At 35.7% G+C, this 57,671-nt stretch carries 46 protein-coding genes, 36 tRNA genes, 2 rRNA genes, 1 pseudogene and 3 other annotated features (2 of these 88 only partly in view); of the genes and pseudogenes, 67 read left to right on the top strand and 18 right to left on the bottom strand.

All coding sequences use genetic code 11. The features are described 5' to 3' along the window. The 5 genes from BKP37_RS04040 to BKP37_RS04020 all read left to right on the top strand — a co-directional run. Positions 1 to 1,079, top strand: partial view of a response regulator gene (locus BKP37_RS04040; protein WP_071308358.1) — the final stretch only. The gene continues 1,711 nt to the left of window position 1, outside the view; only the last 1,079 of its 2,790 coding nucleotides appear in the window; the start codon falls outside the window, past its left edge; the stop codon is at positions 1,077 to 1,079. A 10-nt stretch (positions 1,080 to 1,089) separates the two neighbouring features. After that, a complete protein-coding gene (locus tag BKP37_RS04035) occupies positions 1,090 to 1,944 on the top strand; it encodes a CheR family methyltransferase (RefSeq protein ID WP_071308357.1) in 855 nt (284 codons plus the stop codon). Then, positions 1,886 to 3,943, top strand: coding sequence for a PAS domain S-box protein (locus tag BKP37_RS04030; RefSeq protein ID WP_084034535.1), 2,058 nt, complete (start codon positions 1,886 to 1,888; stop codon positions 3,941 to 3,943). The genes BKP37_RS04035 and BKP37_RS04030 overlap by 59 nt, the downstream gene beginning before the upstream one ends. Before the next feature lie 53 nt (positions 3,944 to 3,996). Then, on the top strand, positions 3,997 to 4,938 hold the full coding sequence (locus tag BKP37_RS04025) for a sugar ABC transporter substrate-binding protein (RefSeq protein WP_071308356.1): 942 nt from the start codon (positions 3,997 to 3,999) through the stop codon (positions 4,936 to 4,938). 446 nt (positions 4,939 to 5,384) lie between these two features. After that, positions 5,385 to 5,765, top strand: a complete 381-nt coding sequence (locus BKP37_RS04020) for a hypothetical protein (protein WP_071308355.1) — start codon at positions 5,385 to 5,387, stop codon at positions 5,763 to 5,765. A gap of 198 nt (positions 5,766 to 5,963) precedes the next feature. Here BKP37_RS04020 and ade read toward each other — a convergent pair whose 3' ends face one another. Together ade and BKP37_RS04010 are read right to left on the bottom strand one after the other, a co-directional pair. Beyond that, positions 5,964 to 7,700, bottom strand: coding sequence for an adenine deaminase (gene ade, locus BKP37_RS04015; protein ID WP_071308354.1), 1,737 nt, complete (start codon positions 7,698 to 7,700; stop codon positions 5,964 to 5,966). Positions 7,701 to 8,118: 418 nt separating this feature from the next. Next, complete coding sequence (locus BKP37_RS04010; RefSeq protein ID WP_071308353.1) at positions 8,119 to 8,634, bottom strand: LURP-one-related family protein; 516 nt, start codon at positions 8,632 to 8,634, stop codon at positions 8,119 to 8,121. Between the two features lie 278 nt (positions 8,635 to 8,912). On the opposite strand from BKP37_RS04010, the gene BKP37_RS04005 reads away from it, so the two are divergent. Then, a complete protein-coding gene (locus BKP37_RS04005) occupies positions 8,913 to 10,379 on the top strand; it encodes a methyl-accepting chemotaxis protein (RefSeq protein ID WP_071308352.1) in 1,467 nt (488 codons plus the stop codon). A 122-nt stretch (positions 10,380 to 10,501) separates the two neighbouring features. Here the strand turns inward: BKP37_RS04005 and BKP37_RS04000 are convergent, their stop codons facing one another. The 3 genes and pseudogenes from BKP37_RS04000 to BKP37_RS03990 form a co-directional block, all read right to left on the bottom strand. Next, positions 10,502 to 10,957, bottom strand: a complete 456-nt coding sequence (locus tag BKP37_RS04000) for a DinB family protein (RefSeq protein ID WP_071308351.1) — start codon at positions 10,955 to 10,957, stop codon at positions 10,502 to 10,504. A 286-nt stretch (positions 10,958 to 11,243) separates the two neighbouring features. After that, a pseudogene (locus BKP37_RS03995) lies at positions 11,244 to 11,444 on the bottom strand (VOC family protein); the annotation flags it as partial. A gap of 132 nt (positions 11,445 to 11,576) precedes the next feature. Then, a complete protein-coding gene (locus BKP37_RS03990) occupies positions 11,577 to 12,809 on the bottom strand; it encodes a dicarboxylate/amino acid:cation symporter (protein WP_071308350.1) in 1,233 nt (410 codons plus the stop codon). A gap of 353 nt (positions 12,810 to 13,162) precedes the next feature. Here BKP37_RS03990 and BKP37_RS03985 point away from each other — a divergent pair, with 353 nt between their 5' ends. The 6 genes from BKP37_RS03985 (at position 13,163) to BKP37_RS03960 (ending at position 19,703) form a co-directional block, all read left to right on the top strand. Beyond that, positions 13,163 to 13,564 carry an alpha/beta hydrolase gene (locus BKP37_RS03985; RefSeq protein WP_139193047.1) on the top strand — a complete coding sequence of 134 codons (402 nt, stop codon included), beginning with the start codon at positions 13,163 to 13,165 and terminating at the stop codon, positions 13,562 to 13,564. A gap of 110 nt (positions 13,565 to 13,674) precedes the next feature. Continuing rightward, a complete protein-coding gene (locus tag BKP37_RS03980; protein WP_071308348.1) occupies positions 13,675 to 13,986 on the top strand; it encodes an alpha/beta hydrolase family protein in 312 nt (103 codons plus the stop codon). Positions 13,987 to 14,133: 147 nt separating this feature from the next. Continuing rightward, a complete protein-coding gene (locus tag BKP37_RS03975) occupies positions 14,134 to 15,060 on the top strand; it encodes a TRM11 family SAM-dependent methyltransferase (protein ID WP_071308411.1) in 927 nt (308 codons plus the stop codon). 748 nt (positions 15,061 to 15,808) lie between these two features. Next, positions 15,809 to 17,353, top strand: coding sequence for a spore germination protein (locus BKP37_RS03970; RefSeq protein WP_084034534.1), 1,545 nt, complete (start codon positions 15,809 to 15,811; stop codon positions 17,351 to 17,353). Continuing rightward, the gene (locus BKP37_RS03965) at positions 17,316 to 18,557 is read left to right on the top strand and encodes a Ger(x)C family spore germination protein (protein ID WP_071308347.1); all 1,242 of its coding nucleotides are present in this window, start codon (positions 17,316 to 17,318) and stop codon (positions 18,555 to 18,557) included. Before BKP37_RS03970 ends, BKP37_RS03965 begins: the two co-directional genes overlap by 38 nt. A 33-nt stretch (positions 18,558 to 18,590) precedes the next feature. After that, a complete protein-coding gene (locus tag BKP37_RS03960) occupies positions 18,591 to 19,703 on the top strand; it encodes a GerAB/ArcD/ProY family transporter (RefSeq protein ID WP_071308346.1) in 1,113 nt (370 codons plus the stop codon). 3 nt (positions 19,704 to 19,706) lie between these two features. Here BKP37_RS03960 and BKP37_RS21105 read toward each other — a convergent pair whose 3' ends face one another. After that, positions 19,707 to 19,916 (bottom strand): YczF family membrane protein, encoded by a 210-nt coding sequence (locus BKP37_RS21105; protein WP_483860429.1) that lies wholly within the window; start codon positions 19,914 to 19,916, stop codon positions 19,707 to 19,709. A gap of 400 nt (positions 19,917 to 20,316) precedes the next feature. Between BKP37_RS21105 and rrf (BKP37_RS03950) the strand changes: the two genes are divergently transcribed. The 42 genes from rrf (BKP37_RS03950) (at position 20,317) to BKP37_RS19885 (ending at position 28,757) form a co-directional block, all read left to right on the top strand. Further along, a 5S ribosomal RNA gene (rrf, locus tag BKP37_RS03950) occupies positions 20,317 to 20,432 on the top strand. Between the two features lie 39 nt (positions 20,433 to 20,471). After that, positions 20,472 to 20,548 (top strand) — tRNA-Ile (locus BKP37_RS03945). 188 nt (positions 20,549 to 20,736) lie between these two features. Continuing rightward, positions 20,737 to 20,813, top strand: a tRNA-Met gene (locus tag BKP37_RS03940). A gap of 20 nt (positions 20,814 to 20,833) precedes the next feature. Continuing rightward, positions 20,834 to 20,909, top strand: a tRNA-Asp gene (locus BKP37_RS03935). 19 nt (positions 20,910 to 20,928) lie between these two features. Continuing rightward, positions 20,929 to 21,003 (top strand) — tRNA-Gln (locus BKP37_RS03930). A 28-nt stretch (positions 21,004 to 21,031) separates the two neighbouring features. Next, positions 21,032 to 21,120 (top strand) — tRNA-Leu (locus BKP37_RS03925). A gap of 184 nt (positions 21,121 to 21,304) precedes the next feature. Beyond that, positions 21,305 to 21,381, top strand: a tRNA-Arg gene (locus BKP37_RS03920). Positions 21,382 to 21,389: 8 nt separating this feature from the next. After that, positions 21,390 to 21,466: transfer RNA gene (locus BKP37_RS03915), tRNA-Pro, on the top strand. 17 nt (positions 21,467 to 21,483) lie between these two features. Continuing rightward, positions 21,484 to 21,557, top strand: a tRNA-Gly gene (locus BKP37_RS03910). An 87-nt stretch (positions 21,558 to 21,644) separates the two neighbouring features. Continuing rightward, a tRNA-Arg gene (locus BKP37_RS03905) sits at positions 21,645 to 21,721 on the top strand. A gap of 8 nt (positions 21,722 to 21,729) precedes the next feature. After that, a tRNA-Pro gene (locus BKP37_RS03900) sits at positions 21,730 to 21,806 on the top strand. 17 nt (positions 21,807 to 21,823) lie between these two features. Beyond that, positions 21,824 to 21,897: transfer RNA gene (locus BKP37_RS03895), tRNA-Gly, on the top strand. A gap of 7 nt (positions 21,898 to 21,904) precedes the next feature. After that, a tRNA-Ile gene (locus tag BKP37_RS03890) sits at positions 21,905 to 21,981 on the top strand. 12 nt (positions 21,982 to 21,993) lie between these two features. Beyond that, positions 21,994 to 22,068, top strand: a tRNA-Asn gene (locus BKP37_RS03885). Between the two features lie 6 nt (positions 22,069 to 22,074). Continuing rightward, a tRNA-Ser gene (locus tag BKP37_RS03880) sits at positions 22,075 to 22,165 on the top strand. Between the two features lie 17 nt (positions 22,166 to 22,182). Then, positions 22,183 to 22,257 (top strand) — tRNA-Glu (locus BKP37_RS03875). Positions 22,258 to 22,297: 40 nt separating this feature from the next. Beyond that, positions 22,298 to 22,373, top strand: a tRNA-Val gene (locus BKP37_RS03870). Positions 22,374 to 22,419: 46 nt separating this feature from the next. After that, a tRNA-Thr gene (locus BKP37_RS03865) sits at positions 22,420 to 22,492 on the top strand. Between the two features lie 435 nt (positions 22,493 to 22,927). Continuing rightward, complete coding sequence (locus BKP37_RS03855; protein ID WP_071308343.1) at positions 22,928 to 23,176, top strand: hypothetical protein; 249 nt, start codon at positions 22,928 to 22,930, stop codon at positions 23,174 to 23,176. Between the two features lie 636 nt (positions 23,177 to 23,812). Continuing rightward, a tRNA-Ala gene (locus BKP37_RS03850) sits at positions 23,813 to 23,888 on the top strand. 49 nt (positions 23,889 to 23,937) lie between these two features. After that, a tRNA-Met gene (locus BKP37_RS03845) sits at positions 23,938 to 24,014 on the top strand. A gap of 23 nt (positions 24,015 to 24,037) precedes the next feature. Then, positions 24,038 to 24,130, top strand: a tRNA-Ser gene (locus BKP37_RS03840). 26 nt (positions 24,131 to 24,156) lie between these two features. Beyond that, positions 24,157 to 24,240 (top strand) — tRNA-Tyr (locus tag BKP37_RS03835). A gap of 12 nt (positions 24,241 to 24,252) precedes the next feature. Further along, a tRNA-Trp gene (locus tag BKP37_RS03830) sits at positions 24,253 to 24,326 on the top strand. 18 nt (positions 24,327 to 24,344) lie between these two features. Then, positions 24,345 to 24,420, top strand: a tRNA-His gene (locus BKP37_RS03825). 14 nt (positions 24,421 to 24,434) lie between these two features. Continuing rightward, positions 24,435 to 24,509: transfer RNA gene (locus tag BKP37_RS03820), tRNA-Gln, on the top strand. A gap of 179 nt (positions 24,510 to 24,688) precedes the next feature. After that, positions 24,689 to 24,762 (top strand) — tRNA-Gly (locus tag BKP37_RS03815). Positions 24,763 to 24,769: 7 nt separating this feature from the next. Continuing rightward, positions 24,770 to 24,846, top strand: a tRNA-Ile gene (locus BKP37_RS03810). A 78-nt stretch (positions 24,847 to 24,924) separates the two neighbouring features. Next, a tRNA-Glu gene (locus BKP37_RS03805) sits at positions 24,925 to 24,999 on the top strand. Between the two features lie 72 nt (positions 25,000 to 25,071). Beyond that, positions 25,072 to 25,147 (top strand) — tRNA-Val (locus BKP37_RS03800). A 144-nt stretch (positions 25,148 to 25,291) separates the two neighbouring features. After that, positions 25,292 to 25,368, top strand: a tRNA-Met gene (locus BKP37_RS03795). A 21-nt stretch (positions 25,369 to 25,389) separates the two neighbouring features. Then, a tRNA-Asp gene (locus BKP37_RS03790) sits at positions 25,390 to 25,465 on the top strand. Positions 25,466 to 25,483: 18 nt separating this feature from the next. Further along, positions 25,484 to 25,559, top strand: a tRNA-Phe gene (locus tag BKP37_RS03785). Positions 25,560 to 25,608: 49 nt separating this feature from the next. Continuing rightward, positions 25,609 to 25,681, top strand: a tRNA-Thr gene (locus BKP37_RS03780). 14 nt (positions 25,682 to 25,695) lie between these two features. After that, positions 25,696 to 25,771, top strand: a tRNA-Lys gene (locus BKP37_RS03775). Between the two features lie 28 nt (positions 25,772 to 25,799). Next, positions 25,800 to 25,883, top strand: a tRNA-Leu gene (locus tag BKP37_RS03770). Positions 25,884 to 25,894: 11 nt separating this feature from the next. Further along, a tRNA-Gly gene (locus tag BKP37_RS03765) sits at positions 25,895 to 25,969 on the top strand. A gap of 17 nt (positions 25,970 to 25,986) precedes the next feature. Then, positions 25,987 to 26,075 (top strand) — tRNA-Leu (locus BKP37_RS03760). 552 nt (positions 26,076 to 26,627) lie between these two features. Further along, positions 26,628 to 26,733, top strand: a sequence feature (16S ribosomal RNA rRNA prediction is too short). After that, on the top strand, positions 26,732 to 27,277 hold the full coding sequence (locus BKP37_RS19065; protein WP_084034533.1) for a transposase: 546 nt from the start codon (positions 26,732 to 26,734) through the stop codon (positions 27,275 to 27,277). Its footprint overlaps the feature before it by 2 nt. Beyond that, the gene (locus tag BKP37_RS03755; RefSeq protein WP_071308342.1) at positions 27,271 to 27,783 is read left to right on the top strand and encodes an ECF transporter S component; all 513 of its coding nucleotides are present in this window, start codon (positions 27,271 to 27,273) and stop codon (positions 27,781 to 27,783) included. Before BKP37_RS19065 ends, BKP37_RS03755 begins: the two co-directional genes overlap by 7 nt. Next, positions 27,780 to 28,517 (top strand): hypothetical protein, encoded by a 738-nt coding sequence (locus BKP37_RS03750; RefSeq protein WP_071308341.1) that lies wholly within the window; start codon positions 27,780 to 27,782, stop codon positions 28,515 to 28,517. The genes BKP37_RS03755 and BKP37_RS03750 overlap by 4 nt, the downstream gene beginning before the upstream one ends. 63 nt (positions 28,518 to 28,580) lie before the next feature. Then, positions 28,581 to 28,757 carry a hypothetical protein gene (locus tag BKP37_RS19885; RefSeq protein ID WP_169823073.1) on the top strand — a complete coding sequence of 59 codons (177 nt, stop codon included), beginning with the start codon at positions 28,581 to 28,583 and terminating at the stop codon, positions 28,755 to 28,757. A 36-nt stretch (positions 28,758 to 28,793) separates the two neighbouring features. On the opposite strand, the gene BKP37_RS03740 is transcribed toward BKP37_RS19885, so the two are convergent. From BKP37_RS03740 to BKP37_RS03715, 6 genes are all read right to left on the bottom strand, one after another. Continuing rightward, a complete protein-coding gene (locus tag BKP37_RS03740) occupies positions 28,794 to 29,561 on the bottom strand; it encodes an ABC transporter permease (protein WP_071308339.1) in 768 nt (255 codons plus the stop codon). Further along, positions 29,561 to 30,493 (bottom strand): ABC transporter ATP-binding protein, encoded by a 933-nt coding sequence (locus tag BKP37_RS03735; protein WP_084034531.1) that lies wholly within the window; start codon positions 30,491 to 30,493, stop codon positions 29,561 to 29,563. The genes BKP37_RS03740 and BKP37_RS03735 overlap by 1 nt, the downstream gene beginning before the upstream one ends. 33 nt (positions 30,494 to 30,526) lie before the next feature. Further along, positions 30,527 to 32,512, bottom strand: coding sequence for an FtsX-like permease family protein (locus BKP37_RS03730; RefSeq protein ID WP_071308337.1), 1,986 nt, complete (start codon positions 32,510 to 32,512; stop codon positions 30,527 to 30,529). Beyond that, positions 32,502 to 33,266, bottom strand: coding sequence for an ABC transporter ATP-binding protein (locus BKP37_RS03725; protein WP_071308336.1), 765 nt, complete (start codon positions 33,264 to 33,266; stop codon positions 32,502 to 32,504). The genes BKP37_RS03730 and BKP37_RS03725 overlap by 11 nt, the downstream gene beginning before the upstream one ends. A gap of 84 nt (positions 33,267 to 33,350) precedes the next feature. Further along, positions 33,351 to 34,376 (bottom strand): sensor histidine kinase, encoded by a 1,026-nt coding sequence (locus BKP37_RS03720; protein ID WP_071308335.1) that lies wholly within the window; start codon positions 34,374 to 34,376, stop codon positions 33,351 to 33,353. Beyond that, positions 34,369 to 35,070 carry a response regulator transcription factor gene (locus tag BKP37_RS03715; RefSeq protein ID WP_071308334.1) on the bottom strand — a complete coding sequence of 234 codons (702 nt, stop codon included), beginning with the start codon at positions 35,068 to 35,070 and terminating at the stop codon, positions 34,369 to 34,371. Before BKP37_RS03715 ends, BKP37_RS03720 begins: the two co-directional genes overlap by 8 nt. A gap of 516 nt (positions 35,071 to 35,586) precedes the next feature. Here BKP37_RS03715 and BKP37_RS03705 point away from each other — a divergent pair. Further along, positions 35,587 to 35,997, top strand: coding sequence for an HI0074 family nucleotidyltransferase substrate-binding subunit (locus BKP37_RS03705; protein WP_071308332.1), 411 nt, complete (start codon positions 35,587 to 35,589; stop codon positions 35,995 to 35,997). Further along, the gene (locus BKP37_RS03700; protein WP_071308331.1) at positions 35,994 to 36,290 is read left to right on the top strand and encodes a nucleotidyltransferase family protein; all 297 of its coding nucleotides are present in this window, start codon (positions 35,994 to 35,996) and stop codon (positions 36,288 to 36,290) included. Before BKP37_RS03705 ends, BKP37_RS03700 begins: the two co-directional genes overlap by 4 nt. Before the next feature lie 363 nt (positions 36,291 to 36,653). Here BKP37_RS03700 and BKP37_RS19060 read toward each other — a convergent pair whose 3' ends face one another. Further along, positions 36,654 to 37,478: an HNH endonuclease gene (locus BKP37_RS19060; protein ID WP_084034529.1), complete on the bottom strand. Its 825-nt coding sequence runs from the start codon at positions 37,476 to 37,478 to the stop codon at positions 36,654 to 36,656. Between the two features lie 227 nt (positions 37,479 to 37,705). Here BKP37_RS19060 and BKP37_RS03690 point away from each other — a divergent pair, with 227 nt between their 5' ends. From BKP37_RS03690 to rrf (BKP37_RS03670), 5 genes are all read left to right on the top strand, one after another. After that, positions 37,706 to 37,996, top strand: coding sequence for an HIT family protein (locus tag BKP37_RS03690; protein WP_245712434.1), 291 nt, complete (start codon positions 37,706 to 37,708; stop codon positions 37,994 to 37,996). A gap of 92 nt (positions 37,997 to 38,088) precedes the next feature. Beyond that, positions 38,089 to 38,415, top strand: coding sequence for a nucleoside triphosphate pyrophosphohydrolase (locus BKP37_RS03685; RefSeq protein ID WP_071308330.1), 327 nt, complete (start codon positions 38,089 to 38,091; stop codon positions 38,413 to 38,415). Further along, positions 38,408 to 40,825 (top strand): DEAD/DEAH box helicase family protein, encoded by a 2,418-nt coding sequence (locus BKP37_RS03680; RefSeq protein ID WP_071308329.1) that lies wholly within the window; start codon positions 38,408 to 38,410, stop codon positions 40,823 to 40,825. Before BKP37_RS03685 ends, BKP37_RS03680 begins: the two co-directional genes overlap by 8 nt. Before the next feature lie 20 nt (positions 40,826 to 40,845). After that, the gene (locus BKP37_RS03675) at positions 40,846 to 41,247 is read left to right on the top strand and encodes a DUF2726 domain-containing protein (protein WP_071308328.1); all 402 of its coding nucleotides are present in this window, start codon (positions 40,846 to 40,848) and stop codon (positions 41,245 to 41,247) included. A 2,230-nt stretch (positions 41,248 to 43,477) separates the two neighbouring features. After that, positions 43,478 to 43,773 (top strand) — a sequence feature (16S ribosomal RNA rRNA prediction is too short). Between the two features lie 65 nt (positions 43,774 to 43,838). Then, positions 43,839 to 43,954 (top strand): 5S ribosomal RNA (rrf, locus tag BKP37_RS03670). Between the two features lie 468 nt (positions 43,955 to 44,422). Here the strand turns inward: rrf (BKP37_RS03670) and BKP37_RS03665 are convergent. Further along, entirely contained in the window at positions 44,423 to 45,382 is a 960-nt protein-coding gene (locus BKP37_RS03665; RefSeq protein WP_071308327.1) for a YaaC family protein, read from the bottom strand. A gap of 122 nt (positions 45,383 to 45,504) precedes the next feature. Between BKP37_RS03665 and guaB the strand changes: the two genes are divergently transcribed. The 5 genes from guaB to serS all read left to right on the top strand — a co-directional run bounded on the left by guaB (position 45,505) and on the right by serS (position 51,898). After that, positions 45,505 to 46,962: an IMP dehydrogenase gene (gene guaB / locus BKP37_RS03660; RefSeq protein WP_071308326.1), complete on the top strand. Its 1,458-nt coding sequence runs from the start codon at positions 45,505 to 45,507 to the stop codon at positions 46,960 to 46,962. Positions 46,963 to 47,065: 103 nt separating this feature from the next. Then, the gene (locus BKP37_RS03655; RefSeq protein WP_071308325.1) at positions 47,066 to 48,415 is read left to right on the top strand and encodes a D-alanyl-D-alanine carboxypeptidase family protein; all 1,350 of its coding nucleotides are present in this window, start codon (positions 47,066 to 47,068) and stop codon (positions 48,413 to 48,415) included. A 237-nt stretch (positions 48,416 to 48,652) separates the two neighbouring features. Then, positions 48,653 to 49,537, top strand: coding sequence for a pyridoxal 5'-phosphate synthase lyase subunit PdxS (gene pdxS / locus BKP37_RS03650; protein ID WP_071308324.1), 885 nt, complete (start codon positions 48,653 to 48,655; stop codon positions 49,535 to 49,537). Between the two features lie 154 nt (positions 49,538 to 49,691). Beyond that, positions 49,692 to 50,285, top strand: coding sequence for a pyridoxal 5'-phosphate synthase glutaminase subunit PdxT (gene pdxT, locus BKP37_RS03645; protein ID WP_071308323.1), 594 nt, complete (start codon positions 49,692 to 49,694; stop codon positions 50,283 to 50,285). 25 nt (positions 50,286 to 50,310) lie between these two features. Continuing rightward, positions 50,311 to 50,541: a binding site (T-box leader), on the top strand. A gap of 82 nt (positions 50,542 to 50,623) precedes the next feature. After that, positions 50,624 to 51,898, top strand: a complete 1,275-nt coding sequence (gene serS / locus BKP37_RS03640) for a serine--tRNA ligase (RefSeq protein ID WP_071308322.1) — start codon at positions 50,624 to 50,626, stop codon at positions 51,896 to 51,898. A gap of 492 nt (positions 51,899 to 52,390) precedes the next feature. Here serS and BKP37_RS03635 read toward each other — a convergent pair whose 3' ends face one another. From BKP37_RS03635 to BKP37_RS03620, 4 genes are read right to left on the bottom strand one after another with little or no spacing between them, the layout of a single operon-like run. Next, positions 52,391 to 53,380 (bottom strand): ABC transporter ATP-binding protein, encoded by a 990-nt coding sequence (locus tag BKP37_RS03635; protein ID WP_071308321.1) that lies wholly within the window; start codon positions 53,378 to 53,380, stop codon positions 52,391 to 52,393. Beyond that, positions 53,352 to 54,389: an ABC transporter ATP-binding protein gene (locus tag BKP37_RS03630; RefSeq protein WP_071308320.1), complete on the bottom strand. Its 1,038-nt coding sequence runs from the start codon at positions 54,387 to 54,389 to the stop codon at positions 53,352 to 53,354. Before BKP37_RS03630 ends, BKP37_RS03635 begins: the two co-directional genes overlap by 29 nt. A gap of 30 nt (positions 54,390 to 54,419) precedes the next feature. Beyond that, positions 54,420 to 55,364, bottom strand: a complete 945-nt coding sequence (locus tag BKP37_RS03625; RefSeq protein ID WP_071308319.1) for an ABC transporter permease — start codon at positions 55,362 to 55,364, stop codon at positions 54,420 to 54,422. An 18-nt stretch (positions 55,365 to 55,382) separates the two neighbouring features. After that, on the bottom strand, positions 55,383 to 56,249 hold the full coding sequence (locus BKP37_RS03620; protein WP_245712441.1) for an ABC transporter permease: 867 nt from the start codon (positions 56,247 to 56,249) through the stop codon (positions 55,383 to 55,385). A 392-nt stretch (positions 56,250 to 56,641) separates the two neighbouring features. Between BKP37_RS03620 and BKP37_RS03615 the strand changes: the two genes are divergently transcribed. Further along, positions 56,642 to 57,671: the 5' portion of a glutathione ABC transporter substrate-binding protein gene (locus BKP37_RS03615; RefSeq protein ID WP_071308317.1), read on the top strand. 563 nt of this gene lie beyond the right edge of the window; only the first 1,030 of its 1,593 coding nucleotides appear in the window; its start codon is at positions 56,642 to 56,644; its stop codon lies off the right edge, out of view.

Below are 57,671 nucleotides of genomic sequence, written 5' to 3'. Positions count from 1 at the left end.
ATGATATTTTAGATTTATCAAAAGTTGAAGCAGGGAAAATAGAGCTTATTTATAGTAAAATAGAGTTTGAAGAGCTACAAGAATTTGTTAAAAAGCAATTTTCTCCTATTGCTATTCAGAAAAAAGTTGCTTTTAATATTGAACTCGCACCCAATTTACCTAATGTATTATTTAGCGATGAGCAACGGTTGCATCAAGTCTTAAAAAATATGCTTTCTAATGCGTTTAAATTTACAGAGACCGGAAGTGTGTCTTTAGTTATTCGTAAAACAACAAAAAAAGAGTTGGGAGAGCATAGGTTTAACAATACCACTGCCCAATCCATGCTTGTTTTCTCGGTCATCGATACTGGTATAGGAATAGCGAGAGAAAAGCAAAATATCATTTTTGAGGCGTTTCAACAAGCAGATGGTACGACAAGTCGTCAATTTGGTGGAACTGGGCTAGGGCTATCTATTAGTAAGAATATTGCATTTTTGTTAGATGGGTTTATTGAAGTAGATAGTGAGGAAGGTAAAGGGAGTACTTTTACATTTTATTTACCGCTATATGAGTCAATGGATGAAGTAGCTCATGAAATTCCTAATGAGGAAGTAGCTGCATCTGTAGATCAACCCGTCCCTTCAGTAATGCTACTTGAAAATCAGGAAAAAGCACCAAGTAGAAGTAAATCAAATGATAACGGTCAATCCTTGCTGAGAGGGAAAAAGGTTCTTATTGTTGATGATGATATCCGTAATGTTTACGCACTAACAACAGCACTAGAAAAATATCAAATGGATATTATTTACGCCGAAAATGGTCGCGAGGGTATCGAGACTTTACATGAAAATCCAGATGTTGATTTAATTTTGATGGATATTATGATGCCCGAGATTGATGGATTTGAGGCCATGAGAAGAATTCGAAGTATACCAAAATTTAAAACACTTCCTATTATAGCGCTGACGGCTAAAGCTATGAAACATAGTAGACAAGAATGTTTAGATGCTGGTGCGTCTGATTACATTAGTAAGCCGATTATTTTAGATCAACTGTTTTCTCTAATGCAAGTATGGTTGTATAGTAAGGTCGAATAGGAGTTATAGCATGTTAAGTGACAACAAAAAACAAGATCAAGCACACGGTAAAGACATTGAAGAAATTGAGATTGACCTGCTGCTAGAAGCAATTTACCGTTATTATGGATACGATTTTCGAAATTATGCTTTTCCTTTTATTCAAAGAAGAATTTACTACCGTGTACGTAAGGAAAAGCTTTCAAGTATCTCTGCTTTACAGGAAAAAGTTCTTCGGGAACCTAACTTATTGGAAAAGTTATTTTCTGACCTTTCAATAAATGTTACAGAAATGTTTCGTGATCCCGAATTTTTTAAGGTTTTTCGAAAGAAACTTATTCCAATTATTAGAGACTATCCGAAAATTCATATTTGGCATGCAGGCTGCTCAACTGGAGAAGAAGTATATTCAATGGCTATACTTTTACATGAAGAAGGGATTTACGATAAAACTAGAATTTACGCAACTGATATAAATGAGAATTCTTTAGAAAAAGCGAAGAAAGGAACGTTTTCCTTAGATGGGATGCAGCTTTATACTCACAACTATTTTGAGTCTGGAGGAAAGAGAGCTTTTTCAGAATACTATAAAGCAGTTGGTGAACAAGTTGTCTTTCATCCCTTTCTTCAAAAAAATATTGTATTTGCACAACACAATTTAGCTACTGATCATTCTTTTAATGAATTCGACATAATCTTATGTCGAAATGTATTAATATATTTTAATAAATCTTTACAAAATGATGTCCACCGACTGTTTTATGAAAGCTTAAGTGTATCAGGATTTCTTGGTCTGGGCAAAAGAGAGGGGACGAGATTTACGAGCTATGGAAATTACTACGAAGACTTTGATCCAACAGAAAAACTCTATCGAAAAATTAAATAGTGGAGCTACTCAAAAAGTAAATATATTAATGGTCGATGATCATCCTGAGAATTTATTGGCGTTGAGAGCTGTACTTACCTCTCCCAACTACCATTTGGTTAGTGCAAGCTCGGGGAAAGAAGCACTTAAATGCATGCTAAAGGAAGATTTTGCAGTAATATTATTAGACGTACAGATGCCTGGACTTAACGGGTTTGAAACAGCGGAACTTATAAAGGAAAGAGAAAAAACAAGATATATACCGATTATCTTTATTACTGCAATAAGTCAAGACATTGAACATGTTAATCGAGGTTATTCGGTAGGAGCAATAGATTATATTTTTAAACCGTTTAATCCTGAAACGTTGAGGCAAAAAATAGAACAATTTGTAAAGATTCATCAAAAGCATGAGGAAAGTAAGTTATTAGGAGAATGGGAGCATTCGATAGAAATTAAAGAAATTAACCAAGAACTGGATAGAACCACTTTGAACCTTCGTCGTTCTGAAGCATTGTCCAAAGTAATTGGTGAAACGTTGATGGATACTATTGTAACCTTTGATGAAAATGGACATATACTCTCGGTAAACCCTTCAATACAAAGGATGTTTGGATTTAACGAGGTCGAGTTACTTGGAAAGCACGTAGGTGAACTATTTAAGGTTAATACCGAAGAAAAAGTAGAGAACTCACAGTCCTTCATATTATTCTCAATGAAAGCTTCTATTGGGAAAGTAATTGAAGCTGTTGCTTTACGAAAAAATGGTAGTGAATTTCCCGTTGATGTTCAAATAGGAGAAACAATAATTGAGGGACAACAAATCTTTGTTTGTACCATTCGTAATGTGACAGAAAGAAAACAGATCGAGGAAGTTAAGAAACAACAGTTTGAAAACCTAGAAAAAATTGTTGCTGAACGAACAGTAGAGTTAAGAATGGCTAATGAGAATTTACAAAAAGAAATAGAGCAACGAAAAAAAATAGCTGATAATTTATATGTTTCCGAAGAACGGTTTAGGAAAATCTTTGAATCTAGTCCTTGCTTAAAGGCTATAATATCGATAAAAGAAGGTACATATATTGATGCAAACCCTAGTTGGATAAATATAACGGGTTATAATTATGATGAAATAAGAAATCAAAACATTAATATATTAAACATTGTTGAAGAATTTAATGGCGATTTAATAGATATCGAACAGCCGAATCGAAACATAAGGATTAATTATAAGACAAAGAGTAATGAAATTCGAGCGGGGCTACTCTCATCAGAATTAATCGAAATACATAAAGAAATATGTGTTCTAATTGTTATAACTGATGTTACTGATAGGGTTCTTTTGGAGAAAGAAATGTCACGATTAGATAGATTAAACCTTATCGGTGAAATGGCTGCAGGTATCGCACATGAAATTAGAAACCCGATGACGACAGTGCATGGTTTTTTACAAGTAGCAAGAAGCAATCGTGATCAATTACCAGTAGAAATTGTTGATTTAATGATGGATGAACTTACAAGAGCTAACAGTATTATTACTGAATTTCTAAACTTGGCAAAAAATAAAGTGAGCGATAGGAAAAATCAAAACTTGAATTCGATCATTAAAGCATTATTTCCACTTATACAAGCAGAAGCATTACGATCTAGTAAACATATAACTATTAACTTAGCTGATTGTCCTAGTATATTTATAGATCAAAAAGAAATTCGGCAATTAATATTAAATATCGCTTTAAATGGACTTGATGCGATGTCCCCTGGTGGAAAATTAACAATAAAAACTTATTTAGAGGAACATGCTGTTGTTCTGAAAATCAAAGATCAAGGATCTGGAATGAAACCCGAAGTCTTGGATAAAATTGGTACGCCGTTTTATACGACAAAGGAGAATGGCACTGGTTTAGGTTTAGCAATTTGTTATAGTATAGCAGAACGTCATCATGCGGATATTCAAATAGCAACAGGAGATAATGGTACAACATTTTACATTCGTTTTAATATTGAAACTAACATTTAATTACACAGATAGAATGTTCTAATTGTAATCCTGGAAGATAGGGTGAGCTCTATATGAAAAAAAGTTCGATAATTTTCCTTGTTTTTTTGATTTTTGCAATCTTTATAACTTTTATGTCGAAGCCATTTGCAGAGCACAAGCCTACTGTAGCTGTTGTTCTAAAGAACATAGACTCCCAATATTGGCAAATTGTTAAAAAAGGATTAGAAAAGGGCTTTCGAGATTTTAATCTCGTTGGAGAAGTACATGCTCCCCTTAATGAAACGATTGAAGAACAATCTGCACTGCTTATGGACATTCTAAATCAAGAACCAGATTTGTTAATCGTTTCTTCGGTTTCTTCGGATATTATTCCTATATTAATGAAGTTTCACGAGATTAATATTCCTGTACTACTGTTAGATACGGATGATCCTTGGAAACATAAAACGGCTTATATTGGTACAAATAACGTTGAGATAGGAAAAATGGCAGGAGCTTTTTTAGCCACGCAACTTCAACCTGGAGATGAAGTTGCTCTTATCTCTGGTAATATTAATCAAGCTGTTTCTGCTAGTCGGATCGAAGGAGCTACAATTAATTTGGAAAGAGCAGCTATCAAGGTAGCTACGTTGAAAGCGGATGTCAAAAATGAGAAAATACTTGCAAAAAGAGCAATGGAAGAGATACTGATAGAATATCCACATATTAAAGGTGTATATGCAGTAAATGACATCAGGGCTTTAGGCGCTATGGAAGCAATAATGGAGCAGGGATTAGAAATTCCTGTAATTGGGGCAGATGGCCTTATAGAGATGATTGAGTTGATAGATGAAGGTGAAATTCGTGGAACTGTTGCACAAAATCCTTATGATATGGGATATTTAAGTGTTGAAACAGCAAGGAAAGTACTAGTGGGAGAAACAATTGAAAGAACCATTAACAGTGGTGTCGATTTCATAATTAAAGAGAATGCAAAGCAAAAAATTAATTTTTTAGAAAACTTGTTAAGGTAGTCGAACCGTAGCATGGAAACTACATTTAGTAATAAAACAGTTCATCGAAGCTTTTAAGCTAGAAGGACTGTTTTTTTGTAATATTAAAAAATATAAATATTTTTAATGAATAATAAATTGAGCGATCAACTTTGAACTTTTGTCATTTGGATAATACAACAACAACTTCTTTTATCCCACTCTTAAGGGGAAGTAAGCCTTAAGAAAATCGAGAAGTTTTGGGGATAAACTGCTGCTCAAGGTCCAATATAGAATAACTTTCAGCAGTGTAATCTGATGATTAGTTATTCTTATGCCTGTGGTATAAGTTGTACTAACAAAGTGGAGGATGAAGGCCCCCCACTGATTGAAGTTCAGCTTTATAAAGTTTTTTTGTTATTTATAAAAAAAATGTACCGTTTTGCCTATAGTTGAATATCATGTATTTCGAAAGGAGATGGTATTAAATGACATTAGAAAGACAGGATTATTACAGCCACTTACAGTCATTACAAGATAATTGTAAAAAGCATATGTACTATCATGTGACATTGACAATGACCGATGGAAGTACATTTGATGGCATTATTGAAAATGTAGGTGCAGATCGTTTTTCTGTTTTAGTTGGTGAGGATGTAATGGATCGGGAGGATGAAAATCAATCTGATGAGCGACAATATTACCCTTATGGCCCATCGCCAAGAAGAAGATTTAGAAGATTTAGACGTCGTGAATTTCCGTTTGCTAGCTTGGCTGCATTAGCATTATTACCTTATGTTTTACCACCGGTATATCCACCGTACCCGTATCCGTATCCATATCCATATCCAGTCTATCCATACTACTAAGATAGTTAATTAATTTCATTGATTAATTAATTTGCTGCTTTGCTTGTATATTTGATTTTTGTAATTCGAGTAATAGAATAGTGTTCCTAAAACACTTGACACTAAGCGGACCTATATTTGGTAAGCATTAGCGATATTTCTAATAAAGATAAAATGATCCCCCTATATGGTTAAGGGGGATCGTAAAAACCGTTCGATTTATGATACATCAATATGTTCAAAGGTATTTACATCGAACAAGCCTAAGTCTGTCAACTTTAATTCAGGAATAACGGGTAAGCAAAGGAAAGAAAGGGTTAAGAATAAATTAAATTCATCGGATGACCGTACCTTATTTAAGGCGTCGTGCAATTCATGTAACTCTTGATTAACTGTTATATAATCTTTTGTAGAGATGAGTCCCGCTATTGGTAATGATATAGAGCTAACTACTTTTTCGTTTTCTACAATGACCAAACCACCATTCATCTTTTGAATAGCATTGATAGCAACTAAAATATCACGATCATTCGTACCAGTGGCAACAAGGTTGTGGGAATCATGGGCAACAGTTGAGGCGATGGCCCCTTTTATTAATTTTAATCCTTTGACTATTCCTAATCCGATATTTCCAGTTTTCTTATGACGTTCGATAACTACTAGTTTTAGTAGATCTTTTTCAATGGAAGGAACAAAATTTCCATCCATTGTATCTACCTCTTCAATGAGCTTCTTTGTTATAATTTGATTAGGGATAATACCTATGACGTTTGCTTTTTGATTATTTTTAATAGGGATTTGCAAATCTTGTATTGTCATATCAGGGAGGTTAACTGAATTAGTTAGTGTTTTGCTAGGACCTTGCGCGTTAGTTGTGTCGTGTACGACCTGACCATTTTCAGCTACTAACTGCCCCGATTTATATACTTTTTCAATTTTTAGCGCTTCTAAATCCTCGAGTATTATCAAATCAGCGTCAAATCCTGGTGCAATCGCACCTTTTGTTGTTAATCCAAAACATTCAGCAACGTTTAATGATCCCATTTGGATGGCGATTAAAGGATCTAAACCAAGATTTATTGCTAAACGAATATTATGATCAATACTTCCTTCAGAAATTAACTCATCTAAATGCTTATCATCAGTACAGAATAAACAACGCCTAGAATTACGTTCGTTAACGACTTTTATTAATTCCGGTAGATTTTTTGCTGCAGATCCTTGTCGAATTAATACATACATTCCTCGTCTTAGGCGTTCTTTAGCTTCTTCTTTAGTAACGCACTCATGATCAGTTCGAATTCCCGCAGCGCAATAGACATTTATTCCATCTGTATTTAGTCCAGCGGCATGACCATCAATTTTATCAGTATATTGAGAGGTTGTAATTAATTTATCGAGCATATGATCATCGTTGTTCATAACAGCTGGATAATCCATAACTTCAGCAAGCCCTAACACTCTTTGATGAGAAAAAAATGGTTCTAAGTCTTTAGCCATTAACTTAGCTCCAGCATTTTCAAATGGTGTTGCTGGTACACAAGAAGGTAACATTACATTAACATCTAGCTTTAGGTCTTCTGAATTGTCAAGCATAAATGAGATCCCATCTGAACCTAGTACGTTCGCAATTTCATGCGGATCAGTAATAACGGATGTAATCCCATGTGGTAGTACAACCTTTGAAAACTCCGATGGCGTCACCATTGAAGATTCAATATGAACATGCCCATCTATAAAACCTGGTGCTATATAACGGCCTTTTGCATCGATTTCTTTATGTCCGTTATATTTTCCGATACCGGCGATTACCCCATCGACAATTGCTATATCACTAATAAATGCATCTAAATTAAAAACATCAATTATCTTTCCGTTTTTAATAACAAGATCAGCTAGTTCCTTATGGCTAGCAACAGCAATCCGCTTTTTTAATTGTTCTTTTGTTGGTTTCACGAAAAATTCCTCCTTTTAATGAATTTCATTCATTAGTCTAGCCACTATGGTACTATAGCTATTTGCGTTGAATCGTTCGTAGTAACTAGATATAGATTTATGCAGCTAGGTTTTGGTAATAATGAAATTCACTCACTAATATAAGATATGAAAAAAAACTCCAGACATAAGCTAGAGTTTGGCTGAGAGGAATATACATTGAGCTTAATCGCAATGAATCCCTTAGTCAAACTATTTCGTTTGTTTAGAGAATTTTAGACTAGAGTCGAAAAATAAAATATGATATACATTTTGTTTTTTAATTGTATTGCAATCATCGGACCTAGTCAATTCAAACGGACTAAACTGGTAGATTATTATAAAAAATTTATCTCCAGAGTTTATGAGAAGGCAACATTAACTATAGTATGACCTATAGTTAATGACTATTTGCAGAATTAGATGATGCATTGTTACGTTTCGTAATCATACTAACGCCCATAACAACCGCAATTAACTCTTCATTTTTTAATTTATCGGATTGGTTGGTGAGCCTAAAAGCAGGAGAAGCAAAAAAACCACTAATTCTTTTGAAGTCAGCAACAAGGGTTCCGTGTTCGTTTATAATTTTATATTCTTTTGAAAATATTTCTGATTCAACTTGATAAACCGCTCGGCCTTGAGTTTCATATTCATATTTCTTTGAAAGGAAAGAAAAACGTTGTTTTAGAGTACCGATTTCTTTATCATTTGCATCCGTTATTCTCCAGCGTCGTGAGAAGAAAGGGAAATATCCTTTTATTACGAGCTTTCCTCCTTTATCTAGGATATCAACACTTGAAGTTAAAATACTCTTCAAATCTAGGGAGCCTATTTGTTCCTCGTTTTCATTATAAATAGTTGTTAAACCTACAGAAAAAAAGTTATCAGTAAAGTAAATGGGTGAGTTAGACATATCATTCTCCTTTGAGTAAATGTACTATACTTTAAATACGTGTTTATGGGAGGGTTAGTTTCAAAATCGGAAAGAATGACTATGTTGTGAATAATTATAAACCATGACACTTGTGAGTGTTCGGTATTTTGTAAGAAAATTCAAACCTTTCAATTCGTTTGGAAAATAATCTATCACAGTGTTTGATATAAAGTAGCGTATTATGTAAAGTTAATAGTTGAAAAAGTATAAAAATGTAAAAACTATAAGACTATTTCTATATATAAGGACGTGGAGTAATGGTAAAAGTGTTATTCTCAAGAGAAAAAAAAGATAAAATAAATCAGATATTAAGAGATGTTTCAGAAGGAGACTTAAGTGTTGAATTGTCCCTTCTTGCTCCTGCAAGTGATACAAGTTCGACTCGAGGTATTTTAAGAAAAACTATTGCTAGTATTAAAAATATTATCCACTTTGTAAATAAATCAACGGTTCAAGTACATAAAAATGTAAATCAACTCTCGGAATCAGCTGAAATGATCGCACAAGATGTAAAAATAATTACAAAGACAATTCATGAGCTATCAGAGGGTATTCAACAATCTGCTGGTGAAACAGTAAAAATAGCAGAAGAAATGTACAATATTAACCATATTGCAAAAATCTTAGTGGAAAAAAATAATCATATTGTAAAATCGAGCGAAAATGTAGAAAAAAGTGTTCGAGTAGGACTAGAAAATGTCGGTCATTCTGTTGAAATTATGAATAATCTAAACGAGGAGAGTAAAAAAAATGAAGAAACGACTTATCAGTTACTTCAGGCATCGAAAGAGATATCTAAAATCATTCACATAATTCGTGATATAGCTGATCGAACTCGTTTACTTGCACTGAATGCCAACATTGAAGCGGCTAGGGCAGGAACACACGGTAAAGGGTTTGCGATAGTAGCTGAAGAAATAGGTAAGTTGGCATCACAATCAAAAGAATCGACTGAGCATATTGAGGTACTTGTGTCAAAAGTTGTAGATAAAATTACAAATTCATCAGAAAGAACGATTCTTGTACAAAGTTTGGTAAATCAAGCTGTTGAGAGTATAGGGACATCTAGCTTATCTTTAAATCAAATTCAATTTGAAATTAAGTCTATAAAAAATGAGATTGATAATATTGATCAAGAAGGTAAGTATATGCTAAATAGTACAAAAGTAATTTCTAATTCTCTGGATCAATCGTCATCCATCATAGAAGAACTTTCAGCAGGTAGCCAAGAAGTTTTGGCTTCATCTACAGATCAGCAAGTGAACATCGAAAGGACGAATGAAACGATACAAGAAACAGCTCAACATATGAATACTTTGGCCGCCGTAGTATCTCAGTTTAAACTACCAAAAACTTCACACACATTAATAAATGAAATTGAGTATCTTTATGAACTAACACTTAAGGTTCGAGGAATTATGGTTAAAATGGTGAGTTCAACAGATCAAGGTGCCATCACTTCTTTGTGTAAAAAAAAGGAAACAGAAGAGAAGAAAATAGTTGATACTTTAAACAATATTAATGGTATGAAAATGACTCAATCGGATAAGGAATTTTTAGAACAATTTAAGTATGCATGGAATGAATTTTGTGAAATTACTAAAATAAACACTAAACTAATGATTGATGGGAGATTTAACGAAGCGAAATCAAATTTAATTAACAAAGGCAGGCAACGCTTTAGAAAGGTCAACAATGTTTTTACAAATTGGTTAGATGTATAAAGTAACAAAGTACGTATTATTTACGGTATCAGGAGTTGATAACAACTAAAACCTTAAAATTAAATATTTATTAATTTTAAGGCGCTTCCTGGAATTCAGTAAGCGCCTTTGTGGATCAGTCTTTAGCGAATAACAAAAAAGGGGAGAGAATTTATTCCCATTAAACGAGCGTATGTTAATAATTGACCTTTATGATGAATTTCATGGTCTTTGGCAGTAGTAAGTAACGCTGTCCCAGTCATTTTCGTTCCATAAAAATCAATGATTTTATTTAATTGTTTATCTGTTAGTAATTCTAGTTCAATTCTTGTTTGCTTTGTTTCTTCTATCACGATAGCTTTTAAATCACCGACAGTTTTAAACGATTTCTTTTCTGTTTGTTGTACCAATTCACCATTCTTTACAGTTTCGACAAACATATTCATTGAACCAGTAATATGTAAGACTAGTTCAGCAAAGCTCATGGCACCTTTCCATGGTTTGTAATGAAGTTGTTCATCTTGAACTGTATTTAGTAATTCGATTACTGCCTTACGATGACTTACCCAACCTGGGATAAATTCATAAATTCTTGCCATAATTTTTTCCTCTCGATCTTAATGTATTTATTCAGTCTTATAACTGTATCTGTATTATACTATAAAAATATTAGTTTCACAAAATTTGGTAATAAGGAGAAGTGGGTGTCAGGGAAAGGGCTTTGTCTATTTTATAGTATCAGAATTTATAAATTTCTAACTTGGAAACTGTCTAGCGCTTTTCTTGTAAATCCCCTGATGTCGGATTTTGGATGATGTATTTCTGTGAAAAGTAGTTAAAGACTTTCAACAAAACAGGGATTGGAAATCTCAGGTGAAACATCTGAAACCTTACATTACTTCCACTGATATTTAGGCGAGTATGCATAACTAATTCCTTTGCTTCCTCTGATTGAGGAAGCAAAGGGTTTGGAGGAGCTTCTCCAAAAGTCATTATTTGTGGTTGTTCAGTTTGAAATACCTCTGCATAAAATTGTGCTGCTTCAAGGCAATTTCCATCACAATTAATATAAACATCAACAGACATGTACTTAACTCCAAATTATTTGTTTTGTTAAATGAAATTATTTTTTCAAATTGACCAATGATAAACAAACTATTAACATAAAGCATACAAAAAATGCTAGGAGTTAGTATCCTAGCATTCTTAAGTAATAATTTAAGCAGTCTTTTGTTGTTTTAAATTATTTTGATCTTCACCACTTGAAACAACTACTGCACAAGCAGCATCTCCAGTAATGTTGACAGCTGTACGTGTCATATCTAAAATACGATCAACAGCTAGAACTAACGCAACTCCCTCTACAGGTAATCCTACAGAAGTTAGTACCATTGTAAGCATAATTAATCCAACACCAGGAACTCCAGCAGTACCGATACTAGCTAAAGTTGCCGTTAAAATTACTGTTAATAAATCACCAAAAGTTAGGTCGATTAAATAAACCTGAGCGATAAACACCGTAGCAACTGCTTGCATAATAGCTGTACCATCCATATTAATAGTAGCGCCTAAAGGCTGTACAAAACTACTTACTGATTTAGAAACGTTTAAATTTTCTTGAGCAGTACGCATGGAAACAGGTAGGGTAGCACTACTACTAGATGTACTAAATGCAACGATCATTGCCGGTGAAAACTTTTTGAAAAACTCGATTGGATTACGCTTTGCTAAAAATGCAACCGCTGAACCGTACGTAACCAATGCATGAATAATCAGTGCTCCGAGAACAGCAATCATATATAAAATCATAGCTTGTAATGCGTTTAAACCCAACTTGCCAATTGCAGAAGCAATTAGAGCAAAAGCGCCATATGGAGCTAATAACATAACTAGATTGACAAGGTACATCATCACTTCATTACCTTGTGCTACTAAATTTAATAAACCTTTTGTTTTTTCACCTAGCCTTGCTAGAGCAAATCCTATTAATACAGCAAAAGCAATAATTTGAAGCATTGTACCTTTAGCCATTGCATCAATTGGGTTTGTAGGAATAATATTAAGTAACGTTTCAACCACTGGTGGAGCCTGTCTAGCTTCGAAATCTGCCGTAGTTGTCTCGAAAACGCCACCAGCACCTGGTTGAATAATGTAAGCCATAGAAAGGCCAATTATTAGAGCGATAGCTGTAGTAATTAAATAGAAGGCAATTGTTTTTCCGCCAATTCTACCTAATTTTTTAGGATCACTAATTCCGGCTGTTCCTAAAATAATTGAAAATAAGACAAGTGGAACTACTAACATCATAATAGACTTTAAGAATATAGTTCCTAGTGGGGTGAGTAAATATGCATCAACCACCTCAAACGAATTAGGTGCAAATAAATTAAAACCTAACCCAACAATAAGACCTAAAATAAGAGAAATGATAATCTTTTTTGTTAAATTCATAGGTGCCTCCTAACTATCCGAAAATATTATAAATAATAATTTACTAGTATAAATATAAACTGTCAACAAGTAATTCTTAACAGGATAGGACCGTTTTGTTTTTAGCATTTGAAAATTACCTAAATTTTGTGATGATGATAAAGTAAATCCTTCAACAAACGTTATTAAAATCTATGAAATTAATAGTATAAAAGTATTGTGTAATTTTAACAACAATTATAATTTTTTTTGCTTTTGAGGGAAGAGGGGAGTAATTTGAAAAAAATAGTAGGATTACACTAATCGTTGCTGTTGCTATTTTTTTAGTTTCGATTGTAGGAATTTTCGTTCATAGTTTGTCGATTATTAATTCAATGACGAAGCTACGGGTTGAAATTAATGATCCGATAATTGATAAATATATTGATGGAATAGAAAGAGTTGAAACGATTTATAGTGATGGATTAACAATTAGTTCTTGGCAGTTTAAAGTAGATAATCCAAAAGGAATTGTTATTGTTACTCACGGCATGCATGGAATGGACGCATCCTCAATGCTAGATTATGGGATGTTTTTTAAGAAAGAAGGTTATGAAACATTTGTTTTAGATATGAGAGCTCATGGTTTTAGTGATGGTGATACGATTGGATTAGGGTATACAGAGGTGAAAGATTTTAGTGTGCTTCTAGATTGGATCAATAGTCAAGAAGAATACGAAAATAAGCCAATTATTTTATATGGATTTTCGATGGGAGGGACTACAGCAATAAAATAAACACTGCGGCAATACGTGATGATGTTAGTGCAGTCATTTCAGCTAGTGCCTATGAGGCATTTGAGAGTCAAATTGTTGATTACATGAAAGCAGGAGGAGTACCTAGCCTCGTGATAAGTATGTATAAGCCAGCTTTTAAGATCTTATTGTACGTAAAGTATAACGTTGATCCATTAAAAAATTCACCACTGAATGTAATAAGCGAAATAGATCCGCGTCCAATTTTACTCATTCACGGTGATAACGATCAGCAAACCTCGGTACAGCATGCTTTTAATTTAAAAGAAAAGGCGGGGGCACATACAGAATTATGGATAATTGAAGGAAAGGGACATTTTCTAGTTGGCGATATTTTAGAACCTGAAAGTAGATGGTATAGGGAGAAAATCAAAAAATTCCTAGAGGAAAATGTGGGTAATTAGCTTTCCTATTTACCTAATGAAGTGTTAATGCTCTGAAACAATAGCTATGAAAAACTAAGGTATTTGAGTCGCTTTTTAGCTATAATTAAGTAGAGAAAGTAAATAGAGGATGAGAATAATTTGGCTAATAATAAACAAAAGACGTCAATGTGTATTTATACTTATTCGCGTCATGAAGATGAAATAGATTTGTGTCGCTTGGAAATGCGCTCCTTTTTTGGTTGTGATACTGAAACAACAATTTTAGAAAGTCCGTTAAAGTTAGACCCAAATAGAAGCCCATTTATTAAAGAGAGAATTGATGTTATTTATGAAGGGGAAAGCTTAAAGGAAATTGTTACCCAAGTAGAGGGTTTAAAATTAAGTAAAACGTTTAAAGTTCTTTTTATAAAACATAGCGATGGATACACATCTCAAAAAGTAGGGTTTGAAGAGAGACGGAATATTGAACGTAAAGTAGGACTACGAATTCAAGGGAAAGCTGATCTTCAAAACCCAGACGTATTGTTTGGGATTATAAAAGTGAATGAACGATGGATATTTGGCGAGTACTTTGAAGGTGAAGCGGTATGGTTTAAGCACCAACAGAAACCTCAAAATTACTCAACAGCCTTAAGTACACGTGTAGCAAGGGCAGTTGTGAATATTGCTGCACCTAACCCAGTTGGGGTTAAAGTGATTGACCCTTGTTGTGGGATTGGAACGGTTTTAATTGAAGCATTATCAATGGGAATTGATATAGTTGGAAGTGATTTAAATCCACTCGTTTTACCTGGTGCACGTAAAAATATCGCATTTTTTGGTTATGATACAGAAGTAACATTACGAGATATTCGTTTTGTTGAAGGAAAGTATGATGTAGCTATCATTGATATGCCATACAATTTATGTTCAGTACTTGACGAGAAAGAGCAATTAGAGATGCTTCAAAGCGCTCGAAATTTCGCTAGGAAAGTAGTGGTGCTCACGATTGAGGAGATCGATTCACTGATTACTAAAGCTCGATTTGATATTGTTGACCGTTGTGTTGCTAAAAAAGGGACTTTTATGCGGCAAGTTATCGTTTGCCAATAAAATTTGTTATTTAATAGAAAAAGGTGATGAATCTAATAGATTCCATCACCTTTTTTATATAATCAGAATTTATAAATTTCTAACTTGAAAACTGTCTAGCGCAAGCAGCCTACGAGTTCGATCATTTCAGTCAAGCAACGGACTTCAATTACTGCTTGAGATCCTTCGTCGATTAGCTTCATGCAGCTTTGCTCCTGCGGTTACTCGTCGCACGAAAAACAATTGCTCCTGCGGTTACTCGTCGCACGGAAAACAATTGCTCTTGAGCAAACGGAGTGGCACAAAAGCAGCTGCTCGTGACCAAGGTGCTTGCGCTTTTCTAATTATATTTATATCGGACAAGAGAGCCGTTATTTGTGAACAAACCAGTGTTTTATCAAAGTAAGAGGACACCAGGTTCGCTAATTATTGAGTTGTTCTTATTTGCGATCGATTTCATTCATGTTGATTGTTGTGTAGAAAGGTTGCAATAATATTATTTTGCCCTGTGTATGGATAGGTTTTCTTCCCCGTACGAGGGCTTTTTATATTTGATTAAAGTTGTCTTCTAAAAGATTAGATTAATGAAAAAAATTTACTAAACGTTAATATGAATAGAATAATAAACTGAAAGCTGGAATACAAACGTCTTTTAGAGTAAACAATAAAACCACTCTGTAATTAATTAACACGTATTGATTTTGTTGAGGAAAAATGTAATTTAAACCAAAATAACACACTAGAAATTTATTTGTTATGAGGGATTTTTATGAAATGGAATTGCGAAGATAACCAATTAATAAATGATAAAAAATCTTTGGTCTTAGATGATGAGCTAAACTTAAATATAAAGAAAATAATAAATGACCTTGGTAATAGTTCAGATTTAGTTGTGAAACAATTACAATTAAAAGAAAATTTAAATGAGCAGATTGCAGTAATTTACTTAGAAGGATTAGTCTCTAAAAATATTGTTAGCGATTTTATAGCTAATCTTTTTATTTTAGAGTCATTTAAAAATTACACAAATACATTTGATTTCATGATTAAGAAGGCTTCATCTCTCGGTGATATAAAAGTAATTGAAGACTACAATGAAATATTGCTTTCAATTTTATCAGGAGCCACAGTTATTCTTATCGATGGCTGCTTGAAAGGTATTAGTGGTTCATCACAGGGAGGGGAGTCTCGAGGGGTAGAAGAACCATCCTCGCAAATTGTCATTCGTGGACCGAAAGATGGATTTACTGAATCGTTAAGTGTAAATATTGCTCTAATTAGAAAGAGAATTAAGAGCCCTAATGTTTGGGTAGAGGGCTTTGATATTGGTAGAGTTACTCATACAAAAGTAGCAGTCATGTATATGAAAGGAATAGTTAATGAAGAGATTTTACAGGAAGTAAAAAATCGTTTAAATCAAATTGACATTGATGGAATCCTTGAATCAGGCAATATTGAAGAATTTATTGAAGATCGTTCCTTTTCCCCCTTTCCAACAGTGTTTAATACGGAAAGACCCGATAGTGTCGCTGGGAATTTATTAGAAGGCAGAATTAGTATTCTGGTTAATGGAACTCCATTTGCCCTAATAGTACCGTATACATTTTTTCAATCTTTTCAAGCTACTGAAGATTATTATCAACGATATGATATTGCTAGTTTAATCCGTTGTCTACGTTTTATTTGTTTTTTAATTGCGTTATTAGGTCCATCTGTTTATATAGCAGCAATTTCATTTCATCCCGAAATGATTCCAACCCCGTTATTGTTAAGTCTTGCGGCGCAGCGGGCAGGAAATCCTTTTCCAGTAATTATAGAAGCACTGTTGATGGAATTTAGTTTTGAAATTTTAAGAGAAGCTGGAATTCGAATGCCGAGAGCTGTAGGTCAAGCGGTATCTATTGTGGGTGCGTTAATCTTGGGGGAAGCTGCTGTTCAGGCTGGTATAGTTTCGCCTGCGATGGTTATCGTGGTAGCTTTAACTGGAATTGCAAGCTTTGTATCTCCTTCATACAATTTAGGTATTTCGATACGAATGTTACGTTTTGGGGTAATGTTAGCTGCTGGTTATTTCGGGTTTTATGGAATTGCAATTACGAATTTAATGATTATCGCTCATTTGTGTAGTTTAGAATCATTTGGTGTTCCGTATATGGCCCCGCTTGCTCCTTTTTATCTTCAAGATCAGAAGGATAATATATTTCGATTTCCAATATGGGCAAAACGATCGCGTCCAAAATTCCTTCATCAAACAAATAGAAAAAGGATGGATATTGATGAAAAAAAGTATCCTAGAGAAAATTCTACAAATTAACAATATGTTTAAGGGTTTCCGCGTAAAAAGGAGGTCTATTTTATTAGTTTTGGTCTGTCCTATATTTCTTACGGGTTGCTATAATTCGGTAGAACTTCAAGATCTTGCAATTGTTTCGGTGATAGGAGTTGATAAGCACCCTGAGTCTGATGAGTATGAGGTTTCGTTACAAATAGTTAATCCAGCGATTGTTACAGCGAGTGAGGGGGTTGGAGGTGGAGATCGATTACCGGTAACTGTATTTACTGGTAATGGAAAAACTTTTTTGGATGCTATTCAAAGAAGTATACATAAAATACCTGGACAAATATTTTTAGGTCACGTACAAATATTTGTTTTTAGTGAAGAACTAGCCCGTCAAGGAATTGAGGATCTTTTAGATTTTATCCGAAGAGATGTAGAAATGCGGATGACCTCACGAATTCTCATTGCAAAAGGTCATCCTGCAAAAGTAATTGTCCAAACAATACAAGCGATTGAATTGTTACCGGCGAAGGCTATTGGCGATAAGTTGAAATTTTCTGAAAAGTTAATGTCTACTAAGATTATGAATGATGCTAAAAATGTAATCAAAGATATCAAAAGTAAGGGAAAAGAAGCTATGATTAGTGGGGTTAGTGTTGAAGGCGATGTGGAGAAGGGCTTTGGAAAATCAAATTATGATAAAACCGAAATGTCGGCTACGATTATCATTGATGATTTAGCGCTTTTTAAGGAAGATAAGTTACAAACTTGGGTTGAGGGAGATTATTCAAGGGCATTCTTACAACTGATTAATGAAATGCAAAATACGATCGTGGTTCTAGATTCAAATGAAGAAAAAGAAGTTCTTACAGTAGAGATTCTTTTTTCGAAAGTAACTATAAAACCTAAAGTAGAAGAAGAAAACCCAGTATTTTACCTAGAAGTTTTACAAAACGGATTGATTGGTGATGTAGAGTGTAGTGATTTGGATTTAAATAAAAAAGAAGACATTGCTAAATTAGAAAAACAATTATCAGAACGAACTAAGGGAGAGATAATAAAGGCTATCGACCAAGCACAACAGGTTCGTACAGATGTTTTTGGTTTTGGAAAAGCTTTTCATTTGGAGTATCCGAAAGAATGGAAGAAATTTGAGGGCAACTGGGGAGATGTGTTTAAAGATTGTAAAGTAGAAGTAAGGGTTGAATCGAACATTCGCCGTACAGGGATGATTTTTTAATATCGTGTTTGATCAGAGAAGAAGGGATAAAGAATGAAAAATGCTAAAATAACTTGCGTTCAATTATTTTCATTGTTAGTTTTATTTCAGCTTGGAACATCAATAGTTGTAGGGTTTGGGTTAGATGCTAAAAAAGATGCATGGATTGCTATTTTACTCGGTTCATGGATAGGGATTTTAATATTTCTCATTTTTCACCAGCTTTATATACTATATTCAAAACCCCTTACTAGTTATTCACGAGATATTTTAGGGAAGTATCTTGGGTTTTTAGTTGGCATCTTTTATGTGGTTTATTTCTTATACGGTTCTTCAAGGGATTTAAGAGATGTAGGAGATTTATTAGCATCATCGGTTTATAATGTTACACCGTTATTTGTGATTAATTTATTTATGATGGTAGCAATAGCGTACGTACTAAATAAGGGAATTGTTGTATTAGCAAGGTTATCAGAATTATATTTACTCATATTAATTTGTCTTTCCTTTTTAGGGAATATGTTAGTATTAATTTCAGGATTAGTTGAGTTTAATAATTTATTTCCAATTTTAGAAAATGGCTTTGAACCGATTCTTACTACAATTTTTCCAAATACTACAGTTTTCCCATTTGGTGAATTGGTATGTTTTACAATGGTATTTCACTATTTAAACACAAAAGAAAATTCACGTAAAATTGGTATATATTCGATCCTTTTAAGCGGTCTAATATTAGCTTATTCAACGGCTATAAATGTTGCGGTTCTAGGGATGGAAATTACCCAAGATTCAACTTTTCCATTATTTTCAACAATTAGTCTAATAAACATTGCTGATTTTATTCAACGATTGGACGCAATTGTTGTATTAACCTTATTTATCGGAGCTTTTTTTAAAACATCTCTGTTCTATTATGCAGCAGTTATTGCTGCATCAGATCTTTTTAAAGTAAAACAACAGACGTTAGTTCTACCTTTTGGGATTATTATTCTTCTGTTATCTATGTTTATTGCCACGGATTTTGCTGAGCATTTAGAAGAGGGGAAGCTTTCATTAAAAACCATCCATGCTATATTTGGATTGTTTATCCCTTTGTTGCTTTTAATCATTGCTAAATTTCGTAAAAAAGGACAAAAGCAAATAGTTAATCAATCTACAGAAGGTTAGAGGTTAGTTTTTGATTTTTTTAACTATATTTGTTAGGGGTTTAATAATTACTAGGATAAATAGGGAAAAGAATAGTAAATACTCTGGTAGGTCCATAACCATAAAAGTAATAACGATATTTCTAAAAAAACTGTGTATGGACAAACCTAATAATAGATCGAAAATAAGGGCTACAATTAAACTGAGAGTGAAAAAAAGTAAAAAAAGTAACATTGTTTTCATTAATTTACACCTACCTTTTATGATTATTATTTTATTAAGTTCCCTCAGCTATAACAAAAAAGTGTGAAGGTTTAATTTAGTTTTAATATTGTAATCTGAAAAATCTTTAACATAAAACTTGAAACTAAAGACATTCTATGATAAATTTATAAGCCTAATGGTGAGGTCAGCACTTAGTTTACACCAATATAAAGAATAATAATGGTGAAGTTATCTACGTTTTAAAAAATAAAGTAAAATACAAAAAACACTTGCGTAGAATTAGGTGCTATGTTATGATAATTCTTGTCGTTGAAAATGCTCCTGCGTCATCAAGTGTATGCTTCCTTGACTCAAAGTAGCATGTAGCAAATTCTAAGAAGCATCACATGAAATAATTGAAGTCAGTAGAGTTAGTAACGTTAGCGAAGAGGTCACACTCATTTCCATGCCGAACACGATCGTTAAGCTCTTTTGCGCCGATGGTAGTTAGGGGCCTCCCCTTGTGAGAGTAGGACGTTGCTAGATTATATTAAAATATAAAAAAATAATTTATATATTAATTCCGGACCCTTAGCTCAGTTGGTCAGAGCGGTCGGCTCATAACCGATTGGTCGTAGGTTCGAGTCCTACAGGGTCCACCATGAAAATATATTTTTAGATTCTTAATGGGTACATTAAATTTATATCATTGCGGGGTGGAGCGACGAGCATTTACATCATTGAATAAGCTACTAGTTGTTTCGACGCAGCATGCTTCAAAGCAATACTGGAAGAGGAAGAAACAGTCGACACGTCAGGAGCAAGCACAAAAATATTATACTTTTATTATCGCGGGGTGGAGCAGTCTGGTAGCTCGTCGGGCTCATAACCCGAAGGTCGTAGGTTCGAATCCTACCCCCGCAACCAACTTAATAGTTTTATATTTTGGACCCGTGGTGTAGCGGTTAACATGCCTGCCTGTCACGCAGGAGATCGCCGGTTCGATCCCGGTCGGGTCCGCCATACAAATTATAAATAATAATGGGCTATAGCCAAGCGGTAAGGCAACGGACTTTGACTCCGTCATTCTCTGGTTCGAATCCAGATAGCCCAGCCATTTTTTTTTGTTAAGTCTTTAGTAAATTGCCGGGGTGGTGGAATTGGCAGACACACAGGACTTAAAATCCTGCGGTAGGTGACTATCGTGCCGGTTCAAGTCCGGCCCTCGGTACCAGAAAAATTTAAAAGGCAACATGCGCCCTTAGCTCAGCTACGAGCGTAACATCTGTGAAACAACTGCGAGTTGTCTCGACGCAGCCTGCTACAAGGCGGTACTTGTAGAGGAAGAGACAGGATATCTACGGAGCAATACATCGTCCGTTAATCTTCTTGGAATAACATCATCGAATAAACAACATGCGCCCTTAGCTCAGCTGGATAGAGTGTTTGACTACGAATCAAAAGGTCGGGAGTTCGAATCTCTCAGGGCGCGCCATAAAATAACGGGAAGTGGCTCAGCTTGGTAGAGCACCTGGTTTGGGACCAGGGGGTCGCAGGTTCAAATCCTGTCTTCCCGACCATGCGGTTGATTATAAATGCGGGTGTAGTTTAGTGGTAAAACCTCAGCCTTCCAAGCTGATGTTGTGAGTTCGATTCTCATCACCCGCTCCACAANTTGTAGAGGAAGAGACAGGATATCTACGGAGCAATACATCGTCCGTTAATCTTCTTGGAATAACATCATCGAATAAACAACATGCGCCCTTAGCTCAGCTGGATAGAGTGTTTGACTACGAATCAAAAGGTCGGGAGTTCGAATCTCTCAGGGCGCGCCATAAAATAACGGGAAGTGGCTCAGCTTGGTAGAGCACCTGGTTTGGGACCAGGGGGTCGCAGGTTCAAATCCTGTCTTCCCGACCATGCGGTTGATTATAAATGCGGGTGTAGTTTAGTGGTAAAACCTCAGCCTTCCAAGCTGATGTTGTGAGTTCGATTCTCATCACCCGCTCCAAAAGAATGGGCCTATAGCTCAGCTGGTTAGAGCGCACGCCTGATAAGCGTGAGGTCGGTGGTTCGAGTCCACTTAGGCCCACCATACTAGATTAATTCCACAGTAGCTCAGTGGTAGAGCAATCGGCTGTTAACCGATCGGTCGTAGGTTCGAGTCCTACCTGTGGAGCCATATTAAGGAGAAGTACTCAAGTGGCTGAAGAGGCGCCCCTGCTAAGGGTGTAGGTCGTGTAAGCGGCGCGAGGGTTCAAATCCCTCCTTCTCCGCCAGTCGCGGTTTTAATAGTGGCCCGTTGGTCAAGCGGTTAAGACACCGCCCTTTCACGGCGGTAACACGGGTTCGAATCCCGTACGGGTCACCAAAGATTTAGATGTAATAAGATAATAAAAATATTTTATGTCGGAGGATTAGCTCAGCTGGGAGAGCACCTGCCTTACAAGCAGGGGGTCGGCGGTTCGATCCCGTCATCCTCCACCAGAGTTTTTTGTAACTAAAGTGTAGCAAAAATAACTTACCTATATATGCCGGCCTAGCTCAATTGGTAGAGCAACTGACTTGTAATCAGTAGGTTGGGGGTTCAAGTCCTCTGGCCGGCACTCTTGAGATTAAATAAAATTAAATTTTAAAAGAGGTTGCACAAAAGGTTTTACTTTTGTGCAACCTCTTTCTTGCAGTATCAGAATTTATAAATTTCTAACTTGGAAACTGTCTAGCTCCAGGCGCCATCGGCTCGATCAATTCAGACCTTCTCTTTCGGTCAAAAACCCGACCGCTACGAGCTGGTCTTCCAGTGTTTGTCGCCGATAGACGGGTGCCTTGCGCTTTTCTTGTTATGAATGATAAAATCTATCGACATGATATTCAATGGGACATGGCGCCGATCGAAATGCAAGAAAGGGATTTTAAAAGTGAATTTAGACTTTTAGATTTCTGGAACGCATTTAAAGTACCTAAATTCACTGGAAAGGAAAAAGTATATTAACAAAGTTTAGTGGCATACTAGTACGAGATACTAAAAAAGGAGCAATATTATGAAAATTGAAGTAGGGACTGAATACCAGATTTCGGAAGATGTTAAACGTAACTTTAATTCGGCAGATGCTATGACTATTATTAGACAGGTGGGTGCTATTGTACAATTTAAGCTTAATGAATGTAAAGGACATGGTTCAATGCCGCTTCCGCATCTACAATATTTATTAAAGAAAAATTATTTAAATGAACGGATTAATAAAAGACAATTTATAATAAAAGGTGACGAAGAAGAACAAATAGTATAGAATATTTTAGGTTATTGTTTCTGTGTTAATTAAGTATAAGGTAAGGTTAGAGATATTATATAAAGTCAAGAAGCGCTCTTAGATGAGGTCGCTTTTTCTTTTTGTAAATTTTTACTCTAAATCAAAAGTTATTAAGTTGTTGTAATGTTTACTAGTTTAATTTGTGAATAAAGAGTACGTGATGACAAAGAATTGAAATTTTGATACATTTATATTTCCTTTCATTAAAAAAAGGCTTCCATCTCACTATATTCGCTCATTGTGTAAAATAGGATTTTGAATAGAAACATTAGGTTGAATGCACAAAGTGTGCAAAATAAACTTTAAGGGTACAGAAGTTTAGTTGTAATACTTAATACATGAAGACTAATAACAAGATCAAAAAAATAAATTTTTTTAAAGAAGTTATGGTTTACAAAAGTATTTGCGTAGAACAAACTATTTAGTGCGCTTGATAATATCAATAAAACATTTTTGAAAATGGTTGTACAAAATCACCACTTGTGTTATTATAAATTTTGTCGCTGTAACCATGCTTTTTAAGTAGACGATAAAAAAACAAAAAAACACTTGCGCGGAACATGTTGTTCTGATATAATAAATTTTGTCGCTAAATATTAAGAGTTTATGTATTATGGGGCCTTAGCTCAGCTGGGAGAGCGCCTGCCTTGCACGCAGGAGGTCAGCGGTTCGATCCCGCTAGGCTCCACCAATTTTTCGCGAAACGAAGTGGAGTAAAAAAACTTACCTATTTACTTTTTGGCGGCGTAGCTCAGCTGGCTAGAGCGTACGGTTCATACCCGTGAGGTCGGGGGTTCGATCCCCTCTGCCGCTACCAACATAATTGTTTTGAAGTGATACGGAGGAATACCCAAGTCCGGCTGAAGGGATCGGTCTTGAAAACCGACAGGCGGGTTAAACCGTGCGGGGGTTCGAATCCCTCTTCCTCCGCCATCAATAACCAACCAATTTAATATTATGGAGGGGTAGCGAAGTGGCTAAACGCGGCGGACTGTAAATCCGCTCCTTAGGGTTCGGCGGTTCGAATCCGTCCCCCTCCACCATTTAGATTTTATAGGGGCATAGTTTAACGGTAGAACAGAGGTCTCCAAAACCTCCAGTGTGGGTTCGATTCCTACTGCCCCTGCCATTGAAGATAATTAACATGGCGGTCGTGGCGAAGTGGTTAACGCACCGGATTGTGGCTCCGGCATTCGTGGGTTCGATTCCCATCGATCGCCCCATGTTATTATATTAGTGGGCTATAGCCAAGCGGTAAGGCAACGGACTTTGACTCCGTCATTCTCTGGTTCGAATCCAGATAGCCCAGCCAATTTTTGGGGTGTTTATTATCATATTATTAAATTAAAAAATGACACTGTTGATGTAGTTTAGTGGTAAAACCCCGAGTTGTCTCGACGCATAACCATCTATGAATTAACATGCAGAGGAAGAGACATGATAAGGCCAAAATGCGGTAATAAATCTATATAATATAATAAATTTATCAATGCGGGTGTAGTTTAGTGGTAAAACCTCAGCCTTCCAAGCTGATGTTGTGAGTTCGATTCTCATCACCCGCTCCAAAAGAATGGGCCTATAGCTCAGCTGGTTAGAGCGCACGCCTGATAAGCGTGAGGTCGGTGGTTCGAGTCCACTTAGGCCCACCAAACCCATACCATACCATACCAAGCTTAACTTTATTAATTCTACTTAAATATTCAAAGTGCCTGATATAACTAGTTATTGGCCCGTTGGTCAAGCGGTTAAGACACCGCCCTTTCACGGCGGTAACACGGGTTCGAATCCCGTACGGGTCACCATTTGCTTATAATCAGAATGTTTGTTAAGATGAAAACGTCAAGTTAAGGTGTAAGTGTAATCGTATTGTTAACGGAGGATTAGCTCAGCTGGGAGAGCACCTGCCTTACAAGCAGGGGGTCGGCGGTTCGATCCCGTCATCCTCCACCATACTATTATCACTGGATGGAGCACATTGAGTTTGTTTCGAAGGATAAGCACCGCAGCTCGATGCAACAGTTGCAGAGCATTGCTAGTAGAGGAAGAGCGAGTCGTTACATCAAAAGCAAAGTTAAATTGATTAATTTATATTACCGCGGGATGGAGCAGTCTGGTAGCTCGTCGGGCTCATAACCCGAAGGTCGTAGGTTCAAATCCTTCTCCCGCAACCAACTATTTTGTAAATATATTTTGGACCCGTGGTGTAGCGGTTAACATGCCTGCCTGTCACGCAGGAGATCGCCGGTTCGATCCCGGTCGGGTCCGCCATTTTTTTAAAAAAAGTGTGGCTCGGTAGCTCAGTCGGTAGAGCAGAGGACTGAAAATCCTCGTGTCGGCGGTTCGATTCCGTCCCGAGCCACCAGAGTTTTTTTGCGTAACTAAAGTGGAGCGAAAATAACTTACCTATATATGCCGGCCTAGCTCAATTGGTAGAGCAACTGACTTGTAATCAGTAGGTTGGGGGTTCAAGTCCTCTGGCCGGCACTCTTATATTTTAGGAGCCATTAGCTCAGTTGGTAGAGCATCTGACTTTTAATCAGAGGGTCGAAGGTTCGAATCCTTCATGGCTCACCATTTTTTTGCCTAGCAAAAAAATCCATACGCGGGTGTGGCGGAATTGGCAGACGCGCTAGACTTAGGATCTAGTGTCTTTGACGTGGGGGTTCGAGTCCCTTCACCCGCACCACAATTTGTTTCGCGGGAGTAGTTCAGTGGTAGAACACCACCTTGCCAAGGTGGGGGTCGCGAGTTCGAATCTCGTCTTCCGCTCCAATTTTATAGTCTGCTTTGCCGGGGTGGTGGAATTGGCAGACACACAGGACTTAAAATCCTGCGGTAGGTGACTATCGTGCCGGTTCAAGTCCGGCCCTCGGTACCATTAGTATTTCCTGATTATCCATCGTTGTAATATTGCGTTGAGGAGCTTTTAGTGCAGATACTAAAATGTTTTAATACTTCATATTAGTTTTATTTGATGACAAATGTATAGAATAAACAAACTAAAATGATTAGTTTAAAAAGTATTGACTCAAGAGAATTATTGTAATATAATCAATTTCTTGTTGTTGAAACAGGAAAAAGTAGATTGTTCTTTGAAAACTGAACACACAGCCAAGCGAATATGAAAGGCGGAAGACACCCGCTTATCAACGAAAAGCACTAGAAGGTCAGCAATAAGAAGTCGGTTTTTGACTTCGTTTGATGAACTGAAGTGTCTCGAGTTGATGGTGTCTGAAGCTAGACAAAAAAGAGATAGTAAATATCTCGTCAATGTTTTATTTTGAGCATTATCAAACACTTTTATGGAGAGTTTGATCCTGGCTCAGGACGAACGCTGGCGGCGTGCCTAATACATGCAAGTCGAGCGAACTCAATTAAAGCTTGCTTTATGAGAGTTAGCGGCGGACGGGTGAGTAACACGTGGGCAACCTGCCCTGTAGACTGGGATAACTTCGGGAAACCGAAGCTAATACCGGATAATCTTTGGAACCTCATGGTTCTAAAGTGAAAGTTGGGTTTACCTAACACTACAGGATACAGGAACAGAATGATGAGCCATTGCTTAAAAAAACACGTTATTTATGGTTGAAAAACTCACAAAACCTATCGCAGTACCAACAAGAAAAGCTTATGAAGTTAAAAGATAGTCATTTGAATACAGCTAAGGCTTATCGGTTAAGACTAGCTCTGCAGGGACTTTGGTCTACAAGCCAACTATTTTCAGGTTGGTATTTTGATGATTGGTACAACTGGGCTATACGGTCTCGTTTAGAGCCCATGGTAGAAGTTGCTCGTTCACTCAAAAAACATGAAAAAGGCATCTTACGTTGGTTCACCTCAAGGATGACCAATGGTTTACTTGAAGGAATTAATAGCCTTGTTCAAGCATCGAAGCGGAAAGCAAGAGGCTACCGATCAATCGAAAACTTTATTGCCATGATCTATGCAACAGCTAACAAGTTTAAGTATGAAACCCTAGTAAAAGTTGAGAAGATTACTAGACTATTATTCTTTATGAAATCTTGTGTTCCAATAGAAATTAGCGAAGAGCCAAATTTGAGGGGGAAAGTTTTATGTTAAAGGTTGAGAAAGGTGTTAAAACAAGCAGATTAGAAATAAGAAAGATTGCTATATTAGGAATGTTTATTGCCATATCTGTAGTGGGGAGCTTTATTAAAATCCCAAGCCCATTTGGGACAGTAGCTTTTGATTCGGCGCCAGCGTTTCTAGCAGCACTTCTATTAGGTCCAACTAGCGGGGCGCTTGTGGGTTTTATGGGGCATATATTAACGTCGTTAAATGTAGGGTTTCCTTTATCAATCCCAATTCATTTATTAATTAGTCTGGAAATGGCTTTTGTCTGCGCTATAATTGGTATCATCTATAAAAAAGGATTTTTGATACTTGCTCTCATGGTTGGCGTTCTTTTTAATGGGGTTGTACTACCGGCGTCATTCATTCTTATTCCACAATTTGGTGTTCCCTTTTTTATAGCAATGATTATTCCATTAGTCATAGGATCAGCATTAAATCTGATTGTATCAGGCACGTTAGTTCGATACTTGAAAGGGAGAATTAAGTTTTGAAAATTAGTAGATATCGAGATTTAACTATTTTAGATGACTTTGAAAAAAAACTAGTCATAGCTTGCGATTCTTCAGGAGCTATTGGCCCTAAAGAATTAGACGTAGTAAAAGTTGACGGGCGTATTTTAGGAAGATTTACTAGTCGAGTTGTGCTTATGGAGCTAATTTCTGTAGGAGCCAAGCCGATCGCACTCATTGATACGTTAGCTGTAGAAATGAATCCCACTGGGGGAGAAATTATTGCAGGTATTATAGAAGAAAGTAGTTTAATCGGTTTAAAATCTGAAGAAATTCTAAATGGAAGCACTGAAGAAAATGTACCTGTTCAACAAACGGGGATTGGGATTACAGGTATTGGTCAAGGGCAAAAATTGCATTGTCAAAGTTTTAATGGTGATATTGTACTTTGTTTAGGTATACCTAAGGTAGGTCATGAAGTTAGGCTAGATGACCCTGAAATAGCTGACTTGCTTGCTATCCAAAGGTTACGACAGATAAAAGAAGTACACGAAATTGTTCCAGTTGGTTCAAAAGGGATTGCCTATGAAGTTAATGAATTGAAAAAGCGAAACCACCTTTTAATGGATGAAATAAAATCAAATCTAAATATCAATAAAGCTTCTGGTCCGGCAACCTGTGTTATTTTTACAGTTAAGCCAACTATTATAAAGAAAATAGATAAGTTATTTTCACAACAAATAAACATTCTTGGAACTTTGAAAAAGGTAGAGTAAATTATTTGTAGGTGGAAAAAGTAATTTGAGGAAGAATATGTAACATTGATGGTGAGTGTGGATGTGGTTTTCCTTCACACTCACCATCAAGGAAAGAAAGTGGAAGCTGCGCAATGGACCGACATAGTAGGTATTAATATGTACTCCATAAATATACCAAAGCGGAAACGCCATTGGTATATTTATGGAATTGCTGAGCTTATTCATTTACCGATTGTTTTTGATAGAGGATACTGGTGAATATGCGGCATCCTTAGGAGTAGGCCCACCATCAACTTACATGTTCACATCTCTTCTAGAAAAAACGACAGTTGATAAAATGAAAAACACTATCATATGGATCGTTATATTCAAAACGGAGAAGGGGAGAGTCATCCCTTCAAATAATGGTCGACCAAGGAAATGCTGTGTTAAGTTTGTGTTGGCAAATAATATATATTTGCCCATTTGTATTTGATAATGAGCGAGTAATTCTAATAGTAATGTTACTGACATTACTAAAAAAATAGGAACTGACACTGAAAACACACTGCTTCTTGTGACAACAGATAACATCATCGCCATAGAACAAACAACGACAATTTCGATAAAACCAAATCCGTACCTTAAGATGATGTTCAAGATAAATGGAGGCTCTAACACAAATATACTGTTAAAAAAGAAGATGCCTCCAAACATCACAGATGTCAGTAGGTGAACAACAACTACTAATACAATAAACAATAGGACAGAAATAAATTTGGCTAACAATATTTTGATGCGACTGGCTGGGCGAATGAGGAGGAGCTTGATCGTACCTGATGAAAACTCACTAGAGACGATATCGCCTGCAATAATTATACAAAGAAAATTCAACACAAATATAACAAAGGTACTAATATTTAAATGGTCCCAAAAGGTAAAATCTGTATCAAAAAATATAAACCTCATGACCATCGCTATAAAAAGGTTCATAGTCACTAACAAACTGATTAATACCCATGCCCGTGGACGTTTATATATCTTTACATTTTCATTGAATACTAGATCAAAAAAGTAGTTCATCATTGACCTCTTTTCGCTTGATTAAGTCGTGAAAGAAATGCTTCTTCTAATGTTGTTTTATTTTTTTCGATACCAACAACACTGATTTGATTTTCTACTAAAAATCGATTGATGGTGGCAGCTTCACGCTCTGATACATGGATTGAAAAACCATCTGAAACGATGTCAACTACTTGATCATATTGGGGGAGAAGCGCCAATACTTCTTTCAGCTTGTATGATTCTAACACGTGAAATTGATAAAGACTTTCCTTAGTTGTATTACGTCTTAATTCTTCTAGATTTCCATCACTAACCATTCTTCCATTGTCAAGAATAAGAACACTGTCACAAATCATTTCAAGCTCAGCTAATAAATGACTAGAAATAATAATCGCTGTCCCGTCATTGGCAAGCATTTTCAAGTGTTTTCTGAGGTCTTGAATTCCTGAAGGATCCAGACCATTCGTTGGTTCATCTAACAAAAGAATCGCAGGACGATGTAACATGGCTTGCGCTAATCCGAGTCTTTGCAACATTCCAAGGGAATACGTCTTGACCTTATCATCAATGTAGTGATCCATCCCTAACACTTCAATCACTTCTTCTATTCTATTTTCGCATACACCAGGTGACATTCGATAAAAGATTTGTAAATGATCATAACCAGATAGGTAATCGTAAAGCTCCGGATTTTCAATAATTGCACCAACTTTACGAATAGCACTTTCAAAGTCTTTTTGAATTTCTTTTCCGTCTATCGTAATGCTTCCTGTTGTTGGTTTTAATAAACCGACTAACATTTTTAAAATTGTTGTTTTTCCAGAGCCATTAGGTCCTAGTAGCCCTTTAATTTCACCTTTTTGTAGCTGGAAAGAAATATCTTTAACGATAGTTATTTTTCCAATGTTTTTTGAAAGGTTGTTAACGTCTAAAGTCGCCTTACTTCTCATCACAAAAACTCCTTCTATAGCATGCCAAAAATGTTATTCCACAGTTCTTCGATACGTCATACGGAGCCAGTAATAGTAAACACCGATAACAATAAAATACAAACCGATGATCTTTAGTCCATTTGTGAATATCGTTCCATTAAGTATTTCGATTTCTGCTACATTGTACAAATTAATCGCTACGCTTAAACATAAACCTAATAAGCTACCGAACACAATTGGGAGAACTATGATCATTTTCAGCTTAGTATATACATAAGCCTTGATTTCTGATGAGGTAATGCCGACTGTCCGTAATAATCTCAATTTTTTTCGATCCGACTCTGCATCCGCAAACGTTTTAAAATAGAGGACTATACAAGCTGTGACGACAAATAAAATGCTAATAAATGACATAATAAAGAGAGCAAACCCTGATACTTGCTTCGTATGTTGATAACGATCATATTTTGAATGGACGATAAAAGGTTGATTGTAACGCCCTTTTATAGTTTCTATCGCTTCTAGATTCTGATCGGCTATTCCTTCAAGAGCAGAATCCAATTCTGACTTTAGCTGAAAAACAAAGGCTCCGCTTTTCAACCAATCATCAAACGTAAACATATAAATTGTCCCTAATTCATAGGTCGAAGCATCGGTTACGATCGTTTTCATTTCCGCCTCATTCAATAAAATAACGATTGGCTGAGTAAATACATAACGATCAAACAACTTATGTTGCTCTGTTCCTTGATTCACAAACGTATAACGAGATTGATTGTTTTCTAATAAGATAGTCTCTGTAAAATAGGTAATCGTTTCATATTCCTGATTAAAATCAATAACAATTGCATGACCTTGGTCTACTGAAAAGTTTGTCCCAAGCACCTCATTGATTTCCTCGACTGATGCTGCCATCACATGCTTATTCGTTCTCCATGGGGTATGATCCATTTCGGGAGCATATAAGTAAGCAACGTTAAATTTTTGCTTATCTATTATTCGATCATCTTCTTGTGCTAGCAGATGATCGATCTTCATATGTTCGGCTAAATGAACGGCTTCGTAATCCTTCATCATCACATCAAATAACTGTTCATTGTCAGCAATCGCATAACTTTGATGATACAGAGTATAAGAGAGGGTTGAGAAGAAAACAGTTCCCATGCTCAGTAAACAAACGATAAAGATGATCGCTCGATTTTGAACAAACTTACTCGCAAATTCAGTTAGAGGTAATATATGTTGATGAAATAGTTTTCCTTTTCGGTTGAAAAACAAATAGAGTAGACTCATCAAGTGACTAAGGAATAAATATACACCAACAATACAAAGGGCGACTGCTAGTAGGATCACTTCTCTCATCGAATCAACGTTCGAAAAATCACTCGTATAGATCGTTAAGAGGGTGAAAGAAGTGATGATAATGACAAGTCCGAGTACCATGAAAAAGCGATTGCCTTCTCGATTCATTTCCTTCACTCGATTTGTTTTCAACAGATTTGTCACGTGATTATTTTTCATTTTCATTAATGTTAAACCAACAATCAAAGCATAAATCGGAATAAAAGCAACGGTTGTCCATAAAAAACTTTGAAACGTTAAGGAAAAATGAATATCCTCGATCGCTAAAATCGATGTCGTGATCATAAAGATGAGGCGTGAAAATACACTGCCACTGATTAAGGCAACGCTGAGGCTTGTGAGAAAAATAAAACTATTTTCAAAGATGATCATTTTTTTCATATCTCGATGTAGTAGGCCATATGAAAGGAGAATCGCCAACTCTTTTGTCCTACTTTTAAAAAACTGCTGATAGGAATATGTAATAATAAATATCGAAAAGACACATGAAATAACTCCTGCAATTTGAACAATTTGCTGTGTGCCTGCTGACGTATGTTCGTTAAAGTTTGGTGTAAACCAAATGGCAGTAAATAAAAAGAACACCGTCATCGAAAACGTAATACAGAAAAAATAAGCGAGATATTTGCGGAAATTGTACAAGACCGCTTTGAAGATGAATTGATTATACGTCATAGTCATCTTCCTCCAACACCGCTAAGTTGTCCAAAATTTGTTTGGTAAAGTGATCTTGTGATTCTTTTTTATACAACTGCGTCCTTAACGTCCCATCTTTTAAAAATAGCACTTTATCACAATAACTTGCGGCAAAAGGATCATGGGTTACTAATAAGATCGTTGTACGATATGCTTCATTCGTTTCTTTTAAACATTCCAGTACCGCTTTTGAAGATTTAGAATCAAGATTCCCTGTTGGTTCATCTGCAAAAATAATGGATGTATCATTGATGAGAGCACGGCAGATGGCAGCTCTTTGCTGCTGACCACCTGAGACTTGATAAGGATACTTGTTTTTTATCGTTAAAATGCCAAGGAGATTCATTAATTCTTCCGCTTTTTTATTCATTAACTCTGTCTCTTCACGGTTTAACATCATCGGTAACATAATATTTTGTTGAATTGTTAAGCTATCAAGTAAATTAAACTCCTGAAAAATATAGCCGATATGGTCTCTTCTAAAAATGGCTAATTCATCACCTGTCATCTCATTCATTTTAGCCCCTTGAATAAAAACGTCTCCAGATGTAGGGTGATCAAAACCACTAAGGACATTAAGCAATGACGATTTCCCACTGCCCGAAGGCCCCATGATGGCGGTAAACTCTCCTTGCTCTAATTCGATGTTAATATTATTTAACGCGATTGTTTGCGCAAATTCTTTTCCACCGCCATATACTTTCTTAATATTTATTGCCTTTATTACACTCATGATTGCCTCCTAGTCTTACTTACCTATATTATTATTATAGTAAAGGCAATCGTTCGGAAACAATTACACGAGCTTACGTTAATATTACATTTTTGTAATATAAGTCAAAGTTACTATTGTTCCTTTATCGACTTTAGATGAAATGCCCATCTGATGGTTCATTTTGTCCGATATACTTTTACTTAAATAAAGGCCTATGCCAGAAGCATTTCGTATTTTACGTCCATTTTCTCCAGTGAAAAATGGCTCACAGACTCTCTTTAAGTCATGTTCAGAAATCCCTATCCCTGTATCTTCGATGAATAAGAGCACCCGGTCTTCCTTACACTGGACGTAAAAAGAAACCCTCTTTTCACCAGGCTTCAATGCTGTATATTTAATCGCATTAGAAATTAGCTGATCTAGCAAGATTTTATTCCACTTTTTATCCGTCAGCACATAGAAAGAATCTTCATCGACGTTCCACTGTGGAAACACTTGATTATAAATAAACTGGTCTTTTTTTACATTTATAATCTCACGTAACTGTTGAATTAAATCGGTTTTTTCAATGGAAAAGTCATGTTGAAAATAATCTAACCGTAAATAATGTAAAGCTTGATCGAGATGCTCATTAATTAATTGATTTTCTTTGTTTATCTTAGTAATGACTTCATGAGCATTTGTTTTTTCAGTTTGACTATATTGGACCATCAAGTCGATCACAGATGTAGGCGTTTTTATATTATGGATGATTTGCGAGATGATTTTATATTTATTTTCGTTTTGCATTTCAAGCTGATTAACCTTTGCTAGTGAGTCGTCTGCCATGGATTTGATTTTTTCGATAACCATGCGTTGTTCTTCCGTCCATTTTGACCCTTTTATAGAAACGTCATCTAGCCGTCCATTTGCATTCTCAACCAGTTGATGAAAAGTGAGATAGCGATACGCTCGAATGATCATAAAAATAAGATAAACAAAAGATACGAGGATCAACGGATAGATCAATTCAATTTGATGATTAGTTTGCAGCCAAAAAAACGTGATAACAAGGGCAGAGCTACCGTATAGGGCAAAGGTAAACAACAGATGATCTTTAAAAAAGTTGATTAACACCTTTTTATTCATTTACTTTCTCCAGACCTGTTCGAACAAATTTATATCCATATCCTCTTTTCGTATGGATCACTTCCTCAATTCCAATTTCCTTTAATTTATTCTTTATTCTTGAAATATTTACATTCAATGTATTATTGTCAATAAATGAAATGTCATCCCATAGTTCACGCAATAAGCTTTCACGAGTAACAAGCTCATTCGGCTTTTCAGCTAAATATTTTAGTATTTTAAATTCATTTTTTGTTAATTCGATTTTATTTCCCTCATTTGATACTGTAAACGTACGATAATCCAAGCTGAAATTCCCAAATACGACATTACTTTTTTCAACGGTAAAGGTACCATAAGCACGTCTAATACTGGCTTTAATTTTCGAGTGTAAAACCTCAACATTCAAAGGCTTAATGACATAATCATCGGCGCCAAGTTCCATTCCTAAAATTTGATCCGAATCGTTATTTCTTGCAGAAATTATAATAATCGGTACAATGCTTACTTTTCTTACCTGTTTACAAATATGAAAACCATCTACATAAGGTAAATTAATATCTAACAAAATGACATCAGCTTTCAAATCAATTAATTTCTGAAGTACATTTTCAAAATCATTGATAACTACGACCTCGTAGTCGTACCTCTTTAACAATGTAGAAATCAGTAAACTTAGTTCAGTATCATCTTCTACTAAGGCAATCTTATACAAATTAACCATCCCCTAATTTCGTTCTCGCGTACCCTTTTACGAGAAGGATATCATGTATTCTTCATCCATAGTATCTTGAATACTTCTCTAAAACAATTACTTCCTTTCATAGGAAATCAGGTTATCTGCAAGAGGGTAGCCGATAAGAAGGCCTGCAAATTTCATGATCAGATGGATAATGTATATAAAACGAGGGAGCAGATGCAGGCAAATGATAGTTATGGGGAAGGTAAAGAGATCCTTATTGCTAGAGCCTTATAAACAAATCTCGAACACTTAACGTTTTTGAGTTTTGTTTATAGCGAAACTGAGATGAAAGATATAAGCTTTGAATTAATATGGGAAGTAAATGAAAAGATGTGGCTGAAACATACCGGGCTAATTCTGCGAATGAACCATGAAAGTTTACTGTTTAAAGAGAATTTTCGAGGAGTGACAGGTACCAAAAACTAATTATATAATTATGAGAGATATCATCATGATTATTTAATACATGATTAGGGGGAGGGTTAAATTATGGATGAAATGCGGAAATTAAGACAAAGTATTTCAAATCTTGATAAGGCATTAATAAGATTAGAAGAAGCTTTAATGGAAGATACTAATAATAGCCTAATTGTTGATGGAACGATCCGACGGTTTGAATTTACTATTGAATTGTATTGGAAAACCTTAAAGAGGATGCTGCAAGCAGAAGGTATAGAATCCAAAACTCCTAGAGAAACATTGAAAGAAGCATACCAAGCTGGTTGGTTACAAAATGATCATTTATGGCTTCAAATGTTAAAAGACAGAAATGAAACGTCACATACATATGATGAAGAAACCGCTTTGAGAATACTCAAGAATATTAAATCGTATTTTCCTGAAATGAAAGAAACTTTTATAATGCTAAAGGGAAAAGTGGAAGATGATGATCGGTTATGATAATTCCTAAAAATGTTAATGATCAAATTGTGGAAATTTCCCAAAAATCACCTTGTATAAAAAAAGTAGTTCTATTTGGCTCAAGAGCCTACGGTGATAATAAAGAACGTTCTGATATTGACTTAGCTGTTTTTGCTCCAGAAATTTCACAAAGGGAATGGGCGAAGTTTATAGAATTAATAGACGAAAGTCTTGAAACTTTACTGAAAATTGATTTAGTGTTATGGGAAACAGCACCAGAAAAATTAAAAGAAGAGATTAAAAAATGTCATTATGTATTGTATGAAAAATAATTTTAAGAAGTGAGCGGATACATAAGTTTACTGATCGACTGGTGATGAAGAGTGGAAAACGATGAAACAGCGGTCTTAATGACGACTAACTGAAGAGATGCCAGCAAAGTTAGTGTTGTTGGCGAATAAAGTTGTGGGAAAAGTATTTTCTTGTATATACAAAACAGGCGGCTTTAGAATGTATAACATTTATAACGATAGAGCAGTTAAGGGCCTTTAATTTTTAAAGTGAAAATAAGTTTTATAAAAAGACTGACTCATTGGGTTACAACAAGTAACCTATTAAGTCAGTCTCTTTTATTTGATTGAATAAATAACAATAGCTACTAGGCGGGACAAGGGAACCCCTGTCCTGTAATAATTTTATTTTTTCAATAAATTGTGAAGTTGATCAACTGTCAACCATGGTCTTTTACGATGGAGCATTCGATGGCAATTTGAACATACTAATACGATGTCTTCAATTTTTGCCTCGTATGGTTCTTTAGTTTCAGATAGAGGAATGATGTGATGTCCTTCGAGATAGTTTTTTCCCACACTACCGTAAGTTTCTTCAAAATCAAAGCCGCACGCTTCACATTTGAGCGAGCCATCTCTTTCGATTGCTTGCTTTTTTCTTTTGTCAATTAAACGTGCATTTCGTTCTTTAGTTTTATGTAGACGGTAAACTGTTTTACCTTCTGGAAAAGTCTCTTCTTCCATAAAATCTGACCTTGGATTACTTAACGAAATTTTTCCATCATTAATCCATTCTTTTAAATCAATATCCCTTGAAAGTAATAAAAAATCATGTAGTGATATCTCTCTAGTAGTAATCACAAAATTTCCCCAGGATGTTAGTTTTCTTTTCTCTCCATTCGTATTGACTTCATTAAACCAATCTAACTTTTCTCTAATACTAATATCCGATAAATTAATAGGAGTTTTATATATCGTTAAGTCTTCTAATTCAGCGAACCAGATAAAATCTGAAAAATTGGGGTTAGTTTGTAATTCGGGTCTTTCTTTTGGAGTTTCCTTTAATGTTGCATGCGCTTGTATTGATTTGGTACCCGAAATGTAAAATAAAACCATACTTCCTTTTTCAATAAGAGCAGGGTTAAGAGTATTTGTTTTACGAAAATTAGTTCTATTTAAATTGATCTCTTGTTCTAAATTCGCATTGGGTTTGATCAAATACTTTACCAAAAGAATCACCACCAAAAAAATTATAGTATTAGTATATAGGTAGCAGTTAATTCTTATTCTATAGCTATTCTAGTTCCCCAAAAACTAACCAAACATAACAGATGCATATGATTAGATGTTTAATTTCTTCCCACTTAGATTCGCTCTAGTTCCTTTTTCTATCTTGATTTTTGTTATATAATTCCAAAAGAGAGAATGATATATATTTTTACCTAAGGAGTTATGTAATGACGAAACCGTGCCCGTTTTGCCAACCAGAAAATATTGTATTAGAAAATGATCTAGCCTTTGTGATTTTTGACATATTCCCAGTCAACAAAGGCCATATGCTGATCATCCCTAAACGCCACATTAGTGATTTCTTTGATACAACAATAGAAGAAAGAGCAGCAATCAATCAGCTTTTAGAGGATGGGAAAGCCCTTTTAGAAGAGAAATATCACCCTGATGGCTACAACATCGGTATTAATTGCGGGGAAACGGCGGACAAACGATCTTCCATGTCCATGTTCATTTAATTCCGCGCTACGAAGGGGATATGGAAAATCCTCGTGGTGGCGTTCGTGGAGTCATTCCAGAAAAGAGAATGTATTAAAGAGGAGAAGAGAAAATGCCTACATACAAAAAATTAGTACGAGATAGGATTCCTGAAATCATTGGAAATGCAGGGAGAAAGTTTACAACTTCTATTTTAAATGAAGAACAATACATAACAGAATTGAAGAAAAAAAGTTTTGAAGAGCTTGAGGAGTATGTGAATACTACGAACAATGAAGATGCTTTAGAAGAACTAGCAGATGTACTTGAAATTATCCATGCATTAGCTGATTATCACGGTTCGTCGATCGATGAAGTAGAAAAAATTCGCGAGAGAAAAGCCGAAAAACGGGGTGGGTTTCAAGAAAAAATCTTTTTAATTGAGGTAGAGGATGACTAAGGCAGAGTTAATCACTGAAAGCCTAGTTAAACATCTTATTCGTGGAATGGAACAAGCCTCTAGTATTTGTATATTAACATCCTTTGTCATGAAATCAGGCTGTGAGTTGCTTCGGGAACCCTTACGAAAAGCAGCTGAAAGAGGAGCTGATATTAAGATTTGTACGGGTGACTATTTATTTATTACTCAACCAGAAGCATTAAAAACACTCACTACTATTCATGAAAAAATTGAAGTGCGACTCTGGAAAAGTAATGGTACATCGTTTCATCCGAAGGCTTATCTTTTTCAATTCGATAATGATGGACAATTAATTGTAGGTTCCTCAAACTTATCCCGGTCTGCTTTGACTACAGGAGTAGAGTGGAACGTTTCGCTCTCAGAGAGTCCACAAGTATACGATGATGCTCTCGATCAATTTACAAAGGTGATGTATCACGAGCAAACAATCGAAGTTAATAAAGAGACAATCAAATCGTACGAGGATCAGTACGAACAATTTCATCAAAAAAATCCGAGTCTTATTCGTACGTGGACAAAACAAGAAGAAATCGAACTGATGCTTCCTTCTAAAAAAGATGAAGAGCGGTCAAATGAGGTCATCAAAGAAGTGGCGAATCCATATGGAGAGGAAATCAAACCACGCTTTGCGCAAATTCCTGCCTTAGAGGAACTCGAAACAACGATAGAAGAAGGCTATAAAAGTGCGCTCGTTGTCATGGCAACCGGATTAGGAAAGACGTATTTAGCAGCTTTTTTTGCTAAGAGCTTTCAACGAATTCTTTTTATTGCTCATCGAGAAGAAATTTTACATCAGGCGAAACGTTCGTTTGAAGATGTGATGAAAGAGAAAACGTACGGGATTTATAATGGAAAACAAAAAGAGGGACAAGCAGATGTCGTTTTTGCATCTATTTTTACATTAAGTATGAAGCAGCATTTGGAGGTGTTTTCTTCAGATGAGTTTGATCTAATTATCGTCGATGAATTTCATCATGCAGCTGCAAACTCCTACAGTCGAGTGTTGGACTATTTTCATCCTCAGTTTTTACTTGGCATTACAGCAACTCCTGACCGAGATGATAATAAAGACGTTTATGCGTTGTGTGATGGGAACGTTGCGTTTCGCTTAGATTTTCTTGAAGCGATTCAACGACAATGGCTCGCACCATTTCATTACTACGGCATCTATGATGATACGGATTACCGTCAAATCACCTGGTTAGGCAATCGCTATGCCGAAGAAGAATTGCTGCAAGTGCAGCTCAGAGAAGAAATGGCCGAAAATATACTACAAGCATGGGAAAAACACAAGCAAACACGGACACTCGTTTTCTGTTCATCGATCAAACAAGCGGATTTCCTTGCTGATTATTTTCAACAAAAAGGCTACAAGACCATCAGTTTGCACTCAAGACAGGTGGAGGTCAGCCGTAAAAAAGCAATTGAATTACTAGATAGTGGAGAAATTGACGCGATCTTTACCGTGGATTTATTTAACGAAGGTGTTGATATCCCAGCTGTTGACACCCTTTTGTTTGTTCGACCAACAGAGTCATTAACCGTGTTTACTCAACAAATCGGGCGGGGCTTACGACTACATCGAGATAAAGACTACTGCGTGGTCATCGATTTAATTGGAAACTATCGACATGCCGATGTAAAACTAAGTGTTTTTGATACGTCCAACGATCCAAAGAAACCAAAACAATTTCAACCGAATGTTCCAGCTAACTGTGTATTGAATTTAGAAACAGAAGTCATCAATTTATTAGCTGAAATGGCAAAGAAACTTCAACCTAGAAAAGAAAAATTAAAGGACGCTTATTTTACGTTAAAACAAGAGTTAGGTAGAAGGCCTAGCTATTTAGAACTTCATTTAAAAGGTCAGTCAGAAAGCGTCCAATATAAACAAGAATTCAATTCTTATCTTGGCTTTTTATACTGGGCAGGCGAGCTAAGTGAACGAGAAAAAGAAGTGTTTAAACGATCCGAACCATGGTTCATTGAAGTAGAAAAAACAGGGATGGCTAAGAGCTACAAGATGGTCGTATTACTAGCCATGTTAACAAGAGGGGAAAGTAATTGGTATCAACCAATTACACCTGAAGAAACAGCCCCATTTTTTCACCACTACTTAACGGAAACCGAATATCGTAAAAAAATCGATTTCTCAGATAAAGAAACGAAACGGCTTTGGGATTACGATGAAGAAAAAGTCAGGAAGTTAATTGTCAAAATGCCAATGACAAAATGGAGTGGAAGTTCCAAAGGGTTAGTGACATTTGAAAATAACCGTTTTGGATTTAACTTTGATGTTGTTAAAGAAGACGAAGAGCTACTGTATAAGTGGACAAAGGAAATTTGTGAGTACCGGCTACACGTTCATTTTGAGAGGAAGAGCAAATAAAAAATTAAGGGGAGATTTTAATGTCTGCTAATAATCCTGGTTGTCTAGGAGCTATTTTGAAATTATTTGGTGTTAAATTTGAAAACAAAAATTTAAAAGAAGTGGCTTTTCCGTATGCAATGAGGGATGATTTCTTATCTCCCTCTGAGCTTTCTTTTTATAAAGTTTTAGGACAAGTCATTCCTAAAGATTTGATTATCTGTCCTAAAGTTTCACTAAAAGATATTTTCTTTGTTACAGACAAGGATAGAAGTAACCAAAGTAAGTATTTCAATAAAATAAGTCGAAAACACGTTGATTTTTTACTATGCTCAAGTGAAACAATGCAACCTGTATGTGGTATCGAGTTAGATGATTCTTCGCATGCTAGACATGATTCCAACAATGGAACAGATATAAATTTTTTTCTTTCTATTATATAATATAAAGAAAATAAGCTATGGTTTTTTTACTTGCTATTATAATAGTTCTGTGATAAATTATTAAGACTGTCACTTCGAAAGGTGTTACGCAGAACTTTTTTGAATTGGATTATCTAATAAAAATTCATAAAAGTATTGTGTAGAACGTGATGGTATGATATGATATTCCTTGTCGCTAAAAAGCGAAGAAGTTAAGTTGTTGTCTTGAAAAAAAGTTTTTTAAAAAAACTTGCGCAGAATTAAATGTTGTGATACAATAATTCTTGTCGCTAAAAACAACGGCGAAAAACAAATGATGGTTCTTTGAAAACTGAACACACAGCCAAGCGAATTAAAGAGATAGTAAATATCTCGTCAATGAATTTAAATTTTGAGCTTTATCAAACACTTTTATGGAGAGTTTGATCCTGGCTCAGGACGAACGCTGGCGGCGTGCCTAATACATGCAAGTCGAGCGAACTCAATTAAAGCTTGCTTTATGAGAGTTAGCGGCGGACGGGTGAGTAACACGTGGGCAACCTGCCCTGTAGACTGGGATAACTTCGGGAAACCGAAGCTAATACCGGATAATCTTTGGAGCCTCATGGTTCTAAAGTGAAAGTTGGGTTTACCTAACTTCGGGAAACCGAAGCTAATACCGGATAATCTTTGGAGCCTCATGGTTCTAAAGTGAAAGTTGGGTTTACCTAACCTTTGATAGTAGCTCATTACAAAAAAAGAAGCAGAAAGTAACACGGACTGCTGAAAAAGTCCAAATTTTTTTATCTGAAAAATAATATTCAAAAAACGAGCCTCTAGAATCGCTTCTAAGGCTCGTTTGAGGGTTAGGGCGACATTTTTGCCCCCCTATAATCATTCGTTTTTCAAAAACATTCACTTTTTCAGTGGCCTCAAAGTAACATTCCAATATTTGTATCCTTAGCCTGATGACATTGGGGATTAACTCCCCCTAAAGGTCCGATATAGAATAACTAACAATCAGTAGGGGATGAAGGAAAACCTCCACTGATTGAAGTTCAGCTGTATACTCATAATTGGATATAAATGTTATTCTGATGTTAGGAATAGGTTTGACTGAGAATTGTTTCAAATGAACCAAGTAGGTGGGTAATAGTATAGTAGTCGACTTTAAAGAGGGCCTTAATTCGTTTTTAATAATAAACGAGGGCATTGATTAACCGCAAAGATGTGGCTAGATACGGAAGAGGAGTTCATCGTAACCAGAATTAACAGAGCAAAAGGATGGCAGCCACTTATTCGAAGTGACTTTAAAAGATGATGAACAATCCATAAAAATTGAAGCTGAAAAAAACCCCTGAGCTCAAGCGTATGTTAAAAGAAAGCATGGAGCAGTACGAAAATGGACGGGGCATGACTACCACAAAGCTATTAAGATCACTTTCCAAAAAGGGCTTTATGTAATGTATGAGCGCCAAGTTATTTGGTCCCCTGCTGTTATGGAAAAACTTACTCTGTTTAGGAGTGAAAGATTTACACCTGAAGAAACATTTACTTTATCTCTCAGTTTATTTTAGAAACTGAAGATCTATTGTATAATATCACCAAATGGACAGAACCACCTTTTATTCACGTTTTACTTTTTTGGCTCTAAAGAGGATTGAATAATAAACAGAATTTTCAAATAACATTAATGCAATGCTAGTGATATGCTATGTGTAATTTTACTTGCTATTATAATAGTTCTATGATAGATTAATAAGACTGTTACTTCTGAAGTTGTTACGCAGAACTTTTTTGGATGCGATTATCTATTAATAAGTTCAAAAAAAGTATTGTGTAGAACGTGATGGTATGATATGTTATTCCTTGTCGCTAAAAAGCGAAGAAGTTAAGTTGTTGTCTTGAAAAAAAGTTTTTCAAATTAACTTGCGCGGAATTGAATGTTATGTTACAATAACTCTTGTCGCTAAAAAACAACGACGTAAATTTTAAAAAAAGATGGTTCTTTGAAAACTGAACACACAGCCAAGCGAATATGAAAGGCGGAAGACACCCGCTTATCAACGACAAGCGCTGGAAGGTCAACAAAAAGAAGTCGTGTTTTTTGACTTCGTTTGATGAACTGAAGCGTCTCGAGTTGATGGTGTCTGAAGCTAGACAAAAAAAGAGATACCATTATCTCGTCAATGTTTTATTTTGAGCTTTATCAAACACTTTTATGGAGAGTTTGATCCTGGCTCAGGACGAACGCTGGCGGCGTGCCTAATACATGCAAGTCGAGCGAACTCAATTAAAGCTTGCTTTATGAGAGTTAGCGGCGGACGGGTGAGTAACACGTGGGCAACCTGCCCTGTAGACTGGGATAACTTCGGGAAACCGAAGCTAATACCGGATAATCTTTGGAGCCTCATGGTTCTAAAGTGAAAGTTGGGTTTACCTAACACTACAGGATGGGCCCGCGTCGCATTAGCTAGTTGGTAAGGTAACGGCTTACCAAGGCGACGATGCGTAGCCGACCTGAGAGGGTGATCGGCCACACTGGGACAAATAAGAATTGAATTCACACTCAAGAATCTTAAATGTATGTTATCTAGTTTTGAAAGAATGATTTCTTTCAACTAAATATATTATCTAGTGGCGATAGCGAAGAGGTCACACTCGTTCCCATGCCGAACACGATCGTTAAGCTCTTTTGCGCCGATGGTAGTTAGGGGCTTCCCCTTGTGAGAGTAGGACGTTGCTAGGTAAGTTAAAGAACACATTCCAATGGAGTGTGTTCTTTTTGTTTTCGGAAATTGAGTATTTGCGTTAAGTGGTGCTGCATCTGCGTCTGTTAGTATCGCTTTGAAGTAAGCTTCCTCGATGCAAAGCAGCACGTAGTAAATTCAAAGAAGTATATTCATGAGGTAAACGAAGTCAGTAGCTTTTCTGCGTCTAAGAGTGTCGCTTCGCAGTGTGTTTCCTTGATGCAAAGCTGCATGCTGTTGAGCAAAGAGTAACAAGGTAACGCAAAGGAGCGATACGTGCCCAAAATTGCTGAGCAAAGATAAAAAAATAACAAAATCCTAAGCTAGATGCTCAAAAGAATACAATAAGGGCAACCTGTTCCGTTAGGTTAAACAAGTTGAGTGAATCCCTCAGCTGCTATCTAACATGGTGGTAAAGCGAGTTATTGCAAAAGAAATGCAACCCCATGGTAAAACAAATAAAGCTCTTAGTTATGCCTTTGAAACATTAAAGAGAGATAATAGGGAACCTTATTTTTTGTTACATCTAAAAATTCAGTGATAAAAGGTAAGTCATTAGAAGAGTATGTATGGAATAACTCGCCCCACCATTCGGTTTCATACCTGCAAATCATGCTTAAGTTGTATAAAATTAAATAATGAACTAGAACTTCTGGAATATTACAATTTAGTTTTCGTTTTATAGGTAGGTAATATTTTTGATTATAATAATTAAATTGAATAGGTGAACAGGTAATTGCGTTTAGTTTGTTTTTGGTTTTTATATATATTTTGTCTTTTTCTTCATGTAAATTGACTACCTTTAATGGAGTATGTTCGTTTAAATAATGGTTAAATCCATTTGCAGTTAAATGAAGAATATCAAGTACTTCGCTGCTTATAGAAACAGTATTGTCGTTATCTTTAACATTAGTTAATGGTATAGATATTTTTTCTTTTGTTATATTTTTAAAAATCGGGTGAAGTTCTGATATTTGCTTCATGAGATCATCCATATTAAATTTTTCACTTTCTAATTGTTTCATATGAAACAATTTGTCAGAAAAATGAGAAATTAGTCCGTTTTTTTGGATCTTTACCTCATCCATTAAAAACTCATATTGGCTTTTTTTTCTTTTTCTAGTTGTCACACCATGTGCAAGAACTTGTGTCGTTTCTGGGTAGTTTGGGTCAACCGTTAAAATTAAAGCTTTCATTAATTGAATCATGCCATAAAACAGTAACACCGGTTGTAATTCATACGGTGCAGTAATGGATTGGTCATAATATTTTTTCCCGTGCTGTATGTAGTAAATAAGGGTGTAACAATTTTGAAAAGCTAGCTTATCCGAATCAGGGAAATTTTGGTATCTATTTTTTAAGTATTGTTGCGTATGATTAGCTGAATAAAAAGAACGAAAGTAACTCCAAGGGCTAGAAATATTCATATAAAAAACCTCTTTTGAAATGTTAGAGTAGTGAGATCTATAATCTGTTCTTGACAGTAGTTTATCCAATTGATAAGCTACTAATAATATTTTAGTGAAATTAGCAGGAGGATGAAATTTGGATGTGGGAAAATAAGTTTGCTAAAGAAGGTTTAACGTTTGATGATGTATTACTAATACCGGCAAAATCAGAAGTACTTCCGAAAGATGTTTCTGTAAAGACAAGTCTTTCAAAATCTTTACACTTAAATATACCAGTTATAAGTGCAGGTATGGATACAGTAACAGAGGCTAAAATGGCTATCGCTATTGCAAGAGAAGGTGGAATAGGGATTATTCACAAAAATATGTCCATTGAAGCCCAAGCAGAGGAGGTTGACCGAGTTAAAAGATCAGAAAGTGGAGTAATTACAAATCCTTTTTCTTTAACTCCAGAACATCAAGTATTTGATGCAGAACACCTCATGGCCAAATACCGAATTTCAGGCGTTCCTATTGTAAACGATGAAATGAAGTTAGTAGGCATTCTTACGAATCGAGACCTACGTTTCATTGAAGATTACTCAATTACGATTGATACAGTAATGACAAAAGAACAACTAGTAACAGCACCTGTAGGGACAACTTTAAGAGAAGCAGAAAAAATTCTTCAAAAACATAAAATTGAAAAGTTACCATTAGTTGATGACGAAGGTGTACTTAAAGGGTTAATAACAATTAAAGATATTGAAAAAGTTATTCAGTTCCCTAACTCTGCTAAAGATTCACAAGGAAGGCTAATAGTTGGTGCCGCAGTTGGTGTCACAATTGACACAATGGAAAGAGTTAAAGCCTTAGTTGAAGCGGGAGTTGATGTTATTGTTATTGACACTGCTCACGGTCATTCAAGAGGGGTTTTAGAAAAAGTCAGAGAAGTTAGGGATGCTTACCCTGAGCTTAATATTATTGCAGGGAACGTGGCCACTGCAGAGGCTACAAAAGATTTAATTGAAGCTGGTGCTAATATAGTAAAAGTAGGGATTGGACCTGGTTCTATTTGTACAACACGTATTATTGCAGGAATTGGTGTCCCACAAATTACAGCTGTTTACGACTGTGCAACGGAAGCTAAGAAACATGGGGTACCTATTATAGCTGATGGTGGTTTAAAATACTCTGGAGACATCGTTAAGGCCCTTGCAGCTGGTGGACATGCTGTTATGCTAGGAAGTCTACTTGCAGGTGTATCTGAAAGCCCAGGAGATCGTGAAATTTACCAAGGTAGACAATTTAAAGTTTACCGCGGCATGGGATCTTTAGGTGCAATGGAAAAAGGAAGTAAAGATCGTTATTTCCAAGAAAATAACCAAAAGCTTGTACCAGAAGGAATTGAAGGACGAGTTCCTTATAAAGGACCATTAAACGATACAATTCACCAATTAGTAGGTGGTATTCGTGCGGGTATGGGATATTGCGGAACTCCTACATTAGAGGATTTAAGAGAAAACGGACAATTTATTCGTATTACAAACGCGGGCTTAAAGGAAAGCCATCCTCACGATGTACAAATTACAAAAGAAGCACCTAACTACTCACTATAAAATTAAAAAAAATTCCAATAGACAGGTACACCACCTGTCTATTTTTTTTATGCTAGATATGTTAAAATTACGTTTATGTGAAGTTGGAGAGGAGTCATTTATGATGGAGAAATATTATAAAAAGATTATAGCATTATCTTTTGTTATTCTATTTTTTATAACAAGTTTATCTTTTTCACCGAAAACAATACTAGCTAACTTTGATGTAGGTGTAAACTCAGCAATTTTAGTAGAGGGTAAAACTGGTAAGGTTTTGTATGAAAAAAATGCAGATATTGAATTAGGTATTGCAAGTATGAGTAAGATGATGACTGAGTACTTAATTTTAGAAGCAATTAGTGAACAAAGACTTAGATGGGATCAAAATGTACCGATCAGTCCATGGGTTGCAAGGCTCTCTCATGATGAGGCTGGTTCGAACGTGTTTTTAGAAGTTGATAGTTCTTATACTGTTAAAGACTTGTACGAAGCTGTAGCTATTGAATCTGCTAATGCTGCTACAATAGCACTTGCAGAGTTATTAGGTGGTAGTTATACAAGTTTTGTTCGGTTAATGAATGATAAAGCTGAAGAGCTTAATTTAGAAAAATTTAAATTTGTAAATTCAACTGGGTTACCAAACCGAATGTATAATGCAGAAAATCGTGCAGAAGGTACAACTTCAGAAGATGAAAATAGAATGTCTGCAAGAGACACTGCAAGATTAGCGTATCATTTAGTTAACGATTTTCCTGAACTATTAGAAACGTCGAAAATACCAATGAAAAATTTCCAAGGTAATATCGTAACCGACAAAACATGGATGCAGTGTAAAGAAGATTGGACTTGTATGAAAAACTGGAATGACATGCTTCCTGGTTTGCCAAACTTTTATGAAGGATTAGATGGATTAAAAACTGGATACACTGTTTTAGCTAAATATACATTTACAGGTACTGCCGAAAGAAGTGGAACCCGATTTATTTCTGTCGTTATGGGTGCAGAAAGTATCGAAATGAGGTTTATTGAAACAGCAAAACTAATGGATTATGGTTTTAATAACTTTGATAAATTAAATATGCAAGAGTCATTAGAGGTTTCGGTTGTAAAAGGTAAAGAAAAAGAGTTAATGGTTTCATCAGTCGAACCTTTAAGCTTTTTAATTAGACGTGGAGAAGAGGAACTTTATACTCCTTATTTTGAGTTAGATAGTAACTTACTTGATGAAGATGGCAATGTCATTGCTCCGATTGAAAAAGATCAAGTAATTGGTTGGTTATCATATGAATATAAAGGTGAAAATACCTTTTCATATTTGACTGAAGATGGATATACTAAAGAAAGAGTTCCTTTACTTGCTAATCATACAGTTGAAAAGGCAGGTTGGTTTTCTTTAACTATGAGATCAATTGGTGGCTTCTTTTCAGGTATTTGGACTAGTGTAGCAGATGGAGTAAAAGGGATCTTTTCTTAATATTAAAATATAACGCTTTGTAGCAACTTTTTTACTACAAAGCGTTATCATAAACCAAGTATAAACTTAATATTCACAATTATTAATTTTAAAAAAGTTGGATTAGTGTTAAAATAATTTAAATTGCATAGACTACAGTGTTGTATTTCTTTCATACTTTGGTAAAATAAAGTACAATATGTATAGTAAAGCAATAGAGATTATCAAGATTGTATATTTTGTTAGGAGGAATTACATATGGTTCAAACAGGTACAGATCGCGTAAAGCGTGGTATGGCTGAAATGCAAAAAGGTGGCGTTATCATGGATGTTGTTAACGCTGAACAAGCAAAAATCGCTCAAGAAGCTGGTGCAGTAGCGGTAATGGCTCTTGAAAGAGTGCCTTCAGATATTCGTGCAGCGGGCGGCGTCGCTCGTATGGCAGATCCAACAATTGTTGAAGAAGTTATGAATGCTGTCTCAATTCCAGTAATGGCTAAATGCCGTATTGGTCACATTGTAGAAGCAAAAATATTAGAATCTATGGGAGTAGACTACATTGACGAAAGTGAAGTTTTAACTCCTGCAGATGAAGTATATCATCTTTATAAGCGTGATTTTACAGTGCCATTTGTTTGTGGTGCTCGTGATATTGGGGAAGCTGCTAGACGTATTGGTGAAGGAGCTTCTATGATCCGTACAAAAGGTGAGCCTGGTACAGGTAATATTGTTGAAGCTGTAAGACATATGCGTATGATGCAGTCTCAAATTCGTAAAATTTTAACTATGTCTACGGATGAGCTAATGACAGAAGCTAAAAATACTGGTGCTCCATTTGAAATCTTACTTCAAATCAAAGAAAATGGTAAGTTGCCGGTAGTTAACTTTGCAGCTGGTGGAGTAGCAACTCCAGCAGACGCTGCATTAATGATGCAGTTAGGTGCAGACGGGGTATTTGTTGGTTCAGGTATCTTTAAATCGGACAACCCTGAGAAGTTTGCACGTGCTATCGTAGAAGCAACAACACATTATGAAGATTATGAATTGATTGCTAAGTTATCAAAAGGTCTTGGTACAGCGATGAAGGGAATTGAAATTTCAAGTTTACACCCTTCTGAGCGTATGCAAGAACGAGGTTGGTAATTTTTACCGTCAAACATAGAATTCGGAAAGGTGTCTAGCTTTAGTGCCTAAGCTTGAAACACAATAGTCATAATCTAAAGCTTTTGGCTTCAGAATAAATGTCTATTGTGTTTCAACAAGGTACTTACGCTTTTCAAGAAAGGGAGCATTAACAATGGTTAAAATAGGAGTACTAGCTCTACAAGGCGCCGTTCGTGAACACGTAAAGTTACTGCAAGCCCCTGGTGTGGAAGTTGTAGTTGTCAAAAAGGTAGAACAACTTGAAGAATTAGATGGGTTAGTTTTACCTGGTGGAGAAAGTACGACGATGCGACGTCTTATTGATAAATATGACTTTTTTGAGCCGTTAAAACAATTTGCTAAATCCGAAAAACCGGTATTTGGAACTTGTGCCGGCTTAATATTAATGGCTAAGCAATTAATTGGACAAAGTGAAGGGCATTTAGAAATTATTGATATGGAAGTTGAACGAAATGCTTTCGGGAGACAAAGGGAAAGTTTTGAAGCTGAATTAATGGTCAAAGGTATTGCTGATGATATTATGGCCGTTTTTATTCGTGCGCCTCTTATTAAGTCAGTTGGAGAAGATGTTGAAATACTTTCTAAATACAATGGTGAAATTGTCGCTGTAAGACAAGATCAGTTTTTAGCTTGTTCATTCCATCCAGAACTAACTGAAGACGCTCGTTTCCATCAATATTTTGTAGAGATTGTTAAAGAGACAAAGAATAAATGTTTAAACGTTTAAGCTTTGGTAAAAATAGATCTATATATTAAATGCTGAGAAGGGAAATAGTAACATTTGTAGCTACGATCAGAGAGTCGATGGTTGGTGAGAATCGATGTAGTACTTTTGTGAATCCATCCCAGAGTAGATTATTGAACGAAGATTTTTCTTCTATTAGATAAGTTCCGGTTCATCTTCCGTTAATAAGATGCTAAGAGGTTAAGGATAATGTCCTTAACAACTAGGGTGGCAACGCGGGTTAACTCTCGTCCCTTTTTTAAGGGATGGGAGTTTTTTATATGCTTATGAATTTCATAATCGATGTACATAAACTTTTTTAATATTTAGGAGGGATATACATGTTGGATGTAAAATTATTAAGAGCAAACTTTGACGAAGTAAAAAAGAAATTGGAAAATCGTGGCGAGAAAATTGCTGATTTAGATCGTTTTGGAGAGTTAGATGTTAAAAGGAGAGAAATTATTGGGGAAGGAGAACAGTTAAAAAGTAGAAGAAACTCTGTTTCTCAAGAAGTAGCAAAACTAAAGAGAGAAAAACAAGATGCTGACCATCTAATTAAAGAAATGAAGGAAGTATCAGATAAAGTGAAAGAGCTAGATGAGGATCTTCGAAAGGTAGAAGAAGAGTTAGAAGCTATTTTGCTTACAATACCTAATATTCCCCATGAAAGTGTTCCTGTGGGCTTAACTGAGGATGATAATGTTGAAGTTAGAAGTTGGGGGGGAGTACCAAGCTTTACTCATGAGGTAAAAGCTCACTGGGACCTTGCAACAAATTTAAATATTTTAGACTTTGAAAGAGCATCAAAAGTAACAGGAAGCCGTTTTGTATTTTATAAAGGTAAAGGTGCTAGGTTAGAAAGGGCTCTTATCAATTTTATGATGGATTTACACCAAGACGAGCATGGATATGAAGAAGTTCTTCCACCGTACTTAGTTAATCGTACAAGTATGACAGGTACTGGTCAACTTCCTAAATTTGAAGAGGATGCTTTTAAAATTCGTGAAGAAGATTATTTTTTAGTTCCTACTGCTGAAGTACCAGTAACAAATATGCACCGTGATGAAATTATTGATGGAGATACACTTCCTATTTCATACACTGCTTTTAGTGCTTGTTTTCGTTCAGAGGCAGGTTCAGCCGGTAGAGATACTAGAGGTTTAATACGTCAGCACCAATTTAATAAAGTAGAGCTAGTTAGGTTTGTAAAGCCAGAAGAGTCATATGAACAGTTAGAAATACTAACAAGTCATGCTGAGAAAGTACTTCAGCTTTTAAAACTTCCATACCGTGTAATGAGTATGTGTACAGGAGATTTAGGATTTACGGCTGCTAAGAAGTATGATATTGAAGTTTGGATTCCAAGCCAAGAAACTTATCGTGAAATCTCTTCTTGTAGTAATTTTGAGGACTTCCAAGCAAGACGAGCAAATATCCGTTTCCGTAGAGAAGCAAAAGGAAAGACGGAATTTGTACACACATTAAACGGATCTGGGTTAGCTGTAGGACGTACCGTTGCAGCAATTTTAGAGAATTACCAGCAAGAAGATGGAACAGTAGTTATTCCAGAAGTACTAGTTCCTTATATGGGTGGAGCAACAGTACTAAAATAATGATGTTGTTTGACATACATCGCTAGAAACTTGTTTTTATAACAAGTTTAACACTAAGAAGTAATAAAAATTACGATAAAGGCGTAGGGAATCTTAACTCCCTATGCCTTTATTAGTTAGCTTATGTACATGTATTGTGAAATAGGAACAAGATATACAAACTTGCCTTCTGCATGAATGTAAGTTATTTTTTCGCCCGAAAGACATTGTATGCGCCTGATATGAGCTTCTGATCGTTACGATATAATATACCTACCCCGCATCTTTTGTGCGAAATATGACACGTTTCTGCACGTTTTAGCAAAATGAGCGAGCAATACTAGCACCATCCGATTGACATTAATATAATTTAGACAAGAAAAGCGCAAGCGCCTTGGTCACGAGCGAAAGGCTGCTTGCGCTAGACAGTTTCCAAGTTAGAAATTCATAAATTCTGATACTGTAAATAAAACCTTGAGACACTGAAATATCTCAAGGTTTGAATGTTTCATATTATGATGTAAATTCTTCGATGTAATGACAAGCAGCTTGGTGCTCATCTGACATTTCATCAGTCGTTCTCAATACTGGATCTTCTTCTTTACACTTATCCGTTGCAAAAGGACAACGAGTGTGGAAACGACAGCCAGTTGGTGGGTTAATTGGAGATGGTACGTCACCTTCTAATATAATTCGTTCACTTTTATTATCAGGGTCTGGAACTGGAATTGCTGATAATAAAGCTCTAGTGTAAGGGTGCTTTGGGTTAGTAAAAAGTGATTTCTTATCGGCGATTTCAACAATTTTACCAAGATACATAACAATAATACGATCAGAAATGTGACGAACAACCCCAAGATCATGTGAAATAAATAAATAAGTTAATTTAAATTCTTTTTGAAGTCTTTTTAATAAGTTTATTACTTGAGCCTGAATGGATACATCAAGAGCAGATACAGCCTCATCACAAATAATTAACTTCGGGTCTACTGATAAAGCTCGAGCAATACCAATACGTTGTCTTTGTCCACCACTAAACTCGTGAGGGAAACGATCAATTTGGTGTGGACCAAGGCCTACAGTTTCCATTAACTCTAAAATTTTTTCAGTCCGTTCACTTTTTGGAACTACATTTTGAATCTCCATAGCTTCCTCTAGTACTTGTCTAACCGTTTGGCGTGGGTTAATAGAAGCATAAGGATCCTGGAAAATAATTTGTAAATCTTTACGCTTTTTGCGCATTTCATTTTTACTTAATGTTAATAGATTTATACCATCAAACTCAACTTGTCCAGATGTAGGTTCTTCAAGTCTTAAAATTGCACGGCCAGTTGTTGATTTACCACAGCCAGATTCACCAACGATACTTACTGTTTCACCTTCATATACTGTAAAATTGACTCCATCTACAGCTTTAACATGATTTACTGTACGACCTAATAAACCACCTTTAATCGGAAAATGCTGTTTTAAGTCAGTTACTTTTAAGAGCTCTTTTTTCATACTCTTTTTTCACCTCCTGATTACCATCCCATTCATTTGAATAGATCCAACAACGAACTTCGTTTTCTGAATCTAGTTTTTTAAGTTCAGGTAATTTTGCTTCACAAATAGCACTCGCATGTGGACAACGTGGGGCAAATCGGCACCCTTCAGGCATATTTGTAGGACTTGGTACTGATCCTTTAATAACTTCTAATTCACCTTCAACATCTACATCGTGACGTGGTAGTGAATTTAATAAACCAATTGTATAAGGATGAGTAGGTGAATGGAAAAGGGACTTCACATCTGCGTATTCGACTACTTTACCAGCATACATAACCGCAACATAGTCACAAGTTTCAGCAACAACACCTAAATCATGTGTAATCATTATGATAGACATACCTAATTCATTTTGAAGTTTCTTCATTAGTTCTAAGATTTGAGCTTGAATTGTTACATCTAATGCCGTAGTAGGCTCGTCAGCAATTAATAGTTCTGGATTACAAGCTAGGGCAATAGCTATCATAACCCGCTGTCTCATACCACCAGATAATTCATAAGGATATTGCTTGACTCGTTGTTCCGGTGAAGGTATACCAACAAATTTCAACATTTCAACTGCTTTTTTTAATGCTTCTTTCTTACCAAGACCTTGGTGAATTCGAAAAGATTCTGCAATTTGATCACCAACAGTATATACAGGATTTAAAGAAGTCATTGGTTCTTGGAAAATCATTGAGATTTTATTGCCACGTATTTTACGCATTTGGGCTTCAGTCAAATTTAATAGGTCCTCTCCTTTAAAAAGGATTTCCCCACCTACAATTTTACCAGGGTTTTGAATAAGACGAAGAATCGAAAGTGATGTAATACTTTTTCCTGAACCAGATTCACCTACGATACCTAAAGTTTTTCCTTTTGGAACAGTGAAGTTTACACCGTTTACAGCCTTAACTTCTCCAGCATCTGTATAAAACGAAGTTCGTAAATCACGAACTTCAATAATTGTTTCATTATTACTCATAGTAACTCACACCCTTTGTTTAGGTTGTTTTTAATCTAAATCAACACGTTTATTCAAGTAACGATATGAAATATCGACAATTAAGTTAACTAGTACGAAAAGTAAAGAAATTATTAAAACAGCACCCTGTACAACTGGGAAGTCACGTGCACGAATTGCATCGATAATAAGTCGTCCCATACCATTAATAGAAAATACTGTTTCTGTTAATACTGTTCCACCAAGTAAAGAACCAAATTGTAAACCAACGATAGTAACAACAGGAATTAAAGCATTTTTTAGGGCGTGACGGTAAATAATTACACGTTCTTTCACACCTTTTGCTCTAGCTGTTCGAATATAGTCTTGTCCAATAACTTCAAGCATGCTTGAACGGGTCATACGAGCAATGATTGCTGCACCACCAGTACCTAAAGTAATGACTGGGAGAACGTTTTGTTGCCATGAACCCCAACCAGATGGAGAAAACCAACTTGTATCAAATGGTATCCAACTGATATTACCGATAGAAAACCATTGTATTAACATAAGCCCAAGCCAGAAGTTTGGCATTGATAGACCGAATAAAGCTACAATCATAATGGAGACATCTGTGAAAGTATAATGTCTTGTTGCTGAGATAATTCCAGCGAATAAACCAATAAAAATACTTAAAATCGTACTATATACGGCAAGCTCTACAGTGATCCAAAAGCGTCCTTTAATTTCATCCATTACAGGACGACCGTTTCTTACAGAGCTCCCTAAGTCACCTTGTACTGCATTTCCTATATATTTAAAATATTGAACTGGTAATGGATCATTTAATCCTAATCTCTCTCTCATTTGTTCAACTTGTTGTTCTGAAGCACTCTCACCGGCGATAATTTGTGCAGGGTCACCAGGAATGAGGTGCATAAGCATAAATACAAGAACAGTAACACCAATGAGTACAGGAATCGTTTGAATAATCCGTCTAATTATAAATGTAAACAATTTTAGTGCACCTCTCTTCTAGTTTTTCATTTTCGGATCTAGTGCGTCTCTTAAGCCATCGCCAAAGATATTAAATGCTAATACAACGATAACAATAGCCAGACCTGGGAATAAAGCAACATGTGGAGCGTCAAACATATAACTACGTCCAGCACTTAACATTGCTCCCCATTCAGGTGTTGGTGGTTGAGCACCCATTCCTAAAAATGATAAACCACTTGCAGTTAAAATCGCTGAAGCCATATAAAGACTAGATTGTACTATTATAGGGGATAAAACATTTGGGAGGATATGCTTGAAAATAATCCTTCCATCACTTGCACCAAGTGCTTTTACTGCATCGATATACTCTAGTTTTTTCACTGCTAATGTTGAACCACGTACAATCCTCGCAAAAGATGGTATAGCAAATATACCAACGGCAATAATAACATTAGTTAAACTTCCACCAAGTACACTTACTATAGCTAATGCTAAAAGTATTCCTGGGAAAGCAAGCAATACGTCCATTGTCCTCATAATAACAGCGTCAATTCTTTTACCGTAGTAACCGGAAATTAAACCAAGAAACACTCCGACAACGGTTCCAATTGCTACTGAAGAGAAACCAATAAATAACGTAATCGACATTCCATGGATAATTCGACTAAAGATATCTCTACCATGGTGATCTGTACCAAACCAATGCTCGGCTGAAGGAGCTGATAATTTGTTCATATGATTTTGTTCGGTTCCGTCATAAGGAACAAAGAATGGACCAATAAGAGCTATTATTATAAAAAGTAATATTAGAATTCCACCAACCGTAGCAGCCCTGTTTTTTCTTAATTTCTTAAAAAAAGTTTTCCAGCTTTCCAACCTAGGATTAGATGGAGAGTTCTGCATAAATGAATTCTTGTCTGTTTGTTCAATCATAGAATACTTCACCCTCTCTAAATTTTAAATATTCGACATAATTTGCATCATAGCTACACAAGAAATAATTATATCACTTATTTGTTATATTACAATGTTAAAAAATACTATACTAAAATTGCTTTTTTAGTTAGAGGGATAACTAAGTTTACTGATTTTTATAATTATTCAGCACTTGCTGAAATTTCTAAAAACTCTAGTTATACCATGGGAATTTGTCGATATTAAAATAGGAAGAAAATAATTATTTTAACTGTTATTAATATTATATTTGCTTTTTTGAGAAAATTAAGTTATATTCATTTTAGTTTTTAAAAATAGTTTTTTGAATATACAAACAAATAAAAATAGGGGGTTTCAAAATGTTTTCAAAGAACAAACTTTTTATGATTACAATTGCTTTGTTGTTATCTTTTGTAATCGCTGCCTGTGGTGCACAAGACGACACTACACCAGCTGGTGAAGAAGGAGAAGTTGAGGTTGTTGAAGGTGGCGATTTAGTTATTGCTCTTCCATCTGATGCTGTTTCATTAGATCCGCATGGGTCAAATGATTCACCTTCAAGTAATGTAGCAACAAATATTTACGATTCACTATTATTTCAAGATGCAAATGGTGAACTTCATCCTGCACTTGCTACGGAGTGGGATTTAGTTGAAGATACTGTTTGGGAGTTTAAGCTTCGTGAAGGAGTTAAGTTCCATGATGACTCAGATTTTAACGCTGAAGTTGTAAAAGCAAATTTTGATCGTGTTCTTGATCCTGAGGTTGCTTCACCGCGTTCTTTCCTATTTGATATGATTACTGATGTAACAGTTGTAGATGAGTTTACAGTACAATTTACTACTGAGTTTCCGTTTGCTCCACTACCATCTCACTTAGCGCATACTGGTGGTGGGATCATTAGCCTTGAGTCAATTGAAGCTGATTATGCGGCTATGGCTGAAGGGAAAGATCCAGGAAGTGTAGTTAATGAGAATCCAGTTGGTACTGGTCAATTTGTTTATGAAGAATGGGTACCTGGTCAATATGTTAAGTTAGCTAAAAACGAAAACTACTGGGGAGAGCAAGCGAAAATTGATACTGTAACATTTAAAGTAGTTCCAGAAGATCAAACTCGTATTGCTGAATTAGAAACTGGTAATTCACATATTATTGAGCAAGTTCGTTCAACTGACGTAAGTCGTATTGATGCTAACCCGGATTCATTCGTAGAAAAAACAGATAGCTTAAGTTTAGCTTATATCGGTTTTAACTTACAAAAAGCTCCATTTGATGATGTAAGAGTTCGTCAAGCTATTTCAATGGCAGTTAATAAAGATATTATTATTGATGGTCTTTTAGATGGATTTGGTACACCTGCTGTTGGGCCATTAGCTCCAAATGTATTTG

The organism is Anaerobacillus alkalilacustris (assembly GCF_001866005.1).
GTDB lineage: Bacteria > Bacillota > Bacilli > Bacillales > Anaerobacillaceae > Anaerobacillus > Anaerobacillus alkalilacustris.
The sequence above is the reverse complement of the archived record's forward strand: the minus strand, read 5'-3'. Positions and strand labels throughout refer to the sequence as shown.

Excerpts from the sequence above, each read along its gene's own strand:
- BKP37_RS03735 (WP_084034531.1), bottom strand. The coding sequence starts at position 30,493 with ATGAGAAGTAAGGCGACTTTAGACGTTAACAACCTTTCAAAAAACATT.
- BKP37_RS03730 (WP_071308337.1), bottom strand. The coding sequence starts at position 32,512 with ATGACGTATAATCAATTCATCTTCAAAGCGGTCTTGTACAATTTCCGC.
- BKP37_RS03985 (WP_139193047.1), top strand. The coding sequence starts at position 13,163 with ATGACGAAGCTACGGGTTGAAATTAATGATCCGATAATTGATAAATAT.
- BKP37_RS03620 (WP_245712441.1), bottom strand. The coding sequence starts at position 56,249 with ATGCAGAACTCTCCATCTAATCCTAGGTTGGAAAGCTGGAAAACTTTT.
- BKP37_RS04030 (WP_084034535.1), top strand. The coding sequence starts at position 1,886 with ATGGAAATTACTACGAAGACTTTGATCCAACAGAAAAACTCTATCGAA.
- BKP37_RS04005 (WP_071308352.1), top strand. The coding sequence starts at position 8,913 with ATGGTAAAAGTGTTATTCTCAAGAGAAAAAAAAGATAAAATAAATCAG.
- BKP37_RS04020 (WP_071308355.1), top strand. The coding sequence starts at position 5,385 with ATGACATTAGAAAGACAGGATTATTACAGCCACTTACAGTCATTACAA.
- BKP37_RS03990 (WP_071308350.1), bottom strand. The coding sequence starts at position 12,809 with ATGAATTTAACAAAAAAGATTATCATTTCTCTTATTTTAGGTCTTATT.
- BKP37_RS03740 (WP_071308339.1), bottom strand. The coding sequence starts at position 29,561 with ATGAACTACTTTTTTGATCTAGTATTCAATGAAAATGTAAAGATATAT.
- BKP37_RS03630 (WP_071308320.1), bottom strand. The coding sequence starts at position 54,389 with ATGAGTAATAATGAAACAATTATTGAAGTTCGTGATTTACGAACTTCG.
- BKP37_RS04010 (WP_071308353.1), bottom strand. The coding sequence starts at position 8,634 with ATGTCTAACTCACCCATTTACTTTACTGATAACTTTTTTTCTGTAGGT.
- BKP37_RS03685 (WP_071308330.1), top strand. The coding sequence starts at position 38,089 with ATGCCTACATACAAAAAATTAGTACGAGATAGGATTCCTGAAATCATT.
- pdxT (WP_071308323.1), top strand. The coding sequence starts at position 49,692 with ATGGTTAAAATAGGAGTACTAGCTCTACAAGGCGCCGTTCGTGAACAC.
- BKP37_RS03975 (WP_071308411.1), top strand. The coding sequence starts at position 14,134 with ATGTGTATTTATACTTATTCGCGTCATGAAGATGAAATAGATTTGTGT.
- BKP37_RS03700 (WP_071308331.1), top strand. The coding sequence starts at position 35,994 with ATGATAATTCCTAAAAATGTTAATGATCAAATTGTGGAAATTTCCCAA.
- BKP37_RS03725 (WP_071308336.1), bottom strand. The coding sequence starts at position 33,266 with ATGAGTGTAATAAAGGCAATAAATATTAAGAAAGTATATGGCGGTGGA.
- pdxS (WP_071308324.1), top strand. The coding sequence starts at position 48,653 with ATGGTTCAAACAGGTACAGATCGCGTAAAGCGTGGTATGGCTGAAATG.
- BKP37_RS03960 (WP_071308346.1), top strand. The coding sequence starts at position 18,591 with ATGAAAAATGCTAAAATAACTTGCGTTCAATTATTTTCATTGTTAGTT.
- BKP37_RS03675 (WP_071308328.1), top strand. The coding sequence starts at position 40,846 with ATGTCTGCTAATAATCCTGGTTGTCTAGGAGCTATTTTGAAATTATTT.
- BKP37_RS04035 (WP_071308357.1), top strand. The coding sequence starts at position 1,090 with ATGTTAAGTGACAACAAAAAACAAGATCAAGCACACGGTAAAGACATT.
- BKP37_RS03970 (WP_084034534.1), top strand. The coding sequence starts at position 15,809 with ATGAAATGGAATTGCGAAGATAACCAATTAATAAATGATAAAAAATCT.
- BKP37_RS03665 (WP_071308327.1), bottom strand. The coding sequence starts at position 45,382 with ATGAATATTTCTAGCCCTTGGAGTTACTTTCGTTCTTTTTATTCAGCT.
- BKP37_RS03690 (WP_245712434.1), top strand. The coding sequence starts at position 37,706 with ATGACGAAACCGTGCCCGTTTTGCCAACCAGAAAATATTGTATTAGAA.
- BKP37_RS03635 (WP_071308321.1), bottom strand. The coding sequence starts at position 53,380 with ATGAAAAAAGAGCTCTTAAAAGTAACTGACTTAAAACAGCATTTTCCG.
- serS (WP_071308322.1), top strand. The coding sequence starts at position 50,624 with ATGTTGGATGTAAAATTATTAAGAGCAAACTTTGACGAAGTAAAAAAG.
- guaB (WP_071308326.1), top strand. The coding sequence starts at position 45,505 with ATGTGGGAAAATAAGTTTGCTAAAGAAGGTTTAACGTTTGATGATGTA.
- BKP37_RS03965 (WP_071308347.1), top strand. The coding sequence starts at position 17,316 with ATGAAAAAAAGTATCCTAGAGAAAATTCTACAAATTAACAATATGTTT.
- BKP37_RS03680 (WP_071308329.1), top strand. The coding sequence starts at position 38,408 with ATGACTAAGGCAGAGTTAATCACTGAAAGCCTAGTTAAACATCTTATT.
- BKP37_RS04025 (WP_071308356.1), top strand. The coding sequence starts at position 3,997 with ATGAAAAAAAGTTCGATAATTTTCCTTGTTTTTTTGATTTTTGCAATC.
- BKP37_RS03705 (WP_071308332.1), top strand. The coding sequence starts at position 35,587 with ATGGATGAAATGCGGAAATTAAGACAAAGTATTTCAAATCTTGATAAG.
- BKP37_RS03855 (WP_071308343.1), top strand. The coding sequence starts at position 22,928 with ATGAAAATTGAAGTAGGGACTGAATACCAGATTTCGGAAGATGTTAAA.
- BKP37_RS04000 (WP_071308351.1), bottom strand. The coding sequence starts at position 10,957 with ATGGCAAGAATTTATGAATTTATCCCAGGTTGGGTAAGTCATCGTAAG.
- BKP37_RS03655 (WP_071308325.1), top strand. The coding sequence starts at position 47,066 with ATGGAGAAATATTATAAAAAGATTATAGCATTATCTTTTGTTATTCTA.
- BKP37_RS21105 (WP_483860429.1), bottom strand. The coding sequence starts at position 19,916 with ATGTTACTTTTTTTACTTTTTTTCACTCTCAGTTTAATTGTAGCCCTT.
- BKP37_RS03720 (WP_071308335.1), bottom strand. The coding sequence starts at position 34,376 with ATGAATAAAAAGGTGTTAATCAACTTTTTTAAAGATCATCTGTTGTTT.
- BKP37_RS03755 (WP_071308342.1), top strand. The coding sequence starts at position 27,271 with ATGTTAAAGGTTGAGAAAGGTGTTAAAACAAGCAGATTAGAAATAAGA.